The 54,600-nt window shown below is 66.9% G+C and carries 55 protein-coding genes and 2 rRNA genes (1 of these 57 only partly in view); 24 read left to right on the plus strand and 33 right to left on the minus strand.

What is annotated here, in order from left to right; translation table 11 throughout:
- Window positions 1-88, plus strand: a 23S ribosomal RNA gene (locus IOC61_RS12610); the annotation flags it as partial.
- Window positions 89-171: 83 nt separating this feature from the next.
- A 5S ribosomal RNA gene (gene rrf / locus IOC61_RS12615) occupies window positions 172-287 on the plus strand.
- 384 nt (window positions 288-671) lie between these two features.
- Here the strand turns inward: rrf and IOC61_RS12620 are convergent.
- From IOC61_RS12620 to IOC61_RS12635, 4 genes are all read right to left on the minus strand, one after another.
- Entirely contained in the window at window positions 672-3,515 is a 2,844-nt protein-coding gene (locus tag IOC61_RS12620; protein WP_195689150.1) for a valine--tRNA ligase, read from the minus strand.
- A gap of 100 nt (window positions 3,516-3,615) precedes the next feature.
- A complete protein-coding gene (locus IOC61_RS12625; protein ID WP_195689151.1) occupies window positions 3,616-4,062 on the minus strand; it encodes a DNA polymerase III subunit chi in 447 nt (148 codons plus the stop codon).
- 192 nt (window positions 4,063-4,254) lie between these two features.
- On the minus strand, window positions 4,255-5,355 hold the full coding sequence (locus IOC61_RS12630; RefSeq protein ID WP_195689152.1) for a branched-chain amino acid aminotransferase: 1,101 nt from the start codon (window positions 5,353-5,355) through the stop codon (window positions 4,255-4,257).
- Window positions 5,356-5,661: 306 nt separating this feature from the next.
- Window positions 5,662-7,194 carry a leucyl aminopeptidase gene (locus tag IOC61_RS12635; RefSeq protein WP_195689153.1) on the minus strand — a complete coding sequence of 511 codons (1,533 nt, stop codon included), beginning with the start codon at window positions 7,192-7,194 and terminating at the stop codon, window positions 5,662-5,664.
- 136 nt (window positions 7,195-7,330) lie between these two features.
- Between IOC61_RS12635 and lptF the strand changes: the two genes are divergently transcribed.
- From lptF to bfr, 5 genes are all read left to right on the plus strand, one after another.
- Entirely contained in the window at window positions 7,331-8,413 is a 1,083-nt protein-coding gene (gene lptF, locus IOC61_RS12640) for an LPS export ABC transporter permease LptF (protein WP_195689154.1), read from the plus strand.
- Window positions 8,410-9,474 (plus strand): LPS export ABC transporter permease LptG, encoded by a 1,065-nt coding sequence (gene lptG, locus IOC61_RS12645; protein ID WP_195689155.1) that lies wholly within the window; start codon window positions 8,410-8,412, stop codon window positions 9,472-9,474. Before lptF ends, lptG begins: the two co-directional genes overlap by 4 nt.
- Before the next feature lie 15 nt (window positions 9,475-9,489).
- Window positions 9,490-9,966, plus strand: a complete 477-nt coding sequence (locus IOC61_RS12650) for an RDD family protein (RefSeq protein ID WP_195689156.1) — start codon at window positions 9,490-9,492, stop codon at window positions 9,964-9,966.
- A 113-nt stretch (window positions 9,967-10,079) separates the two neighbouring features.
- Window positions 10,080-10,286 carry a (2Fe-2S)-binding protein gene (locus IOC61_RS12655; RefSeq protein ID WP_132043567.1) on the plus strand — a complete coding sequence of 69 codons (207 nt, stop codon included), beginning with the start codon at window positions 10,080-10,082 and terminating at the stop codon, window positions 10,284-10,286.
- Window positions 10,287-10,387: 101 nt separating this feature from the next.
- Entirely contained in the window at window positions 10,388-10,870 is a 483-nt protein-coding gene (gene bfr, locus IOC61_RS12660; protein WP_195689157.1) for a bacterioferritin, read from the plus strand.
- A 122-nt stretch (window positions 10,871-10,992) separates the two neighbouring features.
- Here the strand turns inward: bfr and IOC61_RS12665 are convergent, their stop codons facing one another.
- The 4 genes from IOC61_RS12665 to IOC61_RS12680 form a co-directional block, all read right to left on the minus strand.
- Complete coding sequence (locus IOC61_RS12665) at window positions 10,993-11,217, minus strand: DUF1653 domain-containing protein (protein WP_195689158.1); 225 nt, start codon at window positions 11,215-11,217, stop codon at window positions 10,993-10,995.
- 90 nt (window positions 11,218-11,307) lie between these two features.
- Window positions 11,308-12,147: a tRNA cyclic N6-threonylcarbamoyladenosine(37) synthase TcdA gene (gene tcdA, locus IOC61_RS12670; protein WP_195689159.1), complete on the minus strand. Its 840-nt coding sequence runs from the start codon at window positions 12,145-12,147 to the stop codon at window positions 11,308-11,310.
- 4 nt (window positions 12,148-12,151) lie between these two features.
- Complete coding sequence (locus IOC61_RS12675; protein WP_195689160.1) at window positions 12,152-12,958, minus strand: pseudouridine synthase; 807 nt, start codon at window positions 12,956-12,958, stop codon at window positions 12,152-12,154.
- A gap of 128 nt (window positions 12,959-13,086) precedes the next feature.
- Complete coding sequence (locus IOC61_RS12680; protein WP_195689161.1) at window positions 13,087-14,256, minus strand: cation diffusion facilitator family transporter; 1,170 nt, start codon at window positions 14,254-14,256, stop codon at window positions 13,087-13,089.
- A gap of 166 nt (window positions 14,257-14,422) precedes the next feature.
- Here IOC61_RS12680 and aceK point away from each other — a divergent pair, with 166 nt between their 5' ends.
- From aceK to IOC61_RS12700, 4 genes are all read left to right on the plus strand, one after another.
- Window positions 14,423-16,168: a bifunctional isocitrate dehydrogenase kinase/phosphatase gene (gene aceK, locus IOC61_RS12685; RefSeq protein ID WP_195689162.1), complete on the plus strand. Its 1,746-nt coding sequence runs from the start codon at window positions 14,423-14,425 to the stop codon at window positions 16,166-16,168.
- 81 nt (window positions 16,169-16,249) lie between these two features.
- Window positions 16,250-16,669, plus strand: a complete 420-nt coding sequence (locus tag IOC61_RS12690) for an STAS/SEC14 domain-containing protein (RefSeq protein WP_195689163.1) — start codon at window positions 16,250-16,252, stop codon at window positions 16,667-16,669.
- A gap of 74 nt (window positions 16,670-16,743) precedes the next feature.
- Window positions 16,744-17,481, plus strand: a complete 738-nt coding sequence (locus IOC61_RS12695) for an SIR2 family NAD-dependent protein deacylase (protein ID WP_195689164.1) — start codon at window positions 16,744-16,746, stop codon at window positions 17,479-17,481.
- Between the two features lie 53 nt (window positions 17,482-17,534).
- Window positions 17,535-18,380: a tRNA-uridine aminocarboxypropyltransferase gene (locus tag IOC61_RS12700; RefSeq protein WP_195689165.1), complete on the plus strand. Its 846-nt coding sequence runs from the start codon at window positions 17,535-17,537 to the stop codon at window positions 18,378-18,380.
- A gap of 10 nt (window positions 18,381-18,390) precedes the next feature.
- Here the strand turns inward: IOC61_RS12700 and IOC61_RS12705 are convergent, their stop codons facing one another.
- From IOC61_RS12705 to def, 8 genes are all read right to left on the minus strand, one after another.
- Entirely contained in the window at window positions 18,391-18,765 is a 375-nt protein-coding gene (locus IOC61_RS12705) for a DOPA 4,5-dioxygenase family protein (protein ID WP_195689166.1), read from the minus strand.
- Window positions 18,766-18,841: 76 nt separating this feature from the next.
- A complete protein-coding gene (locus tag IOC61_RS12710; RefSeq protein ID WP_195689167.1) occupies window positions 18,842-20,080 on the minus strand; it encodes a TraB/GumN family protein in 1,239 nt (412 codons plus the stop codon).
- 129 nt (window positions 20,081-20,209) lie between these two features.
- Entirely contained in the window at window positions 20,210-21,658 is a 1,449-nt protein-coding gene (locus IOC61_RS12715) for a TrkH family potassium uptake protein (RefSeq protein WP_195689168.1), read from the minus strand.
- Between the two features lie 28 nt (window positions 21,659-21,686).
- Window positions 21,687-23,060 carry a Trk system potassium transporter TrkA gene (gene trkA, locus IOC61_RS12720; RefSeq protein ID WP_195689169.1) on the minus strand — a complete coding sequence of 458 codons (1,374 nt, stop codon included), beginning with the start codon at window positions 23,058-23,060 and terminating at the stop codon, window positions 21,687-21,689.
- Between the two features lie 102 nt (window positions 23,061-23,162).
- On the minus strand, window positions 23,163-23,372 hold the full coding sequence (locus IOC61_RS12725; RefSeq protein WP_195689170.1) for a dodecin: 210 nt from the start codon (window positions 23,370-23,372) through the stop codon (window positions 23,163-23,165).
- A 64-nt stretch (window positions 23,373-23,436) separates the two neighbouring features.
- Window positions 23,437-24,798, minus strand: coding sequence for a 16S rRNA (cytosine(967)-C(5))-methyltransferase RsmB (gene rsmB, locus IOC61_RS12730; RefSeq protein WP_195689171.1), 1,362 nt, complete (start codon window positions 24,796-24,798; stop codon window positions 23,437-23,439).
- Complete coding sequence (gene fmt / locus IOC61_RS12735) at window positions 24,795-25,784, minus strand: methionyl-tRNA formyltransferase (protein WP_195689172.1); 990 nt, start codon at window positions 25,782-25,784, stop codon at window positions 24,795-24,797. Before fmt ends, rsmB begins: the two co-directional genes overlap by 4 nt.
- A 107-nt stretch (window positions 25,785-25,891) precedes the next feature.
- On the minus strand, window positions 25,892-26,404 hold the full coding sequence (gene def / locus IOC61_RS12740; protein ID WP_195689173.1) for a peptide deformylase: 513 nt from the start codon (window positions 26,402-26,404) through the stop codon (window positions 25,892-25,894).
- 175 nt (window positions 26,405-26,579) lie between these two features.
- Here def and IOC61_RS12745 point away from each other — a divergent pair, with 175 nt between their 5' ends.
- Genes IOC61_RS12745 through aroE form a run of 5 tightly spaced genes read left to right on the plus strand, consistent with a single transcriptional unit; the run spans window position 26,580 to window position 31,173 of the window.
- Window positions 26,580-27,662, plus strand: coding sequence for a LysM peptidoglycan-binding domain-containing protein (locus IOC61_RS12745; RefSeq protein ID WP_420706351.1), 1,083 nt, complete (start codon window positions 26,580-26,582; stop codon window positions 27,660-27,662).
- A 9-nt stretch (window positions 27,663-27,671) separates the two neighbouring features.
- On the plus strand, window positions 27,672-28,772 hold the full coding sequence (dprA, locus tag IOC61_RS12750; protein ID WP_409228440.1) for a DNA-processing protein DprA: 1,101 nt from the start codon (window positions 27,672-27,674) through the stop codon (window positions 28,770-28,772).
- 43 nt (window positions 28,773-28,815) lie between these two features.
- Window positions 28,816-29,373, plus strand: coding sequence for an L-threonylcarbamoyladenylate synthase (locus IOC61_RS12755; protein WP_195689175.1), 558 nt, complete (start codon window positions 28,816-28,818; stop codon window positions 29,371-29,373).
- A 37-nt stretch (window positions 29,374-29,410) separates the two neighbouring features.
- A complete protein-coding gene (gene hemF / locus IOC61_RS12760) occupies window positions 29,411-30,364 on the plus strand; it encodes an oxygen-dependent coproporphyrinogen oxidase (protein WP_195689176.1) in 954 nt (317 codons plus the stop codon).
- On the plus strand, window positions 30,361-31,173 hold the full coding sequence (gene aroE, locus IOC61_RS12765) for a shikimate dehydrogenase (protein WP_195689177.1): 813 nt from the start codon (window positions 30,361-30,363) through the stop codon (window positions 31,171-31,173). The genes hemF and aroE overlap by 4 nt, the downstream gene beginning before the upstream one ends.
- Window positions 31,174-31,275: 102 nt before the next feature.
- Here aroE and IOC61_RS12770 read toward each other — a convergent pair whose 3' ends face one another.
- Together IOC61_RS12770 and IOC61_RS12775 are read right to left on the minus strand one after the other, a co-directional pair.
- Window positions 31,276-31,533 (minus strand): hypothetical protein, encoded by a 258-nt coding sequence (locus IOC61_RS12770; RefSeq protein ID WP_195689178.1) that lies wholly within the window; start codon window positions 31,531-31,533, stop codon window positions 31,276-31,278.
- 1 nt (window position 31,534) lies between these two features.
- Window positions 31,535-32,338, minus strand: coding sequence for a M48 family metallopeptidase (locus IOC61_RS12775; protein ID WP_195689179.1), 804 nt, complete (start codon window positions 32,336-32,338; stop codon window positions 31,535-31,537).
- A 190-nt stretch (window positions 32,339-32,528) separates the two neighbouring features.
- On the opposite strand from IOC61_RS12775, the gene IOC61_RS12780 reads away from it, so the two are divergent.
- Complete coding sequence (locus tag IOC61_RS12780) at window positions 32,529-33,398, plus strand: ATP-binding protein (RefSeq protein WP_195689180.1); 870 nt, start codon at window positions 32,529-32,531, stop codon at window positions 33,396-33,398.
- A gap of 86 nt (window positions 33,399-33,484) precedes the next feature.
- Here IOC61_RS12780 and der read toward each other — a convergent pair whose 3' ends face one another.
- From der to trmJ, 14 genes are all read right to left on the minus strand, one after another.
- Window positions 33,485-34,888, minus strand: coding sequence for a ribosome biogenesis GTPase Der (gene der, locus IOC61_RS12785; protein WP_132043619.1), 1,404 nt, complete (start codon window positions 34,886-34,888; stop codon window positions 33,485-33,487).
- Complete coding sequence (gene bamB, locus IOC61_RS12790) at window positions 34,885-36,033, minus strand: outer membrane protein assembly factor BamB (RefSeq protein WP_195689181.1); 1,149 nt, start codon at window positions 36,031-36,033, stop codon at window positions 34,885-34,887. The genes der and bamB overlap by 4 nt, the downstream gene beginning before the upstream one ends.
- Window positions 36,030-36,755 carry a YfgM family protein gene (locus IOC61_RS12795; protein WP_195689182.1) on the minus strand — a complete coding sequence of 242 codons (726 nt, stop codon included), beginning with the start codon at window positions 36,753-36,755 and terminating at the stop codon, window positions 36,030-36,032. Before IOC61_RS12795 ends, bamB begins: the two co-directional genes overlap by 4 nt.
- Window positions 36,756-36,787: 32 nt before the next feature.
- Complete coding sequence (gene hisS / locus IOC61_RS12800; protein ID WP_267491313.1) at window positions 36,788-38,098, minus strand: histidine--tRNA ligase; 1,311 nt, start codon at window positions 38,096-38,098, stop codon at window positions 36,788-36,790.
- A 28-nt stretch (window positions 38,099-38,126) separates the two neighbouring features.
- Window positions 38,127-39,242, minus strand: coding sequence for a flavodoxin-dependent (E)-4-hydroxy-3-methylbut-2-enyl-diphosphate synthase (ispG, locus tag IOC61_RS12805; protein WP_161424011.1), 1,116 nt, complete (start codon window positions 39,240-39,242; stop codon window positions 38,127-38,129).
- A 10-nt stretch (window positions 39,243-39,252) separates the two neighbouring features.
- On the minus strand, window positions 39,253-40,260 hold the full coding sequence (locus IOC61_RS12810; protein WP_195689183.1) for a RodZ domain-containing protein: 1,008 nt from the start codon (window positions 40,258-40,260) through the stop codon (window positions 39,253-39,255).
- Between the two features lie 29 nt (window positions 40,261-40,289).
- Window positions 40,290-41,039: a type IV pilus biogenesis/stability protein PilW gene (pilW, locus tag IOC61_RS12815; RefSeq protein ID WP_195689184.1), complete on the minus strand. Its 750-nt coding sequence runs from the start codon at window positions 41,037-41,039 to the stop codon at window positions 40,290-40,292.
- A gap of 117 nt (window positions 41,040-41,156) precedes the next feature.
- Window positions 41,157-42,284, minus strand: a complete 1,128-nt coding sequence (rlmN, locus tag IOC61_RS12820; RefSeq protein ID WP_195689185.1) for a 23S rRNA (adenine(2503)-C(2))-methyltransferase RlmN — start codon at window positions 42,282-42,284, stop codon at window positions 41,157-41,159.
- Window positions 42,285-42,352: 68 nt separating this feature from the next.
- Window positions 42,353-42,778 (minus strand): nucleoside-diphosphate kinase, encoded by a 426-nt coding sequence (ndk, locus tag IOC61_RS12825; protein ID WP_132043633.1) that lies wholly within the window; start codon window positions 42,776-42,778, stop codon window positions 42,353-42,355.
- A gap of 232 nt (window positions 42,779-43,010) precedes the next feature.
- Window positions 43,011-43,337: a HesB/IscA family protein gene (locus IOC61_RS12830; RefSeq protein WP_195689186.1), complete on the minus strand. Its 327-nt coding sequence runs from the start codon at window positions 43,335-43,337 to the stop codon at window positions 43,011-43,013.
- A 55-nt stretch (window positions 43,338-43,392) separates the two neighbouring features.
- Window positions 43,393-44,550, minus strand: coding sequence for an IscS subfamily cysteine desulfurase (locus IOC61_RS12835; protein ID WP_195689187.1), 1,158 nt, complete (start codon window positions 44,548-44,550; stop codon window positions 43,393-43,395).
- A 32-nt stretch (window positions 44,551-44,582) separates the two neighbouring features.
- Entirely contained in the window at window positions 44,583-45,053 is a 471-nt protein-coding gene (gene iscR, locus IOC61_RS12840) for a Fe-S cluster assembly transcriptional regulator IscR (RefSeq protein WP_195689321.1), read from the minus strand.
- Window positions 45,054-45,151: 98 nt separating this feature from the next.
- On the minus strand, window positions 45,152-46,009 hold the full coding sequence (gene cysE, locus IOC61_RS12845) for a serine O-acetyltransferase (RefSeq protein ID WP_195689188.1): 858 nt from the start codon (window positions 46,007-46,009) through the stop codon (window positions 45,152-45,154).
- Window positions 46,010-46,395: 386 nt separating this feature from the next.
- A complete protein-coding gene (gene trmJ / locus IOC61_RS12850; RefSeq protein WP_195689189.1) occupies window positions 46,396-47,145 on the minus strand; it encodes a tRNA (cytosine(32)/uridine(32)-2'-O)-methyltransferase TrmJ in 750 nt (249 codons plus the stop codon).
- Window positions 47,146-47,301: 156 nt separating this feature from the next.
- Between trmJ and IOC61_RS12855 the strand changes: the two genes are divergently transcribed.
- Window positions 47,302-48,096: an inositol monophosphatase family protein gene (locus IOC61_RS12855; protein ID WP_195689190.1), complete on the plus strand. Its 795-nt coding sequence runs from the start codon at window positions 47,302-47,304 to the stop codon at window positions 48,094-48,096.
- A gap of 77 nt (window positions 48,097-48,173) precedes the next feature.
- On the opposite strand, the gene hisC is transcribed toward IOC61_RS12855, so the two are convergent.
- Window positions 48,174-49,238 carry a histidinol-phosphate transaminase gene (gene hisC / locus IOC61_RS12860; RefSeq protein WP_195689191.1) on the minus strand — a complete coding sequence of 355 codons (1,065 nt, stop codon included), beginning with the start codon at window positions 49,236-49,238 and terminating at the stop codon, window positions 48,174-48,176.
- Window positions 49,239-49,347: 109 nt separating this feature from the next.
- On the opposite strand from hisC, the gene IOC61_RS12865 reads away from it, so the two are divergent.
- The 6 genes from IOC61_RS12865 to IOC61_RS12890 form a co-directional block, all read left to right on the plus strand.
- The gene (locus IOC61_RS12865; RefSeq protein ID WP_195689192.1) at window positions 49,348-50,247 is read left to right on the plus strand and encodes an AEC family transporter; all 900 of its coding nucleotides are present in this window, start codon (window positions 49,348-49,350) and stop codon (window positions 50,245-50,247) included.
- Window positions 50,248-50,344: 97 nt separating this feature from the next.
- Window positions 50,345-50,794, plus strand: coding sequence for a copper resistance protein NlpE N-terminal domain-containing protein (locus tag IOC61_RS12870; RefSeq protein WP_195689193.1), 450 nt, complete (start codon window positions 50,345-50,347; stop codon window positions 50,792-50,794).
- Between the two features lie 123 nt (window positions 50,795-50,917).
- A complete protein-coding gene (gene radA / locus IOC61_RS12875) occupies window positions 50,918-52,303 on the plus strand; it encodes a DNA repair protein RadA (RefSeq protein WP_195689194.1) in 1,386 nt (461 codons plus the stop codon).
- Between the two features lie 50 nt (window positions 52,304-52,353).
- Window positions 52,354-53,391 carry a selenide, water dikinase SelD gene (gene selD, locus IOC61_RS12880; protein WP_195689195.1) on the plus strand — a complete coding sequence of 346 codons (1,038 nt, stop codon included), beginning with the start codon at window positions 52,354-52,356 and terminating at the stop codon, window positions 53,389-53,391.
- Window positions 53,388-54,476: a tRNA 2-selenouridine(34) synthase MnmH gene (gene mnmH, locus IOC61_RS12885; protein WP_195689196.1), complete on the plus strand. Its 1,089-nt coding sequence runs from the start codon at window positions 53,388-53,390 to the stop codon at window positions 54,474-54,476. Before selD ends, mnmH begins: the two co-directional genes overlap by 4 nt.
- Before the next feature lie 96 nt (window positions 54,477-54,572).
- On the plus strand, window positions 54,573-54,600 hold the start of the coding sequence (locus tag IOC61_RS12890; RefSeq protein ID WP_195689197.1) for an MGMT family protein. The gene runs 266 nt beyond the window's last position; the window shows 28 of its 294 coding nt (coding positions 1-28); the start codon lies at window positions 54,573-54,575; the stop codon falls past the right edge of the window.

The following is a 54,600-nucleotide window of genomic DNA, read 5'->3' on the forward strand; positions in this document are numbered from 1 at the left end:
AGCGAGACCAGCTGGTTGATAGGCCGGATGTGGAAGCGCTGCAAGGCGTTGAGCTAACCGGTACTAATGGCCCGTGAGGCTTGACCATATAACACCCAAGGGGTCTGTGATGACCCACGACGCCGGGTACCTCTTGAAACCTCTCGGCTCAGCATGAATCACCCCTTTTCGCCTGACGACCATAGCGAGCGTGAACCACCTGATCCCATGCCGAACTCAGCAGTGAAACCGCTCCGCGCCGATGGTAGTGTGGGGCCTCCCCATGCGAGAGTAGGTCATCGTCAGGCACTTATTCAGAAACCCCGGCCCATGGTCGGGGTTTCGTCGTTTTAGGGCCTCCCCATGGAGAGTCCCGGAGTGCCGGCCAAGTCATCGTCAGGCACTTATACCGAGAAAACCCCGGGCATTCAGTTGCTCGGGGTTTTTTCATGGCAGGGACCTGCCCCTGCAGCCTCCCGGAATGCCGGCCATCGAGGCGCCGCTCATCGGAGCTCGGCGCCCCGGGACAACGGCCGGAATAACTCCAGGCACTTACCGGAAAAAGCCTCGAGCTCATCATGAGCTCGGGGCTTTTTTCGTTTGGGCCGCCGAACGAAAGAGATGTCTCGGCGGGCAGTTGGGCATGAAAAAGCCCGGCCATATGGCCGGGCTTGGATGTCGCCAGGATGTGCCTAGAGGGCGGCAATCTTGTCGCGCTGCTCCGCCAGCAGACGACGGGAGGTTTGAAGGTCGGTCAGCTTGCCACGCTCCTTCTCCACTACAGCAGCAGGAGCCTTGGCCACGAAGCCCTCGTTGGAGAGTTTCTTCTCGATGCCGCCGATCAGCTTGTCCTGCTTGTCGATCTCCTTGTCGAGGCGGGCGAGCTCCGTCTCCTTGTCGATCAGGTCGGCCATGGGCACCAGGACTTCCATCTCGCCGACCAGCTGGGTGGCCGCGAGTGGTGCCTGCTGAGGGTCATCCAGCCAGCTGAGGCTCTCCAGCTTGGCGAGCTTGGCCAGGAACAGGCGGTTGGCCTCCAGGCGGTCGCGATCGGCGGTGCCGCCCTTGGTCAGCAGGACGTCGAGGGGCTTGCCCGGCGCGATATTCATCTCGGCACGGATATTACGCACCGCCACGATGACACCCTTGAGCCACTCGATATCGCGGGTGGCGCCTTCATCGAGCAGGGCCTCATCGGCAGTCGGCCAGGGCTGAGCCATGATGGAGTCGTCGCCCTGGAAGGTGCCGGCCAGGGGCGCTACACGCTGCCAGATCTCCTCGGAGATATACGGCATCATCGGGTGGGCCAGGCGCAGGAGGGTTTCCAGCACGCGGACCAAGGTTCGGCGGGTGCCGCGCTTGGCATCGAGACTGGCGTTGTCATCCCAGAGCACCGGCTTGGAGAGCTCCAGGTACCAGTCGCAGTACTCGTTCCAGACGAAGTCATAGAACGCCTGGGAGGCATGGTCGAAGCGGAACTCCTCCATGGCCTTGGTAACCTGGGTCACGGTCTGCTGCAGGCGTGAGAGGATCCAGCGGTCGGCCAGGGAGAGGGTCACCGGCTCATCGCCAAGGCCGGTATCCTCGCCTTCGGCATTCATCAGCACATAGCGTGAGGCGTTCCACAGCTTGTTGCAGAAGTTGCGGTAGCCATCCAGGCGACCCATGTCGAACTTGATATCGCGTCCGGTGGTGGCCTGGGAGAGGAAGGTGAAGCGCAGCGCATCGGTGCCGTGAGGCTCGACGCCTTCCGGGAACTCGCTTCGCGTGGCCTTGGCGATCGCCTTGGCTCTCTGCGGCTGCATCATGTTGCCGGTGCGCTTCTCCACCAGCGTATCCAGCTCGATGCCGTCGATCAGATCAATGGGGTCGAGCACGTTGCCCTTGGATTTCGACATCTTCTGGCCCTGGCCGTCACGCACTAGGCCGTGCACGTAGACCTGCTTGAAGGGCACCTCGCCGGTGAACTTCAGGGTCAGCATGATCATCCGCGCGACCCAGAAGAAGATGATGTCGAAGCCGGTGACCAGCACGCTGGAGGGGTGGAAGGTCTTGAGCTCTTCGGTCTGCTCCGGCCAGCCCAGGGTGCCGAAGGTCCACAGCCCCGAGCTGAACCAGGTGTCCAGCACGTCCTCGTCCTGAGTCAGCTCGAGCTCCGCAGAGAGGCCGTGCCGCTCGCGGGCCTCGGCCTCGCTGCGGGCGACATAGACGCTGCCCTCGGCGTCGTACCAAGCAGGGATACGGTGGCCCCACCACAGCTGGCGAGAGATGCACCAGTCCTGGAGGTCGCGCATCCAGGCGAAGTACATGTTCTCGTAGTTCTTCGGCACGAACTGGATATCGCCCTTCTCCACGGCCTCTATGGCGGGCTTGGCCAGACTCTCCACGGCCACGAACCACTGGTCGGTCAGCAGCGGTTCGATGATATCCCCGGAGCGATCTCCGAAGGGCAGGGTGTTGTTGACCGTCTCGATCTGCTCGAGCAGGCCGGCGGACTCCATGTCGGCGACGATCCGTTGGCGTGCCTCGAAGCGATCCAGACCGGCATAGGCCTCGGGCAGGCTCGGGTCGATATCTGCCAGTGGACGGCCCTGAATGTCGAAGGCCTCGGCCTGCCCCAGGATGGCGGCGTCCTGGGTGAAGACGTTGATCAGCGGAAGGTTCTGGCGGCGGCCTACCTCGTAATCATTGAAGTCGTGGGCAGGGGTGATCTTCACGCAACCCGAACCCTTCTCCATGTCGGCGTGTTCATCGGCGACGATGGGGATGCGGCGACCCACCAGCGGCAGCGTGATGAACTTGCCCACCAGGGAGGCATAGCGGGGGTCCTCGGGATTGACCGCAACCCCGGTGTCGCCGAGCAGGGTCTCCGGACGGGTGGTGGCAACGACCAGGTAATCCTTGCCGTCGTCGGTGGTGACGCCATCGGCCAGGGGGTAGCGGAAGTGCCAGAAGCTACCCTGCTGGTCGCGGTTTTCCACCTCGAGGTCGGAGATCGCGGTATGCAGTGTCGGATCCCAGTTGACCAGCCGCTTGCCACGGTAAATCAGGTCCTCCTCGTAGAGACGGACGAAGACCTCCTGGACCGCCTTGTAGAAGCCGCTGTCCATGGTGAAGCGCTCACGGCTCCAGTCGACGCTGGCTCCCATGCGGCGCAGCTGGCGGGTGATATGACCGCCAGACTCATGCTTCCACTCCCACACCTTGTCGATGAAGGCTTCGCGGCCAAGATCGTGGCGACTCTTGCCTTCTTCCGCCGCCACCTTGCGCTCGACCAGCATCTGGGTGGCGATGCCGGCGTGGTCGGTCCCCACCTGCCACAGGGTGTTGCGACCCTGCATCCGCCGCCAGCGGGTCAGGGTGTCCATGATGGTGTCCTGGAAGGCGTGGCCCATGTGCAGGCTGCCGGTGATATTGGGCGGCGGAATCATGATGGAGAAGGGTGCGCCCTCGCCCGAGGGGGCGAAGCGGCCGTCGGCCTCCCAGCGCTGATACCAGTGGGATTCGATCTGCTCGGGTTGGTAGGTCTTGTCCATGGGCGTTTCGGGTCCAGAATAGGCACCGCCGGCCTGATGGCCGGGCGGCAGGAATGGCGACGAAAATGGGGTCAATTATAGCCCGGCGGGGTAGTCGGCGTCAGCCTGACTGACTGCGCAGCTGATGCGCCTTGACCGGGTAGCCGCGTTGCTTGTAGGTCTGCCAGCACTTTCGCTTGGCGGTCAGCACCGCCTGGTGCTGGTTGATGATCTCGGCGACACGCTCGAAGCGCGAGAACCACTCGGGAATGCCGGGCGATAGATTGAGCAGCGCCTGGGCGGGGCGCTCGGGGGGTGGCGGTTCGGCCCAGCCGATGGTGACCGCCACCTGCTCGGCGAGGGCGTCATCGGCCAAGGCATGGGGCACATAGGCGTCGGCTCGGAAGGTCCAGAGCGCCTTGTCGAGCTCCCGGGCCATGGCTTCATCCTCGGCGTGCAGGTGCAGCCGGTAGCCCTTGCGCTGAATGGTCTCGGCCAGCCGGCAGGCGAAGTCGAGACGCGCCTCCAGGGTGGTGTCGGGGAGGACGTAGAAATCGATCTGGGTCATCTGAGTCTGCCCGGGGCTTCTCCTCGTGGCAGGCCTTTGCGGAGGCGCTGTGAATACTTCCCTGTACGCTACCGACGCCATCCCTGACGCAGGACCTCCGCGTCGGCCTGCCCTTCGGCGCCCCTCGCCTCGGTGGTGAGAGCCGCGATAGCAGCGGAGCCGCTGAGCGGGTCCGTCGCGGCGACTTCGCTGTTACACCAGCCTGGTCAGCCAGCCGTGTGTATCCTCGGCACGACCATACTGCAGGTCGAGCAGCTTGGCACGCAGGCGCTTGGCGATGGGGTTGCCGTTGTCGCCCGCCAGGCGGATGCGTTCCTGTTCGCTGACCAGCTCTCCTACCGGGGTGATCACCGCCGCGGTACCGCAGGCGAAGACCTCGGTGATCTCGCCGTTGGCCGCGCCTTCACGCCACTCGTCGATGCTGATCGGGCGCTCCTCGGGTGTCAGCCCCTCGTCGCGTGCCAGGGTCAGTACCGAGTCGCGAGTCACGCCCTCGAGAATGGTGTCGGTCAGGCGAGGCGTCGCGATACGTCCGTCCTTGTAGACGAAGAACAGGTTCATGCCCCCTAGCTCCTCGATCCACTTGTTCTCGACGGCATCGAGGAAGGCGACCTGGCCGCAGCCGTTGGCGCTGGCCTCCTTCTGGGCCGCCAGGGAGGAGGCGTAGTTGCCGCCGCACTTGGCGAACCCGGTTCCCCCCGGAGCGGCACGCTTGTAGTGCTCGGTGAGCCAGATCGAGACCGGCTCGATGCCACCCTTGAAGTAGGCTGCAGCCGGCGAGGCGATCACGTAGTAGTCGACCTCATGGGACGGGCGCACGCCGAGGAAGCTTTCGCTGGCGATCATGAAGGGGCGCAGGTAGAGGCTGCACTCGTCCGCCTCGTTCTTCGGCGTGGGCACCCAGGGATGATCCTGGGCCAGCAGCGCCTTGATCGAACCGATGAAGTCCGCGTCGGAAAGCTCCGGCAGGGCCAGACGGCGGGCGCTGCGGCGGAAGCGCTCGGCATTCTTCTCGGGGCGGAAGGTCCAGATGGAGCCATCGGCATGCCGGTAGGCCTTGATGCCCTCGAAGATTTCCTGAGCGTAGTGCAGCACGGCAGCGGCAGGGTCCAGGGTCAGGGGGCCATAGGGAAGCACCCTGTGGCCGTGCCAGCCATCGTTCAAGGTCCAGCGCACATGGGCCATGTGATCGGTGAAGTACTGGCCGAAACCGGGGTTGGCGAGGATATCCTCGCGAATGGCATCGGTGGTGGGGGCAGCGTGGGGAAGCAGGTCGAAGGTGTCAGTCGGCACGGCAAGGGGTCTCCGCTACATCCGGGGCCGTGGGCTCCGGGTCGGTAAAGAGGGCTCGGGCCGGCAGTGGCCCGGGTCGTGAGGTCATCGTCTACCCCATGAAAAAGGGGGCGCGAACAAAACGCAAGTCCTGAAAAGGGTCGCCGCGGCCTGAGCGCGGGGCAACGGTGCCAGGGCGACGAGAAGAAACTATGCCAGGGGCACCGGCAGCGCACAGGCGAGGGGCTCAGCGCCCCTCGGCGGGCCGGCCCTGCCGATGGTCAGCCCCGAGCGCTGAGTGGACGGATAACGTCGGGGCCACTCTGCTCAATCCGCCCTGGTGTCTATGCTGGTCTCCACCTCGGCATCGGCCTCGCGGTCCAGCAGGTACTGGGTCAGCAGGCCCACGGGGCGGCCGCTGGCTCCCTTCTGCTTGCCGGATGCCCAGGCGGTGCCGGCGATGTCCAGATGGGCCCAGGGAAAGCGGTCGGCGAAGCGCGACAGGAAACAGGCGGCGGTGATGGTGCCCGCCGGGCGGCCGCCGATATTGGCCAGGTCGGCGAAGTTGGAGTCGAGCTGCTCCTGGTACTCGTCCCACAGCGGCAGATGCCAGGCGCGGTCCCAGGCGGCCTCGCCGGCATCCAGCAGGTCCAGGACCAGATCGTCGTCGTTGGACAGCAGGCCCGTGGCGTGATGGCCAAGGGCGATGATGCAGGCGCCGGTCAGGGTCGCGATATCCACCACACTGGCGGGTTCGAAGCGCTCCGCATAGGTGAGGGCGTCGCACAGTACCAGGCGGCCTTCGGCGTCGGTATTGAGTACCTCCACCGAGAGGCCCTTGAGGGTCTTGATGATATCACCAGGCTTGGTGGCCCGGCCGTCGGGCATGTTCTCGGCAGCGGCCACGATCGCCACCAGGTTGACCCTGGGACGGATGCCGAGGGTCGCCTTCAGCGTGCCGAACACGCTGGCCGCGCCGCACATGTCGAACTTCATCTCGTCCATGGCCTCGCCGGGCTTCAGCGAGATGCCACCGGTGTCGAAGGTGATGCCCTTGCCGACCAGGACATGGGGGGCCTCGTCGGGGTCATCCGCTCCCTGGTAGCGCATGACGATCAGGCGTGAGGGCTGTTCGCTGCCGCGGCCCACGGAAAGCAGGCTATGGGCGCCCAGCGTCTCGAGGGCCGCCTCGTCGAGGATCTCTACCTGCAGGTCGCCATCGGCGTCCTGGCCCAGCGCCTCGGCCTGCTCGGCCAGGTAGCTCGGGGTGCAGACATTGCCGGGCAGGTTGCCCAGGGTACGGGCGTAGTTGATGCCCTGGCCCAGGGCATCGCCGATGCGGGCGCCTTCGGCGGCGGCCCTGGCATCACTCTCCTCGTTGGCCAGCAGTTCGACCCGCGCCAGGCGTGGCGTGGGCGCCTTCTCGGACTTGAACTCCTCGAAGCGATAGAGCGCGCGATGGGCGGCCTCGGCAACCATGCGTGCCTTCCAGTCGACGCCGCGTTCCGTCAACGGGACCTCGGTGAAGGCCATGGTCACTTCGTCCAGCGACAGGCTCGCCAGGAAGGTGAAGGTGGCATCCAGAGCCTTGCGGAAGGCCGCTTCCCGACACGTCTCGCGCTTGCCCAGGCCCACCAGCAGCAGGCGGTCGGTGGAGAGACCCGGCGCGAAGGGAACCAGCTGCACGTTGCCCAGCCTGGCGTCGAAATCACCACGCTCGAGCAGCTGTGTGATCAAGCGCTCGCTGGCGTCGTTGAGGCGGGCGGCGGTGGGCAGCAGAGCCTCGTCCTTGAATACCGGGATGACGATACAGGCGCTTTCGACCTTGGCGGGGCTACCCGTCCTGACAGGGAATTCCATGGCGTCTCCACAAGACAAGCGTTGGGGGTTACAGGCAATTGGGGTTACAAGCGTAGGGGGATTCTGGATAATGCCGACACGTTGCCGTGTCGCCCAGTGTACCCAAGGCATGGCCCCATTGCATGGCAGACGCCGCATGATCATCTTTCGTTATCTGACCCGCGAGATCCTGCTGACCATGGCCGCCGTTGCCGGCGTGCTGCTGCTGGTCATCATGGGTAGCCGCTTCATTCGCTACTTCAGCAACGCCGCCGAGGGCGAGATCCCCGCCAGCATTCTTGGCACCCTGATGTTGCTGCATCTGCCGGGGTTTCTGGAGCTAATTCTGCCCCTGGCATTCTTCCTGGGGATCCTGCTCGCCTATGGCCAGCTCTACCTGAACAGCGAGATCACCGTGCTGGTGGCCTGCGGCACCAGCCCCAACCGGCTGCTGCAGGTGAGCCTGGTGCCGGCGACCCTGGTGGCTGTGCTGGTGGGGCTGTGCAGCCTGTGGCTGACGCCGGCGGGTGCGCTGGAGACCGAGACGCTGCTCGAGGATCAGCGCAGCCGCGTTGACTTCTCCACCCTCGGACCCGGGCGCTTCCAGGAGTTCGGTAGTGGGCGTACCGCCTACATCGAAGGGATCAGCGAAGATGGCAGCGAGATGCGCGGCGTCTTTATCAGCGAGCGCCAGCGGCGCAGCGATGGCACTCCCGAGAGCGTGGTGACTCGCGCCGAGGGGGGGCACCAGGTGCTGGATGACGAGACTGGGAGTCGCTTCCTGGTGCTGAGCGATGGTGAGCGCTACAGCGTCGAGCCTGGCCGGCATCAGGCCGAGCGGCTCGAGTTCGACACCTATGCGGTGCGCCTGTCACGAACCGAGACGCTGCGCGAGCTTGACTCCCCGGAGCTTGCCACCACCCGGGAGCTGCTTGGTGATGCCTCGCCCGAAGCCCGCGCCCAGCTGCAGTGGCGGGTAAGCATGCCGCTGATGGTGTTTATCCTGACCCTGCTGGCGATGCCGCTCTCGCGGGTCAATCCGCGCCAGGGGCGCTTCGCCAAGCTGCTGCCGGCGATCTTCCTGCATGTGGCCTACCTGAGCCTGCTGCTGGCGGCACTGGATGCCATCGGGCGTGGCAATCTGCCGGCCGTGATAGGCATGTGGCCGATCCACGGTGCCTTCCTGGCGCTGGGCGGGTGGATGACGATACGCGCCCAGCGCAAGGGGATGAGTGGATGATTGCCGATCGCTTCGACCGCTACCTGGCACGCAACGTGCTGGGTGCCATCATCGTCGTCCAGGTGGTGCTGCTGGGGCTCGACCTGGTGATCACCTATATCAACGACCTGGGCGATGTGGAGGGAGACTATGGCGCCTTGCAGGTGCTGCTCTACCTGTTGATGCGCCTGCCCTGGCGGCTCTACCAGTATGCGCCGGTGGCGGTGCTGATCGGTGCGCTGATCGGCCTGGGGGGCATGGCCTCGAGCAATGAACTCACCGTGATGCGCGCCGCCGGCCGCTCCCTGGTGCGGATCCTCTGGGGCGCAATGAAGCCGATCATCCTGGTGGTGATCGTGGTGCTGTTTATCGCCGAATATGTCTCCCCGCGAACCGAGCAGTTTGCCAGCGCCTGGCGGGTCGAGAAGATCCAGGGGGCCGGTACCCTGGTGACCGAGCGCGGTGGCTGGCAGCGGGAGGGCGACAGCTTCTACCGCTTCGGCGCCATTCGTGCCGATGATACCGTGCTCGATCTCACCCGTTACCGCTTCGAGGGACAGCGCCTGATCGAGGCGATGAGCGCCGCGCGGGCGGTCTGGCAGGAGGAGCGCTGGGTGCTGGAAGACGTGGCGGTAACACGATTTACCGAACAGGCGACCGAGGCCCGGCGCCTCGAGACCCGGGAGTGGGATACCCAGCTGACCCCGGAGCAGCTTTCGCGGCTGTTGCGCGACGTCCAGAGCCAGTCGCCGAGTGAGCTATGGGCCTATGCCAGCTACCTGCGCGACCAGGGACAACAGGCCACCCAGCCGCTGCTCTACTTCTGGCAGAAGATGCTGCTGCCGCTGACCATGGGGTCGCTGGTGCTGGTGGCCGCCTCCTTCGTGTTCGGTCCGTTGCGCAGCGTGGCCGCCGGCACGCGGGTGTTCTATGGCGTGATCACCGGCCTGGCGTTCAAGTATCTGCAGGACCTGCTGGCACCGGCCTCCACGGTGTTCGGCTTCTCGCCGGCCTGGGCGGTACTGGCACCGACCCTTATCTGTGTCGTGGTAGGGGTTCTCCTGCTGCGCCGCAACGGTTAAGACAAGGAGAGCGTCATGCCACACCGCTTGCCCAATCTCGATGACGTCTGGCCCGCCGGCCTCGGCCGCCGGCTGGGTGCCATGCTCTACGACGCCTTCCTGGTAGCCGCCATCTGGTTGCTGGTGGCCGGGTTGCATCTGCTGGTGGTGCGCCACCTGATCGGCCTGCCCGCTGAACAGGTCGGGATGGGGGTCGCGCAGGTCGCTTCCCTGCGCTTTGGCATGCTGGCGTCGGCGTTCGCCTTCTTCGCCTTCTTCTGGTGTCGTGGTGGCATGACCCTGGGCATGCAGGCCTGGCGGCTGCGGGTGCAGACCCTGGATGGCTGCACCATCACCCTGCGCCAGGCCATGGTGCGCTATCTGGTGGCCTGGCTCTCCGTGGCCACCCTGGGGCTGGGCTACCTGTGGGTGTTGTTCGATGCCGAGCGGCGCAGCTGGCCCGATATCGCCTCGGGGACCCAGGTGGTGGTACTCCCCAAGACATCCCGCTAGCCCTGATCCCGCTCGCCGGGCATTGACCGGCGTCAGTCATTGACCCCGTTGCGGTTGCAATACCTTATGCGAATCATTTACATTTGTCTCGCTATCCAACGCGAGGAATTCGCATGTACGTCTGCATCTGCAAGGGAGTTTCCGATCGCCGCATCCGCCAGGTGGTGGAAGAGGGGGCACGTAGCTGGCGCGAGGTCCAGGCCGAGACCGGCTGTGGCACCCAGTGCGGCAAGTGTGCCTGCGTCGGCAAGAGCCTGACCCGCGAGGCGGTGAAGGAGGAGCTAATGCAGGCCTCTACGGATCTTGCCTACGCGGTGTAACGGCGCCGGCACCTCCGCTTCCCCGCTGTCGAGGTTTGGCAATCGCCATCGCGGCGTGCCAAGCTTGGGGATGACTCCCCCATGTCATGAGAGGCAGATCCATGAAAGGCGACAGCAAGGTTATCGAACACCTCAATCGCGCTCTGGGCAACGAGCTGGTCGCGATCAACCAGTACTTCCTGCATGCCAAGATGTACAAGGACTGGGGCCTGAAGAGGCTGGCCAAATGGGAATATGACGAGTCCATCGAAGAGATGGTCCACGCCGACAAGCTGATCGAGCGCATCCTCTTTCTCGAGGGCATTCCCAACCTTCAGGACCTTGGCAAGCTGCATATCGGCGAGAACGTGCGTGAAATGCTCGAGTGTGACCTCAAGATCGAGCATGAAGGCCGCAACGACTATATCGCTGCCATTGAGTATTGCGAACAGGTCAAGGACTATGTGTCTCGTGACCTGTTCCGCGACCTGCTGGCCGACGAGGAAGAGCATATTGATCATATCGAGACCGAACTGGGGCTGATCGACAAGGTTGGCATCGAGAACTATATGCTCAAGCAGATGCAGGAAGCCGGCGACGAGTAACCACTCCCTCTTCCCTCGTCGGTCCTGCTCCGAAGCGCTCCTTCAAGACTCATCGATCGTGACTCCCGGCGCCCTGGTGGCGCCGGTGTGCGTTTCTGCCTCCCGACGCGAGCAGGTCCGTCTCAGAAGGCCTTCTCCAGCTCGAAGCGTGGGACCGGCTCATCCTGCACCTTGACCAGTTCGTTGAACATCGCGAGGGGGCGCACCCAGAGGCCGTAGTCGCCATAGAGGGCGCGATAGACCACCAGAGGCTCCTCGGTCTCGCTGTGATGGGCCATGCCGAGCACCTCGTAACGGTTGCCCTTGTAGTGGCAGTAGATTCCGGGAACCGGCAGTGGGCGGGTCATGACACTCTCCTGAAGTAAGAAAAGAACTCTGAAGTGAACTCTGAGAAGGGCTGCTGTTGGTGGCGCGGTTACTCTATGAACCCAGGAGACTCAAGCGCCACTCTGGCGGCTGCTGGCCCGCTTGGCCAGCCTTGCCAGGGTGCGTGATGCGGCCACGAAGCCGAAGCTGCCGGTGACGAAGGTGGCGGCGCCGAAGCCGGAGGCGCAGTCCAGACGGGTGGCCTCGCCGCTGCCCGGCTTCTGGTAGCACACCTCGCCGTCGCTGCCCGGATAGACCAGCTGTTCGTCTGAGTAGACGCACTCCACCGAGAAGCGCCGCCGGGGGTTGCGCGAGAATCCGAAGTCGCGGCGCAGCCGCGAGCGCACCTTGGCCAGCAGGGGGTCATGTTCGGTGCGCGTCAGGTCGGCCACCTTGATACGGGTGGGGTCGGTCTGGCCGCCGGCGGCACCGGTTACCGTGATCGGCAGCTTGCGCCGCCGACACCAGGCGATCAGCGCCGCCTTGGCCACCACGCTGTCGATGGCATCGATCACATGGTCGGCATCCTCGGGGATGCGCTCGGCCAGGTTGGTGGGGGTGACGAAGGCGGTATCGGCCACGACCTCGATGCCCGGCTGAATCGCCCGACAGCGCTCGGCCAGCACCTCCACCTTGGGACGGCCCACGGTACCGTCCAGGGCGTGAAGCTGGCGGTTGGTATTGGAGACGCAGACATCGTCCAGGTCGATCAGGGTCAGCCTGCCGACGCCGGAGCGGGCCAGGGCCTCCACGGCCCAGCTGCCGACGCCCCCCACACCGACGACCACGATATGAGCGCTGCGGAAGTGTGCGAAGGCACGGGCGCCGTAGAGACGACGGATGCCCCCGAAGCGCAGGTCGTGGTCATTCTCGGTGAGGCCGGCGGGAGAGGCGGTAATGGGATCGCTCATGGTCTCATGGGGTCGTGGGTGGGACGGTGGATGGTGCCGCGGTGGCGGGCCAGGGGATCTCGGTGGGCGAGAGGGTCTCTACGTTATCCGGGGGCAGGTGGCCGCTCCAGCCAAACCGCTCGAACAGCGCGCGCATGGCGCCATCTGGAGCGCACTCGACGCGCAGCCGCTGGCCCGTGGCAGGATGATGGAAGGCCAGCCCCACGGCGGCCAGCAGCAGACGGGGAGTGTCCAGCTGCTCGGCGAAGAAGCGATTATGCTTGCCCTTGCCATGCTTGGCGTCACCGATGATCGGATAGCCGCGCCGGGAGAGGTGGCGGCGGATCTGGTGGCGGCGTCCGGTGAGGGGATATGCCTCCATCAACGAATAGCGGCTCTGGGGGTAGCGATCCACCTGTACCGGCAGCTCCACGCTGTCCAGGCGGCGCACCACGGTGATCGACTCCTGGGCCGGCATCTCCGCCTTGGGGCGGCGGCCGTCCTCCTCGCGCAGCGAATAGTCGAGGTGCTCGGCCTCGGGGCCGGTGCCACGCACCACCGCCAGGTAGCGCTTGACGACATCGCGCTCGGCGAAGGCGTCGCCCAGGCGAGTGGCGATCTCCGAGGAGAGGGCGAACACCATGGCTCCCGAGGTGGGGCGGTCGAGGCGGTGGACCGGATAGACCCGTTGGCCCAGCTGGTCGCGCAAGCGCTGCAGCAGAAATTCGCGCTCACCCCGAGCCAGGGCCGTGCGGTGCACCAGCAGCCCGGCGGGCTTGTGCACGATCGCCAGGTGCTCGTCGCGATAGAGGATGCGCAGCTCGTCCGCCATGGCCCGGGTCCGATTCAGAAAGGGCGGCCATTGTCGCCTTCAGCCGTGGGGATGTCATCCCCGGTGAAGAGTTGCCTCATCGGCGCCTGCTGCCAATCCATCGAGCCGCCTTCGGACTGCCCGAGGGATCAGTTGCTTGCAGGCAGATAGGGGACGTCGGCCAGGCGACGCACCTCGACGTGGGAGAGCCAGTCGATATCCGCGGCGCGTTCCTTCAGGTCGCGTATCACCGCCTGACTCTCCCGGGGATAGCCTTCGTCCAGGCAGATGACCACCGTCACCGCATCCTCCAGATAGTGCAGCTCCAGCTCGCGGATCTCCGGCCACACCTCGTGAGAGGACCAGCGCCGGGCCAGGGCAGCCTCGACCGCGGGGCGTAATGGCAACCCGGGGAAGCGACTGGGGTCCCCCTCGCCGGCGTCATCCTCGGGGTCGATATGGAAGGTCAGGTCGGTCAGGGCGGGGAAGCCGTTGCGCAGGCGACGACTCACCTCGTTGCCGATCTCGTGCCCCTCGGAGACGCTGATTCGCGGTGACACCACCACATGCAGGTCGAGCATGGTGCGGCCCGCCGACTGGCGGGTGCGCAGGTCGTGGATACCGCGAACGCCGGGCACGCTCATCGCCATCTGGCGCATCTCTTCCTGGGTGGCCACGGGCAGGGCGGTGTCCACGAGCTCGCGGCCCGAGTCCCACAGCAGGTCCCAGCCCACCTTGCCGACCAGCAGGCCAACGATGATAGCGGCCGCGGTATCGATCCAGGCGGCGCCGAACTGGCTACCGATCAGCGCCACCATGACCACGCCGGTAGAGAGCACATCGCTTCGGTGGTGCCAGGCATTGGCCTCGAGCATCTTCGATCCGATGCGTTTCGCCACCCGGCGGGTGACATGGAAGAGCCACTCCTTGGCGAGCAGCGCCAGGGCGGTGAGCAGGATCGCCCAGATGCCGGGTGGCGGGATCCGGGTGTCGGCGAGCAGCCGATCCAGGCTCGACCAAGCGATCGCGCCGGCCACGAAGATCAGCACGCTACCCAGGAACAGGGTCGCCAGGGTCTCGATACGCCCGTGGCCGTAGTGATGGTCATGGTCGGGGCCCTGGTGGCCATAGTGGGAGGCGGCGATCACGAAGCCATCGGTCACCAGGTCGGAGAAGGAGTGCACGCCATCCGCCACCATCGCGGCGGAGCCGACGATCCAGCCCACGATGATCTTGGCCACGCCCAGCACGCAGTTCGCTCCTATCGAGAGGTAGGTGACGCGTCGGGTGGCCTGGTGTTTCTCGAGATGGGTCTGCATGGGCGAATCCGGGAGGGCTCCAGGAGGCAATGGTCGAAAATAGTACCGAAAAGGTACTGATTGATGCAAGGCGGAAAACCGGTGTCGCTTGCCACCATGGTCGGCTCGCCACGGCGACGGGATCGGGCCATGCTCTACTCCTGCCTGATAGCGTCTGGAGACATGCATGCCGCTTTCCCCCTCCTATCGCCTCGCCGCCACCATCCTGCATGGCTTCGACGAATACCGTTCACGCTTCAAGGCGATTACCGCGGACGCCAGCCGACGCTTCGCCGCCGGAGCGTGGCATGAGGCGCAGCAGGCCTCGGCGGAGCGTATCAATCTCTACGAGGAGAAGGTCCAGGCTACCCTGAAACGGCTGCGCCGCGGCTTCAGCGAGGAGCTGTTGACCGACTGCGAGTGCTGGCGCGAGGCGCGCACTCACTATGCAGGACTGATCGATCAGCGGCTGGATTACGAGCTGGCCGAGACCTACTTCAACTCGATGTTCTGCTCGCTCTTCCATCACCGCCATATCCGCAACGAGTGGATGTTCGTCTATAGCTCGCGGGAGCGGGCGGCACGTCTCTCCGGGCTGACCCTGTGTCGTCGTGTTCGGGTCCAGGGGGACTGGACCGCCGGGTTGCGCTGGGCCCTGGGGGGGGGGCGTCTGGAGCCCCCCTTCATCGACCTGGAAAAGGATGCGGCCCAGGGAGGGGAGGTGCTCCGGGGGCTGCTGCCCGATACCATCCGCGATGACCCCGAGGCCGAGATCGAGCTGATCAAGAGTGTCTTCTATCGCAACAAGGGGGCGTACCTGGTCGGTCGGGTGCTGGGCGGCGGTGAACAGGTGCCGCTGGTACTGCCGGTGCTTCACGAAGTGGGAGCCGGACTCTCTCTGGATACCGTACTGATCGAGCCCGATGAGGTCTCGATCATCTTCTCGTTCACGCGAGCCTACTTCCAGGTCAAGGTCGTCGTGCCCAGCGAGTTCGTGCACTATCTTCAGGAGCTGATGCCCGACAAGCCGGAGGGTGAGCTCTACGCCGCCATCGGGTTCTTCAAGCATGGCAAGACCGAGTTCTTTCGCGGTCTCAATCGTCAGGTGGCACGCCGCGATGATCGCTTCATTATCGCCCCGGGAGTCCGCGGCATGGTCATGGCGGTCTTCGTGCTGCCCTCGTATCGCACCGTCTTCAAGATCATCAAGGACCGCTTCGACCCCTCCAAGTCGATGAGCCGCGAGAACGTGCGCGAGAAGTATCGCCTGGTCAAGCTGCACGACCGGGTGGGGCGCATGGCGGATACCCAGGAGTTCTCGAACTTCATCGCCCGCCAGGATCACTTCGATCCCGAGTGCCTAACACACCTGCTGGAGGTCGCCCCCTCCACCGTCTACCTGCGAGGTGACAAGGTGGTCATCAGGCACTGCTATACCGAGCGCATGATGACCCCGCTCAACCTCTATCTCGGGCAGTGCGACGAGGCGGAGACCCGGGCGGTGCTCAAGGACTATGGCAATGCCATCAAGCAGATGGCCGCCGCCAATATCTTCCCCGGCGATATGCTGCTCAAGAACTTCGGCGTGACCCGCCACGGCCGGGTGGTGTTCTACGACTATGATGAGGTGTGCTATCTCACCGAGTGCAACTTCCGGCATATCCCCGAACCGCTCTACCCCGAACAGGAGCTGGCCGATGAGCCCTGGTACTCGGTGGGACCCAACGATATCTTCCCCGAGGAGTTCGGCCCCTTCCTGTTTGCCGATATTCACCTGCGGCGGCTCTTCTACGGGCTCCACCCCGAGCTGTTCGATGCCGACTACTGGAAGGGCTTGCAGCGGGCGGTCCTCGACGGCCGCGTCATCGACGTCTACCCCTATCGCAACAAGCAGCGCTTCAGCGGCGTCGAAAACGCGGGCCTGGTCCACTAGCCGAGGCGTGGCGCGCTATGCTGAAGGAGCGTGAAGCCCCCTGGTGGCAATCCGTCGGGATCTCAACCCAAGGAGAACGTCATGCTGGATCTGATTACTCACTCGGCAGGGCATGTCGTGGCGATGAAGGCGGGAGGCGTCGTCACCGCAAGCGAGTTGCAGCGTGCCATCGATGCCATCGAGGCCGCCAAGCAGAACCATCCGCTGGTCAGCATGGTGGTCGAAATCGATAACCTGCGCTGGATGACCCTCGGTGCGCTGCTCAAGGATGTCGGTTATGGTCTGACCCAGCTCGGTGACCTGAAGCGTTACCACCGTGTGGCCGTGGTCACCGACCAGGCCTGGCTGAAACATGTCGCCCATCTGGAAGAGCGCCTCTTCCGCGCGTTGGAGATCCAGACCTTCGCCAAGCGCGACCATGCCGCCGCCATGGCCTGGGCGGCCGAGCTTCCCAGGGGAGCCCACGAGAGCCCGGAGGAGGATGGCTATCACGGCGCCTGAGCCGGATCACGCTCGCTGGTCGATACCTGGCCGAGATGGTAGTTTCGAGAGAGTCGGTGTCGAGAGGTGATGGAATGGGTGAGCGGCGCGCACCCCATCTGGTGGTGCTGACAGGAGCGGGAATCAGTGCCGAGAGCGGCATCCAGACCTTTCGTGCATCGGATGGTCTGTGGGCCAACCACCCCGTCGAGGAGGTGGCCACCCCCGGTGGCTGGCGGCGCGACCCCGCCCGGGTGCTGGCCTTCTACAATGCGCGGCGAGAGCAGGTGCGTCGAGCGCGTCCCAATGCCGCCCACAAGGCCCTGGCGGCATTGGAACAGCAGGGTTTTCGGGTCAGCATCATTACCCAGAACATCGATGACCTGCATGAACGGGCCGGTTCCCGGCATGTCCTGCATCTGCATGGTGAGATTCTCAAGGCGCGATCCACGGTGGATCGCCGCATGCACTATCCGCTGCCGCGTGGCGGCATCGCCCTGGGGGATGTGTGTGACAAGGGCAGCCAGCTGCGCCCCGATGTGGTGTGGTTCGGCGAGGATGTGCCCCACTTCCCCGAGGCCTGCGAAATCGTGGCCGAGGCCGACCTGGTGCTGGTGGTGGGTACCTCGCTCGAGGTGATGCCGGCCGCCTCACTGCTCCAGCATGCTCCCTTCGACGCCGGCTGTGTGCTGGTCGACCCCGAGGCCGAGGCGCTGGCACCTCCCGGTGTGGCCCATCTCAGCCAGCCTGCCGGCAGGGGGGTGCCGGCGCTTGTCCGGCACTGGCGGCGTGAGGGGCGGCTGTGGGTACCCGAGGCGCTGCTGGAGGAGTGAGGCGCCAGGGGCATGCTAGAATGCGCCCCCGATTTCTCCCCGGACAGGCCATCATGCAGGACGACTTCCCTCACGAGTCCGAGACGTTTCACGAGCCCGAGACCCCGCCGGCGAACGCTCCTCGGGCTGGGCTTTCCCGCGACCCGGGAACCGGGCTCACCCGCGACCCCGGAACCGGGTCTACTCGTGACCCCGGAACCGGTCACCCACGCCCACCACGCCGCGAGTTCAAGGCGCGAGGGAGCTTCGTCGAGCGTTGCCCGGGGTGCAACCTGCCGATGCTCAATTGCCTGTGTCCCTATCGAGTGCAGGCCAGAAGCTACGCCCGGGTGTGGCTGCTGACCCACTCCATGGAGCATTTCAAGCCTACCAATACCGGACGGCTGATCCAGGATGTGCTGCCCGATACCGAGGTCTTCACCTGGTATCGCACCGCGCCGGACGAGCGCCTGCTGGCGCTGCTGAACGACAAGCGCTTCGCTCCCTTCGTGGTCTTTCCCGATGATCAGCCCGACTATGCCGAGCGCGTGGTCGACATCGACGCCGTGACCGAATCCCGGGCGGCGGGTCGCACTCCCGTCTATCTGCTGCTCGATGGTACCTGGCGCCAGGCGCGACGGATCTTCCGCAAGAGCCCCTATCTGGATGCCCTGCCGGTGTTGCCGTTGCGCACGGAGCGCTTGACGCGCTACCGGCTGCGCAAGCCCGCCTCCAGCTCACATCTGTGCACCGCCGAGGTGGCCGCCGAACTGCTGCGACAGGGGGGCGACGAGGATGCCGCCCTGGCTCTGGACGACTATTTCGACGCCTTCAATGAGTGCTATGCCGCCAGCCGGCGCTTCGAGAAGATCGAGGCGCCGACGGCGGCGATGCGGCGTCTGCTGGCAGGCCAAGAGTAGTTCCACCGCCTCAGCCGTTGTCCGAGAAGATCTCCAGCGCCAGATCGTGGGAGCGGCCAAGCCATATGGCGCCCTGGGTATGATCGAAGAGGTCGTCATCGCTGCCGAGGTGTACGAAGACATCCAGGTCGCCGCGATTGAGGGCCAGCCAGGGCACCAGCTCACCGAACTGCTCCGGTGCGAAGGAGAGCTGGCAGCTCCCCACAGGGTGCGGCCCTACCGGCCGTTCATGAAAGCGGCCCACCTGAATATCGAAGTGCATGGCGCAGGCGCTGGCGAGGCGCCTGGCCTGGGCCAGGCCATCTGCATCCGAGTAGTAAAGATGCGCGTGGTAGTAGCGAATGACGCTTGTATCGATCAGGCCGTCGGCCGTCTGGTCAGACATATCACTCCCCTGTCGGGTGTCTCGTGGCGATCTCGGTCAGTCTGGGTGCCATTGTGATCAGGTTCGCTGGCTGGGGTCAGCCGCTGCCGAACAGGGTGCCTGCGATGCGGAAACCGGCGATCCAGGTACCGGCGGCGGAGCCCAGGGTGGCGGTCAGAAACACCAGCAGGGTGCGTGACACCCGGTTGTGCCACCACCCCTTGAGGTGGGTGACATCGTGGCGCAGCGTGGAGAAGTCGCGCACCTTGGGCTTGCGCAGGTAGAGCTCCACCCCGGCCGCGACGAAACCGGCCCCGATGGTGGGGTTGAGCGAGGTGAGCGGCGCGGCGAAGAAGGTGGCAATGACCGTGAACGGGTGGGCCAGGGCCACCAGGGTGGCCCCCGCCGAGAGCACTCCGTTGATCAGGAACCACTCCGCCACCAGCTGCCAACCCAGGTCGGTATTGCGCGAGAAGCCGATGGCGAAGCCGGTAAGCACCAGGGCGGTGATCACCCAGGGCAGTGCCTTCCAGATCTTCGACGGCGGCGGCGTGGCCTCGAGTCGCTGGCGCTCCTCGGCCGGCTGTGGCGGCAACTCGTCGGCGAAGTGATCGGCCATGCCCTGCATATGGCCGGCACCGATCACCACCAGCACATTGCGATAGCGCCCCGGCGGCGCCTCCTCGGCCAGGCGCAGCACCATGTAGCGGTCACGCTCACTGATCAGAGGGGTATAGAGGCTCTCTGACTCGGCCGCGAATTCGCTGAAGGTGGACTCCAGCACGTCGCCCTCCTTGAGGCGCTCGACCTCCTCGGGGGAGACCTCCTTGCGCGACAGCACGCTACCCAGCAACCCCGAGAACAGCGAGAAGCGCTGCCACCAGGGGACGTTGTGATAGATGCGCTTGAGGGTCACGCCGACATCGCGGTCGATCAGCAGCAGCGGCAATGCCGCCCGCTGCGACTCCTCCAGGGCGGCGCGCATCTCGGCCCCGGGCTCGATGCCGGACTGTTCGGCGAGCCGCTGCTGGAAGGCGCCCAGCGCCAGGCTGGCGGCCACCACGCCGGCCTTGCCCTGGCGGAAGACCTGGAACAGATCCTGTTCCGCCAGGGCATCGGGATTGGTGAGGCTATGGTGGCGGGAGTCGCACAGCTCGATGGCCACGGCGTCGAACTCACCCGAGCGAATCAGTCGGCGCACGTCCTCGGCGCTCTCGGCGGAGACGTGGGCGGTGCCGAGCAGGGTATAGCGGGTCCCGCCGATCTGCAGGACCCGCTGGGGACCGCTGGTGGTGTCGTCCGGGCGTGTCGGCATGGGGGCCTGGGTCTCGGTCATGGGGGCTCGGCTCGAAGAAGTGAGGGGTCAATTATCCACGAACGCTCCCGCCGGGCCAAACCTCCTGTGTCTCGGCTCAGGGCCATCGCAGATTGACGCTAACGGCGACAGCCCTGCGTCCCGGCTCGGCTAGCGGCGCCAGAAGGCGGGGGTGAACAGCACCAACACGGTGAAGATCTCCAGGCGGCCCAGCAGCATGGCCAGCACCAGAATCCACTTGGCCAGGTCGGGCAGATCGCCATAGTGGGCCGAGGCCTCGCCCAGGGCCGGCCCCAGGTTATTGAGCGCCGACCCCACCGTGGACCAGGCGGTCACCTGATCGACCCCGGTGGCCATCACCCCCACCAGCATCAGGAAGAACAGCATCACGTAGACGGAGAAGAACCCCCATACCGCCTGGGCGATGCCGTCCGGCACGCTTACCCTGCCGATCTTTACCGTGATCACCGCACTCGGGTGGATCAGGCGCATCACCTCGCGCATGCCCTGCTTGAGGATCAGGATGATGCGGATCACCTTCATGCCGCCGGCGGTGGAGCCCGAACAGCCTCCCACGAAGGCGGCCATGAACAGCAGGAAGGGCAGGGCGCCGGGCCACAGCGAGAAGTCGGTGACGGCGAAGCCCGTGGTGGTGGCCACCGAGACCACCTGAAACAGGGCATGACGAAGACCGAGCTCGGTCTCGTAGGTGCCGGTCAGCCAGAGGGAAACGGCGGCGATGGTGGTCAGGCCGGCAAGGAACAGCAGCAGGAAGCGTGCCTCGGGGTCCTCGAAGTAGTGCAGCAGACTGCGCTCCCGCCAGGCGATGAAGTGCAGGCTGAAGCTCACCGCCGATACCAGCAGGAAGAACACGCAGATCAGCTCGATGGCGGCGCTGTCGAAATAGCCGATGCTGGCATCGTGGGTCGAGAAGCCGCCAATGGCAACGGTGGAGAAGCTGTGCCCCAGGGCGTCGAACCAGTCCATGCCGGCGGCCATGTAGGCGAGCATGCAGGCGATGGTCAGCGAGGCGTAGATGTACCACAGGGCCTTGGCGGTCTCGGTGATGCGCGGGGTCAGCTTGGAGTCCTTGAGCGGGCCCGGAATCTCGGTGCGATAGAGGGCCATGCCACCGACCCCCAGGGTCGGCAGGATCGCCACCGCCAACACCACGATCCCCATGCCGCCGAGCCACTGCAGCTGCTGGCGATAGTAGAGGATCGATTCGGGCAGGTGGTCGATGCCGGTGATCACGGTGGCGCCGGTGGTAGTCAGTCCCGAGAAGGATTCGAACACCGCATCGGTCAGCGTGAGCGCCGACTCGCCGGCCAGCATCAGCGGCAGCGAGCCGAACAGCGCGAGCACGCTCCAGAACAGCGCCGCGATCAGGAAGCCATCGCGGGTGCGCAGCTCCTTGAGGGCGCGGCGGTTGGGCAGAAACATCAGGGCGCCGGTCGCCACGGTGATGCCGATGGCCACGGCGAAGGCATCCCACTGGCCGTCGGCGAACAGCAGCGAGATCAGGATCGGCGGCATCATGGTCAGGCTGAAGAGCATCAGCAGCAGCCCCAGGATACGCAGCGTCATGCGCAGGCTCATCGGACGGCTCTCCTTGCGTCGTGGGCTATCAGAAGAAGGTCAGCCCGACCTGAAACAGTCGCTCCACATCGCGGATGCGGCGCTTGTCGATCACGAACAGGATGACATGGTCGCCGGACTCCACCACCACATCATCATGGGCGATCATCACCTCCTTGCCACGCACGATGGCGCCGATGGTGGAGCCCCGCGGAAGATCAATCTCGCCGATGGAGCGCCCCACCACCCGGGATGACTGGATATCGCCATGGGCGATGGCCTCGATGGCCTCGGCGGCGCCGCGGCGCAGCGAGTGGACGTTGACGATATCACCACGGCGCACATGGGTCAGCAGGCTGCCGATGGTGGCCTGCTGGGGCGAGATGGCGATGTCGATCTCGCCGCCCTGGACCAGGTCGACATAGGCGGCATTGTTGATCAGCGTCAGCACCTTCTTCGCCCCCATGCGCTTGGCTAGCATCGACGACATGATATTGACCTCGTCGTCGTTGGTCAGGGCACAGAAGATGTCGCACTCCTCGATATTCTCCTCCTCGAGCAGGCGTTTGCTGGTGGCGCTGCCGTGCAGGACGACGGTGCGGTCGAGGCGTTCGGAGAGCACCGTGCAGCGCTTCAGGCTGTGTTCGATGATCTTCACCTGGTGACTGTGTTCCAGGTGCTCGGCGAGGCGTTCGCCGATATTGCCGCCGCCGGCGATCATGATGCGCCGGAAGTCGCGGTCGAGGCGGCGCAGCTCGCTCATCACCGCGCGAATATCGCGCCGGGCGGCGATAAAGAAGACCTCGTCATCGGCCTCGATGACGGTATCGCCCCGCGGGATGATCGGACGGTTGCGCCGGTAGATGGCGGCCACCCGGGTGTCCACGCTGGGCATGTGGCGGCGCAGGAAGGCCAGGTCCTGGCCCACCAGGGGGCCGCCGTAGACCGCCTTGACCGCCACCAGCTGCACCAGGCCACCGGCGAACTCCAGCACCTGCAGGGCGCCGGGGTATTCGATCAGGCGGCGGATATGGTCGGTGACCACCTGCTCGGGGCTGATCAGCACATCGATGGGCACCGCCTCGTGGGCAAACAGCCCGCGGCGAGTAAGATAGGCCGTGGCCCGCACCCGGGCGATCTTGGTCGGGGTGCGAAAGAGGGTGTGTGCCACCTGGCAGGCGATCATGTTGACCTCATCCTGGCTGGTCACCGCGATCAGCATGTCGGCGTCTTCGCAGCCGGCCTGACGCAGCACCATGGGGTAGGAGCCGGGGCCCACCACGGTGCGGATGTCGAGCCTGGTATGCAGTTCGCGCAGCTTGTCGCCGTCGGTGTCGACGACGGTGATGTCGTTCTCCTCGCGGGCCAGGTGTTCGGCCAGGGTACCGCCGACCTGGCCGGCGCCGAGAATGATGATCTTCATCGCGTGAGGGTTCCGCTGGGTCGAGGGGCGGCGACAGCTGGTGCGCCGCAGCACGTGGCAGCTAGCCTAAACCAGCCGCCACGGGAAGGACAGGGGCCGGGATCAGTCCAGGGTGAAGCCGACCTTGATGGTGACCTGCCAGTGCTGCACCCGGCCATGCTCGATATGGCCGCGAGTATCGATGACCTCGAACCAGCGCATGCCGTGCAGGCTCTCGCTGGCCTTGCCGATGGCGCTCTCGATGGCCTGCTGAATGCCCTCCTCCGAGGAGCCGGTCAGCTCGACATGCTTGTAGATATGGTTGCTGCTCATGATTCCTCCTGCACGTGTCGATTGGTGATGCATGCGTGAGGCGGGCCCTTCTGTGAGCCTGACCCTAGCGTTTCCTTAGTCTGGCATAGAAGAAGCCATCGTGACTGTCGGCTTCCGGCAGCAGTTGTTGCCCGGCACCGGCGGGGCGGCCCCAGGCGATGTCGCGCGGTGTGGTCGCCTCGGCATCCGGGGTGCGCGCAAGGAAGGCGGCGACCTGCTCGCTGTTCTCCGCTGGCAGTACCGAACAGGTGGCATAAAGCAGGGTGCCACCGGGGCGCAGCAGTGGCCAGAGGTTGTCGAGCAGGCGGGCCTGGAGCTCGGCCAGGGCCTTGATATCCGAGGCGCGGCGCAGGCGCTTGATATCCGGATGGCGCCGGATCACCCCGCTGCCGGAGCAGGGGGCGTCGAGCAGGATCGCCTCGAAGGGGGTGCCGTCCCACCAGTCGCGAGCGGTGGCATCACCGTGGGCCAGGCGGGCCTTCAGGCCGAGGCGCTGCAGGGCATCCTCGACCCGGGCCAGACGCTCGGCGTCGCTGTCCACGGCGTGCATGTCGATATCGAAGACCTCCAGCAGATGGCTGGTCTTGCCTCCCGGGGCGCAGCAGGCATCCAGCACCCGGGCGCCGGGGCGGGGAGCCAGGGTCGGGCCGAGCAGCACCGTGGCAAGTTGGGCGGCCTCATCCTGGACGCTGACGTGGCCAGCGTCGAAGCCGGGCAGCTCGAAGACGTCGCAGGGGGTATCCAGGGTGATGCCATCCGGCGCATGGGCGCACAGCCGTCCCTCGAGGCCCGCCGCGTCAAGGCGCTCGAGATAGGCCTCGCGGTCGCCATGGCGGCGATTGACGCGCAGTGTCATGGGGCCGGGGACATTGTTGGCCTCGGCCACGGCGCGCCACTCATCCGGCCAGGCCTGGCGCAGCGACTTGAGCAGCCACTTGGGGTGCAGCAGCGCCACCGCCGGGTCGCGGTCCACGTCGGCTAGCAGGGCGGCGGATTCACGCTGCAGACGCCGCAGGCAGCCGTTGAGCACCCGGGTGGCCCACTCCTTGCCGATCAGGCGAGCGGCGCCGGCGGTCTCGCCGACGGCGGCGTGAGCGGGTATGCGCAGGTAGAGCAGCTGATAGATGCCCACCAGCAGCAGCGCCTGGACATCGGCATCACGCACCTTGAAGGGCTTGTTCAGCAGCTTCCCGGAGAGTGCCTCGAGGCGCGGCAGGGTGCGACAGACGCCGAAGCACAACGCCTTGAACAGGGCGCGGTCGCGGGCTACCACCTGATGGTCATCGAGGCCGGCAAGCGACCCCTTGCCGGTGATCACCGGTACCAGGGCGCGAGCGGCGGCGGCGCGGACCGCCAGGCCGCCGTCATTCTCCAGCCCACGCGAGGCGGCGCGGCGCGACTTGCCGTTGGAGGGGGGCTGACTCATGAGGAGGTCTCCTCGTGATGGTGGCCGAGGCGCAGGCCAGCAGGGAAGCGGTCGGCCCGGGCGTGCAGCAGGTCCTTGACCGGCAGTGCCTTGCCGCCGGGCAGCTGGGCGCGGGTGACTCGCAGCACCTCACGGCCCTCGGGGCCACAGGCGATGCGCAGCGCGTCGTTGTCATGCTCGAGCAGGGTGCCGGGCGCGGCGGGAGGCTCGTTAGCGGCGAGATCGCTCGCCTCGGCCATCAACAGGCGCAGGCGGTCGGCGTCGAAGGCGCACCAGGCCACCGGCCAGGGATTGAAGGCGCGCACGCGAGCGGCCAGTGCCGCGGCAGGCTCGCGAAAGTCCAGCTCGGCCTCGGCCTTGGAGAGCTTGGCCGCATAGGTAACGCCGGCCTCGGGCTGCGGGGTGGCCGTGAGGCCCTCCTCGGCGAGGGCATCCAGCGCCTCGACGATCGCTTCACCACCGAGTGTCGCCAGGCTGTCGTGAAGCTCGCCACCGGTGGTCGTGGTGGTGATGGGGGTGCGTCGCACCAGCAGCATGTCGCCGGTGTCGAGCCCGACATCCATCTGCATGATGGTGACACCGCTCTCGGCGTCGCCGGCCTCGATGGCGCGCTGGATGGGCGCCGCACCACGCCAGCGCGGCAGCAGCGAAGCGTGGATATTGAGGCAGCCGAGCCGCGGCGTATCGAGCACCGCCTTCGGCAGGATCAGGCCATAGGCCACCACTACCATGATATCGGCATCGATGGCGGCCAGTTCGGCCTGAGCCTCGGCGGGCTTGAGGCTCTCGGGCTGGTAGACCGGCAGTTCGTGCTCCAGGGCGAGCCGCTTGACGGGGCTCGGGGTCAGCCTGCGGCCGCGCCCGGCGGGGCGGTCGGGCTGGGTATAGACGGCGACGATGCGGTGGCGGCTGGCCAGCAGCGCCGCGAGGCTCTCGGCGGCGAAATCGGGGGTGCCGGCGAAGATGATGTTGAGGGGTCGGGACATGGGGACAGCCTGGCCGTAAGTGGATACCTGCATGATAACGGAGCTTGCCGTAAACGACGAAGGCCGACGCGTTCGGCGTCGGCCTTCGTGAAGCTGGCGGCGGGGGCTCAGGCGTCCTGCATCAACTTCTGGCGCTTCTGCATCTTCTTGATCACCCGGTCGCGCTTGAGCGGCGAGAGGTAGTCGACGAACAGCACACCCTCGAGGTGATCCTGCTCGTGCTGGATACAGTGCGCGAGCAGGCCGTCGGCTTCCAGCTCATAGGGCTGGCCGTCGCGATCCAGTGCCTTGAGGTGAACACGCAGGGCACGGGGCACATCGGCGTAATACTCGGGGATCGACAGACACCCCTCCTGCATCGGCTCGCGCTCTTCGCCGATGGGCGTGACCTCGGGGTTGATCAGCACCAGGGGACTCGAGCGATCGTCGCTGACGTCCATGACGATGACGCGGCGGTGCACGTCCACCTGGGTGGCGGCCAGGCCGATGCCCTGGGCGTCGTACATGGTCTCCAGCATATCGTCGACCAGCCGGCGCACCTCGTCGTCGACCGCTTCCACCGGCGCCGCCTTGGTGCGCAGGCGCTCGTCGGGATATTCGAGGATAGGTAATTTGGCCATGGCGTTGGTTTCACCGTTATGCTGTCATTTACACAATGACACTAATTCCAGGTGTGATGCGTACGTCGGCGACAGGGCCGAGAGTCGCAGCACGTCGATAACATCAGACTATATCACGCCGGTAGCGTTCCATGGCATCGGTCGGTGACACGCGGGGAGAGCAGGGATGAGGCAGATGGTGGACGGCAAGTTGCGACGCGCGTGGTTGGGCCTGGCGGCAGGGCTTGGCCTGGCCGCGGCCGCCGGCGTTCAGGCCCAGGGGCTGAGCTGGGAGGATGGCCTGCGCGGTGATGCCCCGGACCGCTATACCGTGGTGCGGGGTGACACCCTGTGGGGTATCTCGGGACGCTTCCTGCGCCACCCCTGGCAGTGGCCCGAGGTGTGGCAGGTCAACCCCCAGATCCGTAATCCGCACCTGATCTACCCGGGGGACGTGGTCTACCTCTATGACTGCGATGGTCGCCCCTGCATCGGGCTCGAACGCGGCCAGGGTCAGGTGCGGCTCTCTCCGGAGATGCGCACCATTCCGCATCGCGAAGCGATTGCCCCGATCCCCCTGGAGGATATTCGCCACTTCCTGCGTGAACACCGCATCGTCGATGACCCCGAGGCCCTCGAGGAGCTGGCCTATGTGGTAGGGGGTGATGACCGCCGATTGATGAGTGGCGTGGGGGATCGGCTCTACGCGCGGGGCGAGGTGCCTGCCATTGGTCGCGTAGGATTCTATCGCGTGGGGGAGCGCTTCCTGGATCCGGCCAGCGGTGAGCTGCTGGGCCTCGAGCTGGAGGGGGTCGGCCAGGCACGCCGCGAGCGTCAGGAGGCCGAGATGGCGGTGCTGGAGGTGACCTCTTCGCAGCAGGAGGTGCGCAACGGCGATATCGTGCTGCCCCTGGAGGATCGTGTTCTGGTGACCGAGTTTGTTCCCCGCGCGCCCGAGCGCGAGGTGGAAGGCACCATCCTGGCGGTGCCGGGTGGCGTGCAGTTCATCGGTCGCCTGCAGGTCGTGGCGCTGGATCGCGGCCGTCGTGACGGGCTCGAGCCCGGCCATGTGCTGAGAGTCGAGCAGCGTGGCGAACTGGTCAGCGACCCGCGTACCGGCGAGCAGCTGCGCCTGCCGGGGGAGGATGCCGGGCTGGTGATGGTCTTCAAGGCCTACCAGAAGATGAGCTACGGCCTGGTCATGGAGGCCAGTCGAACGCTGGCCGTGGGGGATCGCGTCCACAACCCGCGGCGGGCGGTCAGCGCCGCCCTGCGCTGAGGCCTGGCAATGGCGATGCCTGCCCTCGGCACCCGGGAGTGGCTGGCCCTGACGGGCCTGCCGGGGCTCGGTGCTGGGGCACTGGCCGAGCTGCTCGCCCGGCAGCCGCAGTGGCCCGATGGCTGGCTGGCGGTGTTGCCGCGGCGGGCCGCCACGGAGTTGCGGCTATGGCTCGACCACCCCGCGCGCAGCCCGCTTGAGGCCCGGGTGGACGCTGCCCTGGCCTGGGCGGCGGCCAGTGACGACCACCATCTGCTGCACGCCGGGCACCCCGCCTGGCCAGGCCTGCTCTCCGAGATTGCCGACCCGCCTCCGCTGCTGTGGGCCTGGGGTGACCTCGCCAGCCTGGCGCCCCCCAAGCTGGCCATGGTGGGGTCGCGTCGCGCCACCCGCGAGGGGTTGACCAATGCCGCCGGCTTCGCCCGTGAGCTCGCCACACGGGGCTGGTGCGTGGTCAGCGGCATGGCGCTGGGTATCGATGCCGCCGCCCAGCAGGCCGCCCTGGATGCCGGTGGCACCAGCGTGGCGGTGCTCGGCTGTGGCGTCGATGTGATCTATCCCCCGCGCCACCATCGGCTGCATGTCCGTCTGCGTGAGGCCGGGGGACTGCTGCTTTCCGAGCATCCCCCCGGTACCCCGGCCCGGGCCGGCTTCTTTCCGCGTCGCAACCGTATCGTGACCGGTCTCAGCTGCGGTGTGCTGGTGGTGGAGGCGGCCGAGCAGAGTGGTTCGCTGGTCAGCGCACGACTGGCCGGGGAGCAGGGCCGTGAAGTGTTCGCCCTGCCGGGTTCGCTGCATAACCCTCAGGCGCGAGGCTGCCTGAGGCTGATCCGCGAAGGGGCGGTGCTGGTGCGTGAGGTCGATGATATTCTAGCCGAGCTTACCCAGTGGCAGGCTCCGGTAACGCCCGCCACGATGCGTGCCGAGGCCCCCGGTCGGGATGATGATCCACTGCTGCGCTGGCTGAGCGGGACCCCGACGCCGGCCGACGTGCTGGTGGGACTGACCGGGCTCGATATCGCCGAGTGCCAGCGGCGCCTGCTGACACTGGAGCTCGAAGGGCGTGCGGCACGGGTCGCCGGTGGCTGGGTGCGCCTCTCGGCGGCGTGATAGAATCCTCGGCCATTCGCGCCCAGCCGAGTGAGGAGAGCCCATGAGCCAGGCCCAGCAGATCGAGCAAGCCGCCGTTGCCCTGCGCCAGGGTGGGGTGATCGCCTACCCCACCGAGGCGGTCTGGGGGCTGGGTTGCGACCCCGACAACGAGGAGGCCCTGGCCAGGCTGCTGCGTCTCAAGCGGCGTGACCCCGCCAAGGGGGTGATCCTGGTCGCGGCGTGCATCGAGCAGTTCGGCGCGTGGCTGGAAGGGCTGCCCGCCGAGCAGCAGGCACCGCTGGCGGCCAGCTGGCCTGGGCCCAACACCTGGCTGGTGCCCCACAACGGGCGCAGCCATCCCCTGGTGCATGGCGACCATGATCGAGTGGCCCTGCGCGTCAGCGCCCACCCCCTGGTGGCGGCGCTCTGCGAGGCCTTCGGTGGCCCCGTCGTTTCCACCTCGGCCAACGTGGCCAGCGAGCCGCCGGCGATGAGCGCCGACGAGGTGCGCACCCTCTTCGGCACCGGGCTCGATGCCGTCGTCGAGGGGGAGCTCGGTGGTCTCGCGCGTCCCAGCACCATTCGCGATCTGGTCAGTGGCCGAGTGCTGCGCTCCTGACCCATCCACTCTTCTTTCATCCTGCCTGGAGGCACCGTTGGCCCACCCGCAACTCGAAGACGTCAAGACCTATCTGCTCGATCTGCAGGAGCGCCTGTGCAGCGCCCTGGCTGCCGTGGATGGCGGCGCGGTGTTCCATGAGGATGCCTGGCAGCGCCCGGGGGGCGGTGGAGGCCGCTCCCGTGTGATCGAGAAGGGGCGAGTGTTCGAGAAGGGGGGCGTCAACTTCTCGCACGTCTACGGCGAACAGCTGCCACCCTCGGCCACGGCGGCCCGCCCCGAACTGGCGGGGCGCAGCTTCCATGCGGTGGGGGTCTCCTGGGTGCTGCATCCCGAGAACCCCCATGTGCCGACGAGCCATGGCAACGTCCGCTTCCTGATCGCCGAGAAGCCCGGCGAGGCGCCGGTATGGTGGTTCGGCGGCGGCTTCGATCTGACCCCGTTCTACCCGGTGCACGAGGATGTGGTCCATTGGCATCGGGTCGCCCGGGATGCCTGTGCCCCCTTCGGTGAGGAGGTCTACCCGCGCTACAAGGCGTGGTGCGACGACTACTTCTATCTGAAGCATCGCGACGAGACCCGCGGCGTGGGTGGGCTCTTCTTCGACGACCTCAATGAATGGGGCTTCGAGCGCAGCTTTGCCTTCCAGCGTGCCGTGGGCGATGCCTTCCTCGAGGCCTACCTGCCGATCGTGAAACGCCGGGTCGATACGCCCTGGAGCGAGCGCGAGCGCGACTTCCAGCTCTATCGCCGTGGACGCTATGTGGAGTTCAATCTGGTGTGGGATCGCGGCACCCTGTTCGGGCTGCAGAGCGGTGGGCGCACCGAGTCGATCCTGATGTCGATGCCGCCGCTGGCGAGCTGGGAGTATGACTGGCACCCGGAGCCCGACAGTGCCGAGGAGTGTCTCTACCGCGACTATCTGCGCCCCCGTGACTGGCTTGGCGAGCAGGCGGGGCGAAGTCAGGGCCAGGAGGAGGAGGGAGCATGACCGATCGCTACTGTGTCTTCGGCCACCCGGTGGCCCACTCGAGATCGCCGTTTATTCATGCCGCCTTCGCCGAGCAAATCGCCGATACCATCGAGTACACCGCCATCGAGGCGCCGCGTGACGACTTCCCCGGTGCCTGGCGGCGCTTCACCGCCAGCGGTGGACGCGGCGCCAACGTTACCGTGCCCTTCAAGGAGGAGGCGTTCCGCCTCTGCGACACGCTCAGCGAGCGTGCCCGGCGTGCCGGAGCGGTCAACACCCTGGTCCTGGGAGGGGACGGCCAGACCCATGGCGACACCACCGATGGCATCGGCCTGGTGCGCGATCTGGAGCGCCATGGCGTGAGGCTGGCCGGGGCGCGCATCCTGGTGCTCGGTGCCGGTGGTGCGGTGCGTGGCATTCTGGAGCCGCTGCTGGCCGGACACCCGACGAGCCTCCTGGTGGCCAATCGCACCGCCGCCAGGGCCGAGGCCCTGGCCACTGACTTCCGGGACCTGGGCGAGATCGCCGGGGGTGGCTTCGACAGGGTGGAGGGGCCGTTCGATCTGGTGATCAACGGCACCAGCGCGAGCCTGGCGGGCGACCTGCCGCCACTGCCCGAGGGACTGTTCGCCGCCGGCGCTACCGCCCACGACATGATGTATGGCGCCGAGCCCACGGTGTTCCTGCGCTGGGCAGGTGAGCGCGGCGCCCGCACCGTGGATGGCCTCGGCATGCTGGTGGAGCAGGCGGCGGAGTCCTTCTTCCAGTGGCGCGGCGTGCGACCCGATACCGCCCCGGTGCTGGAGGCGCTCAGGGCCGCGCTTTAATCACTCGGGGCTATCGCAGTTAAGGTTATCGCCTAGGGCTGATCCGTCGACAGGTCCCCGGCGCCCCTTGCTAGAGCCAACAGCGCTAGACCTGCTGAATAATCAGCGGCGTTTGACATAGAGCCCCACCATGCACAGCACCAGACCGATCAGCGACAGCAGCATCCCGCCATTGACCAGCCAGGGGTAGCGCTGCAGCCAGGAGACGAAGGGCTGGGGGGTGTCGCGGCACACCCCTTCCAGATAGTCCCAGTGGCCCCCCGAGAGCGTGCACTCCCGCACGCTCGAATACTCCCAGAAGTAGACGCCCATCAGTGCCAGCATGGGGACGATCAACAACAGAAGTCCGAGCCTCAGCATCTCAGGACCTCGCGCAGCTGGGCGTGCGGCCGGCCTGACGGGCGCGCTCGTAGCGGTTAAGGGCATCGTCCATGCGCGCCTGCAGGTCCTGGGTACGCTGGCCGTGGCTGGGGTGGCTGGAGAGCCAGGCGGGGGGCTGGGCGCCGCCCTGGGCGCTCATGTTCTCCCATAGCGACAGGCTGGCGCGAGGGTCGAAGCCGGCCTCGGCCATCAGATAGAGACCGAGCTCGTCGGCCTCGCTCTCGTGACGCCGCGAGAAGGGCATCAGGATGCCGTACTGGGCGCCCATGCCCAGGGCCCCCATGACCTGCTCGCCACCCGCTCCCTCGAGGCCGGCGGCCGAGGAGAGCACCGATAGCCCGAGCTGGGTGGCGGTCTGGGTGGAGACACGCTCGTTGGCGTGACGGGCCAGCACGTGGGTGATCTCGTGGCCGACCACCGCGGCCAGCTGGTCCTGATTGCGGGCGACCTCCAGCAGGCCGGTATGGACCCCCATATAGCCGCCGGGCAGGGCGAAGGCGTTGGCCGATTCATCCCGGAAGACGCGGATCTGCCAGTCCTGGGACTGACGCTGCTCGGGTGGCAGCGCACGGACCAGGGCATCGGCCACGCACTGCACGTAGCGCTGGGTGGCGCCGCCCACCATGGGGCGCTCCTGCTGATATTGCTCGAAGGCCTGGGCGCCCATCTGATCGAGCTGGTCGTCCGACACCAGGGTCAGACGCTGGCGCCCGGTGGGGGAGGTGGTGCAGGCGGCGACGGTCAGGCACAGCGCGCCGATGGCGAGGGGTTTGAGCCAGCGCATGGCGGGTCTCCTTGGTGGGCAATGACATCCAGCCTGTAAGACGCTGGACGAAGGTCCGAGTTCGCCACAAGATACTCTGAACGCTTGCGAGGTCAACCGTCGCTTACGGATTCAAACTGCCTCAGGGAGGCATGTCCCCAGCTAGCCCCGAAGGGGTAGCACTCCCTGGGACTTCACGAAGGAGAAGCCAATGGACGCTGAGCTGACGCGTCGCCTGCTGCACCTGCTGGATCGCGTAGAGCACTGGCTGCCGCCGGCTCCGGTGGAGGTGGACTGGTCGCGGGATGTGGCCGCCCTGTGGCAGCGTCATGCCCTGGGAGGGCGCCTGCTGCCGGTGCCGCCCCGGGATGCGCTGGGCCTGGACGACCTGATGGGCATCGAGCGCCAGAAGCTGGCCCTGATCGACAACACCCGGGCCTTCCTGCAGGGGCTGCCCGCCAACCATGCCCTGCTGTGGGGCTCCCGGGGCAGCGGCAAGTCGTCGCTTGTCCGAGCCCTGCTCAATAGCCTGGCCGATGAGGGCCTGCGCCTGGTGCAGGTGGATCGCCACGACCTCTCCGGTCTGCCAACGCTGGTGGAGCAGCTGCGTCACCATGACCAGCGCTTCGTGGTCTACTGCGACGACCTCTCCTTCGAGGGGCACGACGATGCCTACAAGGCACTGAAGAGCGTGCTGGACGGTGCCCTGACCGGTCCTCCGCCCAATGTGCTGCTCTACGCCACCTCCAATCGCCGCCATCTTCTGCCCGAGTCGATGAGCGACAACGCCGGGTCGAGGCTGGTGGGTGACGAGCTGCACCACGGCGATGCGGTGGAGGAGAAGATCTCGCTCTCCGACCGCTTCGGGCTCTGGCTGGGCTTCCACCCCTTCAACCAGGATGTCTATCTGGAGGCGTGCTGTCACTGGGTCTCCCAGCTGGGCCGCCCCGAGGACTGGGGCACCGAGGCGCGGGCCGAGGCGATCCGCTACGCCACCCTGCGGGGTGGGCGCAGCGGACGCACCGCCTGGCAGTTTGCCAACCACTGGGTGGGTCGCCGGCGGCTGCACGACAGGCAGTAAACTGAACCCGTCAACACGAAGGCGCCAGGCTCGTGCCAGGGGGTTCCTGAAAGCGGGCCGGGCGCCTGTGATCGAGAGGGGCGGGGTCAGCGGCGGCTGTTGCGCGCCTCCTTGGTGCGCGAGAGCTCGCGCTTCTTGGCCTTCTCGCGGTCGCTGGCGCCTGCCATCTTGTCGTAGGGGTTCTTGCCGGAGCGGAACTCGAAGCGCATCGGTGTGCCGCGCACCTTGAGCACCTTGCGGAAGGTGTTGGTCAGGTAGCGGCGATAGGCCTCGGGCAGGGACTCGGTCTGGTTGCCATGAACCACGATGATCGGCGGGTTGCTGCCGCCCTGGTGGGCCATGCGCAGCTTGATCCGGCGCCCGCGAATCATGGGCGGCTGGTGCGACTCCACCGCGTCCTGCAGGATGCTGGTCAGGCGGTTGGTGGACCAGTGGGCGTTGGCCGAGGCGAAGGCTCGCTCCAGAGACGGATAGAGGTCGCCGACTCCGGTGCCGTGCAGTGCCGAGATGAAGTGCAGATCGGCATAGTCGGCGAACCCCAGTCGACGCTTGATCTCGGCGCGCATCTTCTCCTTGGCCTCGCTCTCCAGGCCATCCCACTTGTTGACCGCCAGCACCAGGGCGCGGCCGGTGGTCAGCACGTAGTCCAGCAGGTGCAGATCCTGCTCCACCAGCCCCGAGCGGGCATCGAGCACCATGATGGCGACATGACACTCCTTGATCGCCTCCAGGGTCTTGATGATGGAGAACTTCTCGGCCACTTCACGGACATTCTTGCGGCGCCGTACGCCGGCGGTATCCACCAGCACATAGGGCTTGCCACGGCGCTCGAAGGGGATCTCGATGGCGTCTCGGGTGGTGCCGGCCTCGTCATAGACCACCACCCGCTCCTCGCCGAGCAGACGGTTGACGAGGGTCGACTTGCCGACATTGGGGCGCCCGATGACACCGATGCGGATGCCCTTGGTGCCGGTGTCCGCCGGAATGCTCTCGTCGCGCTCCGGGAAGGGGGCGAGCACCTCGTCGATCAGCGTGGTGACATTGCGACCATGGGCGGCGGCGATGGGACGCGGCTCACCGAGGCCCAGCTCCCAGAACTCGGCGGTGGCACTGTCCTCGTCGAGGCCGTCGGTCTTGTTGACCACCAGCCAGGTCTTCTTCTGGTTGACCCGCAGGTGGTTGGCGATGGCCTCGTCGGCGACATTGAGGCCGGCTCGGGCATCGACCAAGAACAGCACGATGTCCGCCTCGTCGATGGCGGCCAGTGACTGCTCGGCCATGGCGGCATCGATGCCCGCCTCGTCGCCGCTGATGCCTCCGGTGTCGATCACCGTGTAGGCCTTGCCGCCGAGCATGCCGTTACCGTACTTGCGGTCCCGGGTCAGGCCCGGGAAGTCGGCCACCAGGGCGTCGCGAGTACGGGTCAGGCGGTTGAACAGGGTCGACTTGCCCACATTGGGCCGGCCGACCAGGGCGATCACGGGTGTCATCGGATATCCAGGGTCTCGAGGGTGCCGTCATTGGCCAGCACATGAATGCGATTGCCGTCGGTGACCGGGCGCACGCCGATGCCGGAGCCGTCGATACGCTCACGGCCGACCATCTCGCCGCTGCGTGCGTCGATCAGGTGCAGGTAACCGTCGAAATCACCGAACACCAGCTTGCCATCGGCAAAGGCCGGTGAGGTAGGCCGACGGCCTTCCAGCACGGTGCTGCGCCAGACCTCCTCTCCGCTGTCGGCGGCCAGGGCCAGGATGCGTCCCGACTCCTCGACCACGAACAGGAAGTCACCCACCACCAGGGGGGTGTGGTAGCTGGAGAGCTCCCGGGCCCACAGGGGTTCGCCACGGGTCGCTTCCAGGGCCACCAGGCGGCCGTTGTAGCTGGTCACGAAGAGGCGACCGTCGGGGGTCAGCACCGGCTGGCCGGCGAGGTCCACCAGGCGCTCGATATCGCTGCGCCCCTGAGCCACGGCGATGCGCCGCTCCCACAGCGGCTGGCCGCTGCGGTTGTCCAGTGCCACCAGGCGGCCGTTGGCGAAGCCGGCGAAGGTCACCGGGTCGATGGTCGTGGGGGTGCCGGTGCCGCGCAGGGTCAGCGAGGGCAGGCTGGCCTGATAGCGCCAGCGCTCATCGCCGCTGTCGCGATCCAGGGCGGTGATGGAGCCGTCGACGCTCTGCACGATCAGCAGCTGCTGATTGGGCTGGGGGGCGGCCAGCACCTCGCTGGGCACGCGGGCACGCCAGCGCACGCTGCCATCACGCTGGCTCACCGCCAGCACCTGGCCGTCGCGGGTGCCCAGGTAGATATCCCCGGCCACCGCGGTGAGGGCGCTGGAGACCGGCACCTCGAGCGCCGTCTCCCAGCGAGTGTCGCCGGTATCGGCATCGAAGGCGAACAGCTCCCCCTGGTAGTCGGCGGCGAACAGGGCTTCGCCCTCGCGAGCCGGTGCGATGGGATAGGCGGCACGCCCCAGGCCGTCACCGGCGCCCTCGCGCCAGGCAGTGTCGAGCTCCGCGCTCGCCGCGAAATCTCTTAGCTCGGTAGGCGGATACTGTGGTTCCACCTGGCTGCCGGCACAGCCGGCGAGCAGCGTCAGGCCCGCAAGGGTGGCGATCAGGAAGGTTGGTTTCATGCGTCCAGCCCCCGGTTGTCATGGCTTGTGGTATCGAGGTTCGATGTTTCCAGAGCCGAGCCTTCGGGATCCGGCGACTCAAGCCCCAGGTTGTCGAGCTTGAGCTGCACGCCGTAGAGCGGCTGCTCGTTGGTCTCGGCGAGACGCAGTGCCTCACGCCAGGCGGTGGCGGCCTCTTCGCGACGCTCGAGGGCGTGATAGGCATCGCCGCGCACCTCGGCCCGCTGGGCGGCCAGCGCCTCGGGGACACCACTCTGCAGGACGTTCAGTGCCTGATCGGCGTCGCCCTCGGCGACCAGCAGTCGTGCCAGGCGCAGCCGCGCCAGGCCGGCCACATAGTCGTCCGAGCCGGCATCCGCCAGGGGCTGCAGGCGCTCCCGCGCGCCGGCCAGATCACCCTGGGCGACCGCCAGGCGGGCATCCATCAGGCGCGCCAGGTCGGCATACAGCGTCTTGCCATGCTCATCGACGATCTCCTCCACCAGGGCGCGAGCCTCGGGGAGCTGCGCCTCATCGAGGTCGTTGCCGGCGGTCAGGTTGACCAGTTGCTGGTAGCGCATCGAGGCGGCGGTGGCCTGGTTCTCCTGATAGCCCTGCCAGGTATTCCAGCCCAGCACGCCCGCGGCGGCCAGGGCCACGCCGGCCACCAGCGAGAGGCCATTCTCCTTCCACCAGCGCTTGAGCGCCTCGACCTGTTCTTCCTCGGTTCTCAGCTCCGCCACGGGCGGTCTCCTTGTGTGTCTGGTATGGGCCTTCAGGCCAGCAGATCGCGCAGCTCGTCGACCAGGGCATCCCGGGCCAGGCTGCGCTGGTCACGCTCCTCGCGCAGGAACTTCAGGGTCGCGGTGCCGCGGGCAAGCTCGTCCTCGCCGAGCAGCAGGGCCAGGCGAGCGCCGCTGCGGTCGGCCTTCTTGATCCGGCTCTTGAAGCTGCCGCCACCACAGTGCAGCTGGGCACGCAGGGTCGGCATCTCGCCACGCAGCCGCTCGACCAGCTGCAGGGCGGCGCCGGCCGCGGCATCGTCCATGGGCAGCACATAGAGGTCGAGTTCGCCGCGGGCGGCATCGGGAATCAGTTCAAGGGTCTCGAGCAGCAGCACCAGGCGTTCGATGCCCATGGCGAAACCTACCGCCGGGGTCGGCTTGCCCCCCAGCTGTTCCACCAGGCCGTCGTAGCGGCCGCCGGCACATACCGTGCCCTGGCTGCCGAGCGCGCGGGTGGTCCACTCGAAGACGGTGCGACTGTAGTAGTCGAGACCGCGCACCAGGCGCGGGTTGATCACGTAGTCGATGCCGGCGGCATCGAGCAGGGCGCGGAGCGACGCGAAGTGCTCGCGGGACTCGGCGTCCAGATGATCGAGCAGCTGGGGAGCGCCGGCCAGCATCTCGGCCATCTCAGGGTTCTTGGAGTCGAGGATGCGTAGCGGATTGCTGGTGAGGCGGCGCCGGGAGTCTTCATCCAGCAGCTCGTGATGCTGCTCGAAGTAGGCCACCAGGGTGTCGCGGTAGGCGGCGCGAGCCTCGGAGGAGCCCAGGGAGTTGAGCTCCAGGGTGACATGCTCCATCAGCCCCAGCTCGCGCCACAGGCGTGCCGAGAGCAGGATCAGCTCGGCGTCGATATCCGGCCCCTCGAGACCGAAGCTCTCCACGCCGACCTGATGGAACTGGCGGTAGCGCCCCTTCTGGGGGCGCTCGTGGCGGAACATCGGTCCCTGGTACCACAGGCGCTGGGTCTGGTTGTGCAGCAGGCCATGCTCCATGGCGGCGCGCACGCAGCTCGCCGTGCCCTCGGGGCGCAGGGTCAGGCTGTCTCCGTTGCGATCCGCGAAGGTATACATCTCCTTCTCGACGATATCGGTCACTTCGCCGATGGAGCGGGAGAACAGTGCGGTCTGCTCGACGATAGGGGTGCGGATCTCGGCATAGCCGTAACGGGCCATAAGATCGCGGACCTTGCCTTCGAAGTACTGCCACAGGGCGGACTGCTCCGGCAGCAGGTCGTTCATGCCACGAATGGCCTGGATCTTCTTGGCTGGCGCCTTGGAACTTGCTTGGGACTTGCTCAACGGTGGCTCCTTGATGGATGCCGGCGACTCAGGCGTCGCGGGCGATCACGTCCTGTTCGGTCTGCTCTTTCTCGCGCACCTTGTCGCGGATCAATCGCTCGAGGTCGTCGACCAGGTGGTCGTTGCGCAGCTTGGAAGCCGGCTTGCCGTCGATATAGACGAGGTTGGCCGGGGAGCCGCCGGTGAGGCCGATATCGGTCTCCTTGGCCTCGCCCGGGCCGTTGACCACGCAGCCGATCACCGACACATCGAGGGGCGTCATGATGTCCTCGAGGCGCTCCTCCAGGGCATTCATGGTGCCGATAACATCGAAGTTCTGGCGCGAGCAGCTGGGGCAGGCGATGAAGTTGATGCCCTTGGAGCGCAGGCGCAGGCTCTTGAGCATGTCGAAGCCGACCTTGATCTCCTCTACCGGGTCGGCGGCGAGCGACACGCGGATGGTGTCGCCGATGCCGTCCATCAGCAGCATGCCAAGGCCAATCGACGACTTGACGGTGCCCGAGCGCAGTCCACCGGCCTCGGTGATGCCGAGGTGCAGCGGCTGCTCGATGCGCGTGGCCAGATCACGGTAGGCGGCCACCGCCATGAAGACGTCGGAGGCCTTGACGCTGACCTTGAAGTCCGGGAAGTCGAGGCGCTCGAGGTGGTCGATATGACGCATGGCCGACTCGACCAGGGCCGCCGGCGTGGGCTCGCCATACTTCTTCTGCAGGTCCTTCTCCAGCGAGCCGGCGTTGACGCCGATGCGGATCGGGATGCCGTTATCGCGGGCCGCCGAGACAACCGCGCGTACGCGATCCTCGCGGCCGATATTGCCGGGGTTGATACGCAGGCAATCGACGCCCAGCTCGGCGACGCGCAGGGCGATCTTGTAGTCGAAGTGGATGTCGGCGACCAGCGGTACCTCGACCTCGCGCTTGATGCGACCGAAGGCCTCGGCGGCCTCCATGTCGGGTACCGAGACGCGCACGATATCGGCACCGGCGGTCTCGAGCTGGCGGATCTGCGCCACGGTGGCGGCCACATCCAGGGTGTCGGTATTGGTCATGCTCTGCACCGAGATGGGGGCATCGCCCCCGACGGCTACCCTGCCGACGTGGATCTGGCGTGACTTGCGACGGACGATAGGGGATTGTGCGTGCATGGTGACGGAATCATTCTCCCAGGGTGAAGCGGGCGACATTGCTGGCACCGGCGCGCTCGGCGAGGTCTATGCTTTCGCCCTGCCAGACCAGCTCGACACCGGAAGCGTTGCCCACGGTAAGGCGGAAGGGCGGCTCGCCTTCGACGGTGGCCGTGGTGCCGGGTTCCTGCAGGCCAACGAAGACGCGCTGGTTGGTGGCGTCGAAGACCTCGGTCCATGACTGCTCGTTGAAGGTAAACACCAGGCGGCCGGCATCGGCCGGCGCAGCACTCGGCTCGCTGCCGGCGGTGGAGTCGGCGTCTGCCTCCGGCTCGCCAGTGGCTTCGGCGCTGGTCGGCTCCTGTGTCTCGGCGTCGGCGAGTTCCTCGATATCCCGATCCGGCGTGACCGAGGAGGCGCTGCTCTCCTGCAAGGTACCTTCGGCGGCCTCGGTGGGGCTCTCGGCAGGGGCCTGCCCCGCCGCCGCAGTCTCGTCGGGCAGCGGCGGCAGGCTGTCCGGTTCGGCAGTGGCCAACGTCTCGGATTCGGTCACGCTGGCGGTACCATCGAGCCGGTCGACGGCAACCGGGTCGCTCTCGCCGATGCTCGGCGGCTCGCCCCCGCCGCGGCTCTGCCACCACATCAGGGTCAGGCCGATCAGGCCGGCCAGAACCAGCAGGGAGACCAGCCGAAACAGCCAGGCGCCCAGACGAGAGGGGGGCTTGCTGATCTGAACCGGTGTGACCTGGCGCTGGGCGGCGTCATGTCTGCCGAAGCGGGCGCGATAGGCCTCCAGGACCGGGGTATCGTCGATTCCGAGCAGGTGCGCATAGGCGCGCAGGTAGCCGCGCCGATAGGTGGCGATCGGCACCTCCTCGTAGCTGTCCTCCTCGAGGCCACGGATCACCGCCGGCCTCAGGTTGAGCGCACCGGCCACCTCGGAGAGGGAAAGGCCCTGACTCTCGCGTTCACGCCGCAGCTGCTCGCCGGGCGAGGCCGTGGCATCAGCATGCAGGTCCTGTTCATGGGGGTCGCTCATGGCGGCGCATCCTTGGTGGCGTTCTCGGGTCAGGGCGTGGTGCCACGCCCCTCCAGCTGTTGGGTATAGAAGGCGGCAGTGGTGCCGTCGCCCTGGGCCCTGGCGATGTCGCCGGCCAGCCTCAGCGCTTCAGGGCGCGGGCCGGCCAGGCGCATGAAGGCCTCGATCTGTGCTCGTGCCTGGGGCAGTTGGTTCTCGGCGTACTCCAGTTCGGCCAGGGTGAAGTAGCTGCGCGGAGCGCGTGGGTCGATCTCCTGGGCACGGAGCAGGTTCTGCCGCGCCTCCTGCACCTCGCCGAGCTCACGATGACACTGCCCGAGGTTGGCGAACAGCTGGGCTCGGTTGGGGTACTGGGCATCCTTCGAGGCTCGCTCGAGCTGTTCACAGGCCTCACGCACGCGACCGCGCGCGTAGAGGAACGCCGCATAGTTGTTGCGAGCCCGGGTGAAGTCGGCGTCGGCCATCAGCGCCCGGCGGAAGGTCTCGTCGGCCAGCGTCTCTTCGCCCTGGCGCTGATAGACCATGGCCATGGCCTGCAGCGCCTCGGGATCATCGGGAGCGATCTCCAGCGCCCGGTCCAGTGCCCCCATGGCGCGCCGCAGGTTGTTGCGCTCCAGATAGGCGACGCCGAGCTGGGTGTAGGCGTCGGCCGGGCTGGTCTCGCTCTCCGCGGAGGCGATCCCCTGTGACTGGGTGGCGCAGCCGGCCAGCCACAGGCTGCCCAGCAGGGCGGCCAGAGGCAGCAGCGAGCTTCCGGTGAGGCGTGGGCGGCGTATCATGAACTCCTCCCCAGGATCGACAGGCTCCCACCGGCGGTGTGCCGCGGACTGACGGAAGCCGGAGGGAGGCAGGGACCCATCAAAGCGTTGTGCCCGGTTGAAGTCAAGGTGGCCCCTTCAGTCGGCGTCGAGCTGGATCGACTTGATATAGCGCTCGTGCCGACGGGTACGGTCCTTCACCCGGCCCACCAGCTGACCACAGGCCGCATCGATGTCGTCGCCCCGCGGAGAGCGGATCGGCGCGGTGTAGCCCAGCTCATAGAGCCACTGCTGGAAACGCACCACTTGGTTGCGTGACGGTGTCTCGTAGCCCGAATGGGGGAAGGGGTTGAAAGGGATCAGGTTGATCTTGCATGGCAGCTCACGCAGCAGCTCGGCGAGCTGGCGGGCGTGCCCCTGCTGGTCGTTGACCCCCTTGATCACCGTGTATTCGATGGTGACCACGCGGGTGTCGTCGCACTTGGCCAGATAGCGCTGGCAGGCATCCAGCAGGGTGCGAATGTTGTACTTGCGGTTGAGCGGCACCAGTTCGTTGCGCAGCTCGTCGTTGGCAGCGTGCAGCGAGATGGCCAGGCTCACGTCGAGCTCGTCGCCGAGCTTGTCGAGCATCGGCACCACGCCGGAGGTGGAGAGCGTGACACGGCGCTTGGAGAGGCCGTAACCGTCATCGTCGAGCATCAGCTTCATGGCCGGCACGACGTTGTCGTAGTTCAGCAGGGGTTCGCCCATGCCCATCATCACCACGTTGGTGACCGGACGGTTGGCGGTATCCCTGCGCGGGCCCACACTGCGCTGGGCCACCCAGACCTGGCCGATGATCTCGGCGGCGCTGAGATTGCGCTGGAAGCCCTGCTTGCCGGTGGAGCAGAAGCTGCAGTCCAGCGAGCAGCCCACCTGGGAAGAGACACACAGGGTGCGGCGCTTGCCGTTATCGGCAGGGATCAGCACCGTTTCCACGTAGCTGCCGTCCTCGACCTCCAGCACCCACTTGCGGGTTCCATCGTTGGAGGTGCCCTCGTAGACCACGCCGGGGCCGCGAATCTCGGCCACCTCGGCGAGCCTTTCACGCAGCGCCTTGGAAAGGTTGGTCATGGCCGCGAAGTCATCACAGCCCTCGTGGTGGATCCACTTCATTACCTGGGCGGCGCGAAACTTCTTCTCGCCGATGGAGAGGAAGAAGGCCTCCATCTCCTGGCGGGACATGCCGAGCAGGTTGGTCTTCTGGGGTGCGGTTTCAGCGGTCATGGCGTTCAGCGGGTCGGGGAAGGGGGAGCGCAGGGGAGGCGGGGACAGGGCCCCGCCCGGAGTCTCGATCAGCGCGGGCAGATCTCGTCGGCGCCGAAGAAGTAGGCGATCTCGCGCTCGGCGGACTCGGGGGAGTCGGAGCCGTGCACGGCATTGGCGTCGATGGTCTCGGCGAAGTCGGCGCGGATGGTGCCCGGCGCGGCTTCCTTGGGGTTGGTGGCACCCATCAGCTCACGGTTCTTGGCGATGGCGTCGTCGCCCTCGAGCACCTGCACGACCACCGGGCCGGAGGTCATGAAGCCGACCAGATCCTTGAAGAAGGGGCGCTCCTTGTGCTCGGCGTAGAAGCCGCCGGCCTTGTCGTCGTCCAGCTTGAGCATCTTGGCGGCCACGACCTGAAGGCCGGCCTTCTCGAAGCGGGAGATGATCTCGCCGATGGCGTTCTTGGCGACGGCGTCGGGCTTGATGATGGACAGGGTGCGCTGGGTAGCCATGGGCTTGTCTCCAGTAGGGGTGATGGATATCGATGGATAGCGCCGCGCCGCCCTCTGGCTTGCGGCAAGCAGGGCGGCGCGGTGAATCGGGTGATGCGGCTCGGCGTCCGGTGGTTCGGCGGTGCGCCGACTGGGCGGGATTATAGCGTCCCGGGGCGGCGTTGAACAATCGTCGCCGCCTCTGGGTGGTCAGCCGCTGGTCGAACCGGTCGAGGTCGTTTCGGTGACAGGCCTAGACGGTGAAGCTCTCACCGCAGCCGCATTCATCCTTGACGTTGGGGTTATTGAAGCGGAAATAGCGGTTGAGCCCCTCGTTGACGTAGTCGACCTCGCTGCCATCGAGCATCTCCAGGGCGTCGGGCGCGACGAAGACCTTGACCCCATGCTCCTCGAAGCAGGTGTCGTCATTGGCCGCCTCGTCGGCGAAGTCGAGCACGTAGCTGTAGCCGGAACAGCCACTGGGCTTGACCGACACACGCAGTCCAAGGCCCTGGCCGCGCTCGTCGAGTACCCGACGAATCTGCTCGGCGGCGGCGTCGGTGATGGTGAGATGCGACATGGGTCTCTCTCCTGTTGTGAATGCTGTTGCAGGGGGTGCGCCAGTCATGAGCGCGTCATCTGGCCTGGCGGCGCAGGCCGATCAGGGCGTGGCGCAAGGCCTCCAGGGCCCGGTCGATGTCGGCCTCGGTAGTGAAGCGTCCGAAGCTGAAGCGCAGCGAGGCGAGCGCCAGCGCCCGCGGTAGCCCGATGCCCTTCAGTACATAGGATGGCTCCACGCTCGCCGAGTTGCATGCCGAGCCGGTGGAGAGGGCGATATCGCGCAGTGCCATCAATAGCGACTCGCCCTCCACGCCCGTGAAGGCCAGATTGAGAATATTGGGCACGGAGGCTTCCAGTGCAGTGTTGCAGTGGATGCCGTCGAGGTCGGCGAGCCCGTCGAGCAAGCGGTCGCGCAGCGACTCGATGCGCGCCTGGTCGGCGGCACCCTCGGTGCCGGCGAGGGCGAAGGCCTCGCCCATGCCGACGATCTGGTGGGTCGGCAGGGTGCCGGAGCGCATGCCACGCTCGTGGCCGCCGCCGTGAATCAACGCCTCCAGTCGAATATCGGGGTGGCGCCTCACATAGAGGGCGCCGACGCCCTTGGGTCCGTAGGCCTTGTGCCCGGAGAGCGACATCAGGTCGATGCCGAGGCGCTGTACATCGAGCTCCAGGCGGCCTACCGCCTGGGCGGCATCGACGTGGAAGGCGGCGCCGCCGGCGTGGGCCACCTCGCTCAGGGCCGCCAGGTCGTGGATCACTCCCAGCTCGTTGTTCACCGCCATCAGCGATACCAGCACGGTGTCCTCGCGCATCGCCTCACGCAGCTGTGCCGGGCTGATTCGGCCGTCGTGGGCCGGCGTCAACCAGGTGACGTCGAAGCCCTCGGCCTCCAGGGCGTGGGCGGTATCCACCACCGCCTTGTGCTCGATCACCGAGGTGATCAGGTGGCGGCCGCGGTGGCGGTTGGCACGCAGGAAGCCGGTCAGGGCCAGGTTGTCGGCCTCGGTGGCGCCGCTGGTCCAGACGATCTCGCGAGGGTCGGCGCCGATCAAGTCGGCCACCTGACGACGGGCATTCTCTACCGCCTGCTCGGCCTGCCAGCCCAGCATATGGCTGCGCGAGGCGGGGTTGGCGAAGATGCCATCGAGGGTCAGGTGGCGCGCCATCAGCTCGGCGACTCGGGGGTCGACGGGGGTGGTGGCGGCGTAGTCGAGATAGACGGGTGTGGTCATGGCCTCGGATAGTCTCGAGTTCGGCCTGGCGATCACGTCGCCGAGGCGAGGATGCCGTCACCATCGAGGCGACGACGTTGACGGCCGGCGATCCGCTGGATCTCCTGGCGGTCGGCCAGCTGGCCGAGGGTGACGCCGTCCAGGAAGCCGTGGATATGTTCCGACAGCTCGCACCACAGATGGTGAGTAAGGCAGGTATCCCCCTGCTGGCAGTCGGAAAGGCCACCGCATCTGGTGGCATCCACCGACTCATCCACGGCGTCGATCACCCGGGCCACGGAGATCGCTTCCGGCTCCTGGGCCAGCAGATAGCCGCCGCCAGGGCCGCGCACGCTCTTCACCAGTCCGCCGCGGCGCAGGCGAGCGAACAGTTGCTCGAGGTAGGAGAGCGAGATCTCCTGGCGCCGTGAGATATCGGCCAGGCAGATGGGCCCGCTATGGGCATTCATGGCCAGGTCGAGCATGGCGGTGACGGCGTAGCGTCCCTTGGTGGTCAGGCGCATGGCGTCCTCGGCACCGCCGGAGCGGCGTTGGGTCATCATCGGCTCGCTGGGGAGCGCGCGGGTCGAAACGGCATTATGGGAAAGACCGAGTGACAAGGTCAACCATTCGTGCCGGCCCCTTCGTCGGCCCGATCGCGCCTGTCTTCGGAGGCAGGGGCCTTCTCGGGGGTCTTGCAGGGGTCGTCGAGTACCTCGGCGAAGTCCTCGTCGCGCAGCTCGGGCATCTCCCCGGCACGGTAGCTGGCGTCGACCTTGCGCAGGGTCTGGCACATGCGCTCGAGACGCTCATCCACGGCGTGCATATGATCGAGCATCGCCTGGATGGAGCGCGCCACCGGGTCGGGCATATCCTCGCTGACCCCGTAGGCGTCGAAGCCAAACTTGCGACGAATCGCCTCGCGGCGACCCGGATCGACGTCCAGGGTGTCGGCGGTATCCGGCTCCTCGCGCTTGACGATCTTGCCGGGTATGCCCACCACGGTGGCGCCGGCCGGTACCTCCTTGGTAACCACGGCGTTGGAGCCGATCTTGGCGCCGGTGCCGACGCTGAAGGGGCCGAGGATCTTGGCGCCGGCACCGACGATCACGCCATCCTCCAGGGTGGGGTGGCGCTTGCCCTTGTTCCAGCTGGTGCCGCCCAGGGTCACTCCCTGGTAGAGGGTGACGTCGTCGCCCACCCTGGCGGTCTCGCCGATCACCACGCCCATGCCGTGGTCGATGAAGAAGCGCCGACCGATGGTGGCCCCCGGGTGGATCTCGATGCCGGTGAGCCAGCGCGAGAAGGTGGAGAGGCTGCGGGCCAGCCAGCGCAGGTTGGCGCGCCACAGGCGATGGCTCAGGCGATGGAGCAGCAGGGCGTGCAGGCCCGGGTAGTTGGTCAGCACTTCGAGGAAGTTGCGCGCCGCCGGGTCACGGTCGAAAACGCTGTTGATGTCCTCACGCAGGCGTTGAAACATGCAGCGGTCCTTGGGCTTGGATGGGCAGGGCGGCAGCCGCCGCGGATGGTCATTTTAGTGTGGGGGCGCCGGTGAAGGCCTTCAAGGCGGATCGGGGTTTTTCGCAGGGCTATCGTAGATGGCAGCTGCGCTTAAGGCTGTTCCGGCGACAGGCCGTCGAGGGGCGCTACGAGTACTTCCCTGTAGGCTACCTCGGCCCTGCGGCGCTCTCGCGTCCCGCTCCGCTTGCAGGTCCGGTGCTGGCCATCCATGGCCAGCCCGTTCGGAGCCGTGCTCCTCACCCCCTGGTCCTCGGACCCCCTCTGCGACCTGTCCCCGGCGCCTTTCACGATCACCGTGTTGGTAACTGCGATCGCGCTGGGGCTTTTCACCGGTGCTTTGCCTTTTCAGTCATCGCGTGGCGGGGCGAGCTTCTCGGTCTCCGTGAGGATGCCGCGCAGGATATTGAGCTCCATGCGCTCGGGGCGGGCCCGAAGGGTAAAGCGGCGCAGCCGGGCCATCAGCTGGCGAGGCCTGGCCGGGTCATGGAAACCGATGGCGACGAGAGTGCGCTCCAGGTGGGCAAAGTAGTGCTCGAGCTCGGCATGGCTGGCCAGGACCTGGTCGGGGCTCGTGGGCTCATCGGTATCGGCGGGCTCACTCGTCAGCCAGGCCTGGCGGCATTCATAGGCGAGCACCTGCACCGCCGCGGCCAGGTTCAGCGAGCTGAAGTCGGGGTTGGTGGGGATGTGCACATGAGCATGACAGCGCTGCAGCTCGGCATTGGTCAGGCCGCTGTCCTCGCGACCGAATACCAGCGCTACCCGGGCATCTGGCTCGACCAGCTCCCCGGGCAGGCGGTCACCCACCTCTCGTGGCGAGAGCATCGGCCAGGGGAGGGTGCGCGAACGGGCGCTGGCGCCTACCGTCAGGGTGCAGTCGGCGACGGCCTCCTCCAGGGTGTCGACCACTCGGGCGGCGTGTACCAGATGATCGGCACCCGAGGCGCGCGATACGCTCTCGGCGGTGATCGGCTCACAACGTGGTGCCACCAGGCTCAGGTCGGCCAGGCCCATGTTGTGCATGGCGCGGGCGGTGGCGCCGATATTGCCGGGGTGGCTGGTGCCGATCAGGACGATTCGGATGCGCTCGAGCATGGGTCAGGGTCCGGTGCTGCAGGAAGTTTAGGGGCGCAGTCTAGCATGCGAGCGCCGCCGTGGATGGCGCGTCCCGAGCGCTTCTGCTAGGATTCGCGACATCGTTTCGAGTGAACGTCCCGTTCTTTAACACCACCGACTCCCCAAGGCCCGATCATGCATCCGATGGTCCAATACGCGCTGCGCGCCGCTCGCAGTGCCGGAGAACAGTTCCTGCGCATCCGTGAGCGCATCGAGAACTCCCACCAAGAGCACAACCTCGAGCGCCTGCTGCAAGATGCCGCGCGCAACGCCGAGACGTTGATCGTGCGTCAGCTCTCCCGCGGTTATCCCCAGCACGGCGTCGTCGGTCGATTCACGCCTCACCGCGAGGGTGAAGGCGAGGGGCGCGATGTGCTGTGGCGCATCGAACCCTTCCATGGCTACTCCAACCTCGAGGTGGCTGCCCCCGGCTTCGCGCTGTCGCTGGTCTGCCTGATCAAGGGGCGTGCGGAGCATGCGGTGGTGATCTGCCCCTTCAGCGATGATGAATATCTGGCCAGCCGGGGTCGTGGTGCCCAGCACAACGGCAAGCGCATCCGTGTGCCTGGCCGTCATGCCGTGACCGGCACGCGCATCGCCATGGGTCTGCCCGACGCCACCCTGCGCAGCCGCCATCTGCCCGCTTACCTGACCCTGGTGCAGCAGCTGGGCCCGCTTGTCGAGATGCAGCGCGCCACCGGCAGCGGCCTGCTCGACCTCGCCGAGCTCGCTTCCGGTCGTGCCGATGCCGCCTTCGTGCTGGGTCTGGAGGAGCAGGAGCTGCATGTCGGCAGCCTGCTGCTCAAGGAGGCCGGCGCACTGATGGGCACCCCGGATGGTCAGCCCCTGGTGGAGGCGGATGGCCGCCTGATGGCCGCCGGTCCGCGCCTCTACAAGGCGCTGGTACAGCAGCTCAAGCCGCACTTCTAGGCGGGTGAGCCCATGAAAAGCCCCACGGTGCCTGAGCACCGTGGGGCTTTCGTGTTTCTGGCATCCGGTTTTCGGGCTCAGGCGGGTGCCTGGCAGAGGGCCTCCAGGGTCTCGGTGAGGCTGGTCATCTCATCCTCGGTACCGATGCTGATGCGCAGATGATCACGCAGCGCCTCGGTATTGAAGTGGCGAACCAGGATGCCGCGCTTGCGCAGTCCCACGAACAGCTGGGCGGCATCATGCTCGGGGTGATGTACCAGCAGGAAGTTGGCCTGGGAGGGCAGCACCTCGAAGCCGAGCCGTTCGAGGCGGTCGCGGGTGCGCTCACGGGTGGTGATCACTCGCCCTCGGCATGCCGCGAAGTGCTCGCGATCGGCCAGGGAGGCGATGGCCACGGCGCTGGCCAGGCTATCGATTGGATAGGAGTTGAAGGAGTCCTTGACCCGCTCCAGCCCCTCGATCAGCTCCCGGGAGCCTACCGCATAGCCCAGACGCAGGCCGGCCAGGCTGCGGGACTTGGAGAAGGTGCCGGTGACCAGCAGGTTGGGGAAGCGCTCCACCAGCGGTACCGCACTCTCGCCCCCGAAGTCCACGTAGGCCTCGTCGACCAGCACCACCGACTCGGTGATGCGCTCGAGCAGGGTGGCGAGGGCCTCGCGGGTATGACCGTGGCCGGTGGGGGCGTTGGGGTTGGCGAAGATGGTGCCGCCGGCCGTGGCCGAGAAGGCCTCGAGGTCCACCGACCAGTCGGTGGCCAGCGGCAGGGCCTGGCGCTCGATGCCGTAGAGGCGGCAGTAGACCGGATAGAAGCTGTAGCTGATCTCCGGCATCTCGAGCGGCCGTCCCTGGCGGAAGAAGGCCTGGAAGGCCAGCGCCAGCACCTCGTCGGAGCCGTTGCCCACAAACACCTGTTGTGGCTCGACGCCGAGCTCCTCGGCCAGCGCCTCGCGCAGGGCGCGGGATTCGGGGTCCGGGTAGCGACGCAGATGGTCGCTGGGGAAGTCGCGCAGCACGGCGCCGACCCCGGGGGCCGGCGGATAGGGATTCTCGTTGGTGTTCAGCTTGATCAGCTGCTCGCGGGGCTGCTCACCCGGGATATAGGGGGTCAGCTCGCGCACCTCGGGGCTCCAGAACTTGCTCATCGCTCTCGCTCGGGTCATGGAGGGGATACCAGCATGGTGACCCGCCCGGCCGGGCCGCGCAAGCCGTGCTAGGCTGGGGCTCCTGTTCCCTGATGACAATGACGTCGTGATGACCGCCCAGATTCTTGCCACCCTGCTGCCGGTATTTCTGATCGCCGGGTGTGGCACCCTCTATGGCCGCCTGCGCAACCCCGATATCGCTACCCTCAATACGCTCAACATGGAGCTGTTCGTGCCCATGCTGGTGTTCGCCGTGCTGGCCGATGGCCAGGCGCCACTGGAGGAGTACCTGGGGCTGGCGCTGGGCGGAACCGTGGTGGTGCTGGGCTCCGGGCTGCTGCTGTGGCCGCTGGCCAGGCACCTGGGCCTGGAGGTGAAGACCTTCCTGCCGCCGATGATGTTCAACAACTCCGGCAACATGGGAATTCCCCTGCTGCTGCTGGCCTTCGGAGAAGCGGCGCTGCCCGCGGCGGTGGTGCTGTTTATCGTCGAGATGCTGCTGCACTTCACGGTGGGGCTCTGGATGTTGCGCCCCGGCTCATCACTGCTGCGGCTCCTGCGCCTGCCCATCGTGCTGGCCACCCTTGCCGGCCTTGCGGTCAACCTGTTCGGCGTGGCGCTGCCGGGCTGGCTGCTGGAGGCGCTGCACATGCTCGGCGGGGTGTGCATTCCGCTGCTGCTCTTCGCACTCGGCGTGCGCATGCTCGATATCGATTTCTCGGACTGGAAGACCGGCCTGCTGGGTGCCGTGCTATGCCCCCTTTCGGGGCTGGTGCTCGCCGCGCCGCTGATCTGGCTGCTGGGGCTCTCCGGTCTGCAGGCCGCGGCACTCTGGGTGTTTGGCGCCCTGCCGCCGGCGGTGCTCAACTATCTGGTGGCCGAGCAGTATCGCCAGGAGCCCCACAAGGTCGCCTCGCTGGTGCTGATCGGTAACCTCGGTTCGCTGGTGGTGATGCCGGTGGTGCTGGCGCTGGTCTTTGCCCACGTGCATGCTGGTGTCGGCGGCTGAGATGCTGCGAAGCTGTGCGCCGGCCCTATCAGCGGTTATGCTGTGTGTCAGGCCGCCGTGCCAAACGAAGCAACGACCACTGCCCAGGAGGACGTATATGCAAATCAGGACCTTGCTCGCCGGATCGGCCCTGCTCGCGCTGCTGGCCGGGTGTGCCGCCGGTCCCGGCGGTGGCCCGGGTGGCGCCGCCGTGGAGCCCGACGAAGAGCGTTATCAGGGAACTCTGCCGTGTCGCAACTGTGATGGTATCGACCTCGATGTGCTGATGCGCGGCGATGAGCAGGCCGCTGCCGCGGAGCGCACCTTCGAGCTCAATGCCTCTTACCGTGGCCACCCCCAGAGCCCCCCGGACGAGACCTACGCCGGCAACTGGGAGGTGCTCGCCGGCACCGCCAGTGAGCCCGATGCCACCGTCTACGAGCTGACTCCTGACGGCGAGGGGCAGATCTACTACTTCCTGCGCCTCGATCCCCAGACCCTGGAGCTGATCGACCCCGAGCGTCGCCGCTTCCAGAACAGCGAGATGCTGCAGCTCAAGCGACAGTAATCGCCGGCGAGTGATGCTGGGTGATCCGGTGGGGGCGGCCTTTTGGCCGCCCCCTGCCGTTGAGGCCGATGCCGCGCCTCGCCCAAGCGGCTTTCTACGATCCAACCACCGATGAGACATGCCATGGCCAAGGCAAAGAGCGCCTTCGTCTGTACCGAATGCGGCGCCGAGTACCGCAAGTGGCAGGGGCAGTGTGGAAGCTGTCGCGAATGGAACACCCTCAGCGAGGTGCGTCTCGCTCCGGCACGGCCCGGCGGCGCGAGCGCCGCGGCAGCGACGGGCGGCGGTCGTGGCGGCTATGCCGGCGCCCTGACTCGCGAAGTGGTCGACCTGGGCAATGTCGATCTCAGCGAGGTGCCGCGCCTCTCTTCCACCTTCGCCGAGTTCGACCGGGTACTGGGCGGGGGCCTGGTGCCCGGCTCGGCGGTGCTGCTGGGCGGCCACCCCGGGGCGGGCAAGTCGACCCTGCTGCTGCAGACCGCCTGCAAGCTGGCCCAGGAGCGCTCCTCGATTTATGTCACCGGCGAGGAGTCGCTCTCCCAGGTGGCCATGCGCGCCCACCGACTGCAGCTGCCTACCCGGGGGCTGAAGATGCTGGCCGAGACCAGTGTCGAGACCGTGCTGGCGGTGGCCGAGCGCGAGCGTCCCGAGATCCTGATCATCGACTCCATCCAGACCATGCACCTGGAGGATATCGCCTCGGCCCCGGGCGGCGTGGCCCAGGTGCGCGAATCCGCGGCGGCGCTGACGCGCTTCGCCAAGCAGAGCAACACCGTGCTGCTGCTGGTGGGGCATGTGACCAAGGATGGCAGCCTGGCCGGCCCCAAGGTGCTGGAGCACATGATCGACGCCTCGCTGTTGCTGGAGGGGGGCGCCGACTCGCGTTTTCGTACCCTGCGCGGTCAGAAGAACCGCTTCGGCGCGGTCAACGAACTGGGGGTCTTCGCCATGCTCGAGCACGGCCTCAAGGAGGTGAAGAACCCCAGTGCCATCTTCCTCTCGCGCACCGAGGAGCAGGCGCCGGGCAGCCTGGTGATGGTGGTATGGGAGGGCACCCGGCCGATCCTGGTGGAGGTACAGGCACTGCTCGATGATTCGCCACTGGGCAATCCGCGGCGGGTCGCCGTGGGTCTCGACGCCAACCGCCTGGCAATGCTGCTTGCCGTGCTGCACCGCCACGGTGGCCTGTTCACCGGTGACCAGGATGTCTTCCTCAACGTGGTGGGCGGGGTCAAGGTGCTGGAGACCAGCGCCGACCTGGCGGTGCTGCTGGCGGTGGTCTCCAGCCTGCAGAGCCGCCCGCTGCCGCGTGAGCTGGTGGTGTTCGGCGAGGTGGGGCTTTCCGGCGAGATCCGCCCGGTGCCGAGCGGCCAGGAGCGTATCGTCGAGGCCGCCAAGCATGGCTTCACCCGTGCCATCGTGCCGCGTGCCAATGCCCCCAGGCATGCCCCGGAGGGCATGGAGGTCGTCGCGGTGGACAAGCTTGCCGATGCCCTCGAGGCCCTGTGAGCCGGGTCTCTGGTGTTAGAATGCCCGTCACCGATAGCGAGGAGAAACCGATGAGCGCCATCCGCCTGACACAGTACAGCCACGGCGCCGGCTGCGGCTGCAAGATCGCCCCCGACGTACTCGACGACATCCTGGCCAAGGCCGGCCCCGGCGCAAGCCACTCGCGCCTGATCGTCGGCAACCAGGGCCGCGAGGACGCCGCCGTCTACGATCTGGGCGATGGCCGCGGCATGATCGCGACCACCGACTTCTTCATGCCCATCGTCGACGACCCCTTCGACTTCGGACGCATCGCCGCCACCAATGCCATCAGCGATATCTACGCCATGGGCGGCACCCCGGTCATGGCGCTCGGCATCCTCGGCTGGCCGCTGGACAAGCTGCCCGCCGAGGTGGCCGGCGACGTGATGGCCGGTGCCCAGGCGGTGTGCCGCGAGCTGGGGCTGGCCCTGGCCGGAGGCCACTCCATCGACGCCCCGGAGCCGATCTTCGGCCTGGCGGTGAACGGGCTCGTCGAGCTCGATCATCTCAAGCTCAACAAGGGCGCCAGGCCCGGTGATCTGCTGTTCCTGACCAAGCCGCTGGGGGTCGGCCTGCTGACCACGGCGGAGAAGAAGGGGCTGATCGAACCCGGCCACCAGGGCCTGGCCCGGGAGACCATGCTGCGCTCCAATCGCATCGGCGTGGACCTGGCCCGGGTGGCGGGAGTGCATGCCATGACCGATGTCACCGGCTTCGGGCTCGGTGGGCATCTGGCCGAGGTGTGTGCCGCCAGCGAGGTGGCGGCGCGTATCGACTTCCGTCGCCTGCCGCGGCTGGCCGAGGCCGAGGCCTACCGGCGCAAGGGGGCGGTGCCCGGGGGGACCCTGCGCAACCGCCAGGCGCTGGGCGAGAGCCTGCCCGAGATGGATGAGGCCCACTGGCAGTGGCTGTGCGACCCCCAGACCTCCGGCGGCCTGCTGCTGGCCGTGGACCCGGCCTGGGAGGATGATGTCGAGCGCATCGGCCGTGAGCATGGCCTGACTCTCGCGCCCTTCGGCGAGATCGTCGAGGCCAGCGGCCCGGCGCGCATCGAGGTGCGTGGATGAGAGAGCTGCCGCTGGTCGACCCCGACCCGGGGCTGCTGAGCGAGGGGCGGCGGCTTATCGATGTGCGTGCCCCCGTGGAGTTCATTCAGGGGGCCCTGCCCGGGGCGGTCAACCTGCCGTTGATGGATAACGAGGAGCGGCGCCTCGTCGGTATCGAATACAAGCAGCGTGGCCAGGCGGCGGCCATCGCCCTGGGTGAGCGACTGGTCTGCGGCGAGGTCAGGGCGGCCCGGGTCGCGGCCTGGAAGGCGGAGCTCGAGCGGCACCCCGATGCCATCGTCTACTGCTTTCGTGGCGGCCTGCGCTCGCAGATCGCCCAGCAGTGGATCCGTGAGGCGGGTATCACCCGGCCACGTATCCGCGGCGGCTGGAAGGCGATGCGCCAGGCGCTCTGTGCCCGCATCGATGCCGCCGCCGAGCAGCCGCTGTTGGTGGTGGGCGGGCTCACCGGCTGCGCCAAGACCGATCTGGTGCTGGCGCTGGACAACGGCCTGGACCTGGAGGGGTGCGCGCGTCACAAGGGCTCGGCCTTTGGCCGCCACCCTCTGCAGGCTCCCAGCCAGATCGACTTCGAGCACGCCATGGGTCTGCGCCTGCTGGCGCTGCCGGGCCCGCTGGTGGTGGAGGATGAGTCTCGCCATATCGGTGGCTCCAACCTGCCCCAGGCCTTCTGGGAGGGGATGCAGCGTGCCCCGCGGATACGCGTGGAGATGCCCCTGGACTGGCGTCTGGCGCAGATCCACCGTGACTATATCGAGGCGCTGTGGTCGGTCTATCACCGACAGTTCGGCGAGTGGCTGGGCTGGGCCCTGATGCGCAAGCAGCTGGTGGAGTCCCTGGCCAAGCTGCGCAAGCGCCTCGGCAGCGCGCGCCTGGCTCGGCTGCAACGGCTCCAGGAGCTGGCCTTTCGCGAGCATGAGCGGGGCAACTCCCAGGCCCACGAGGCGTGGCTGGCGCCACTGCTGACCGAATACTATGACCCCATGTATCGTCACCAGCTGGAGAAGCGCGACCCGGGCGACTTTCTGCATGTGGGCGACTGGGAGAGCTGCCTTGCGTTCGCGCGGGAGTGGTCGGCGCAGTAGCGGAGAGGGCAAGGCAGGACGGGAAAGGCAGAGCGGGAACAGGGCATGGGGAGCCCTGTCCAGGCAGAGGGTGTTGGGGCGTCGGACGGAGGCAACATGCAGGCTAGCTGGAGAGAGCAGGTCC

Origin of the sequence: Halomonas sp. KAO, from assembly GCF_015595025.1 — a bacterium.
Classification (GTDB): domain Bacteria; phylum Pseudomonadota; class Gammaproteobacteria; order Pseudomonadales; family Halomonadaceae; genus Halomonas.

Excerpts from the sequence above, each read along its gene's own strand:
- IOC61_RS12830 (WP_195689186.1), bottom strand. The coding sequence starts at position 43,337 with ATGTCGCATCTCACCATCACCGACGCCGCCGCCGAGCAGATTCGTCGG.
- aroE (WP_195689177.1), top strand. The coding sequence starts at position 30,361 with ATGACCGATCGCTACTGTGTCTTCGGCCACCCGGTGGCCCACTCGAGA.
- IOC61_RS12655 (WP_132043567.1), top strand. The coding sequence starts at position 10,080 with ATGTACGTCTGCATCTGCAAGGGAGTTTCCGATCGCCGCATCCGCCAG.
- IOC61_RS12855 (WP_195689190.1), top strand. The coding sequence starts at position 47,302 with ATGCATCCGATGGTCCAATACGCGCTGCGCGCCGCTCGCAGTGCCGGA.
- tcdA (WP_195689159.1), bottom strand. The coding sequence starts at position 12,147 with ATGAGCGATCCCATTACCGCCTCTCCCGCCGGCCTCACCGAGAATGAC.
- IOC61_RS12715 (WP_195689168.1), bottom strand. The coding sequence starts at position 21,658 with ATGAGCCTGCGCATGACGCTGCGTATCCTGGGGCTGCTGCTGATGCTC.
- rlmN (WP_195689185.1), bottom strand. The coding sequence starts at position 42,284 with ATGACCGCTGAAACCGCACCCCAGAAGACCAACCTGCTCGGCATGTCC.
- IOC61_RS12675 (WP_195689160.1), bottom strand. The coding sequence starts at position 12,958 with ATGGCGGACGAGCTGCGCATCCTCTATCGCGACGAGCACCTGGCGATC.
- IOC61_RS12620 (WP_195689150.1), bottom strand. The coding sequence starts at position 3,515 with ATGGACAAGACCTACCAACCCGAGCAGATCGAATCCCACTGGTATCAG.
- hisC (WP_195689191.1), bottom strand. The coding sequence starts at position 49,238 with ATGAGCAAGTTCTGGAGCCCCGAGGTGCGCGAGCTGACCCCCTATATC.
- der (WP_132043619.1), bottom strand. The coding sequence starts at position 34,888 with ATGACACCCGTGATCGCCCTGGTCGGCCGGCCCAATGTGGGCAAGTCG.
- selD (WP_195689195.1), top strand. The coding sequence starts at position 52,354 with ATGAGCGCCATCCGCCTGACACAGTACAGCCACGGCGCCGGCTGCGGC.
- IOC61_RS12725 (WP_195689170.1), bottom strand. The coding sequence starts at position 23,372 with ATGAGCAGCAACCATATCTACAAGCATGTCGAGCTGACCGGCTCCTCG.
- IOC61_RS12835 (WP_195689187.1), bottom strand. The coding sequence starts at position 44,550 with ATGACCACACCCGTCTATCTCGACTACGCCGCCACCACCCCCGTCGAC.
- aceK (WP_195689162.1), top strand. The coding sequence starts at position 14,423 with ATGCCGCTTTCCCCCTCCTATCGCCTCGCCGCCACCATCCTGCATGGC.
- IOC61_RS12650 (WP_195689156.1), top strand. The coding sequence starts at position 9,490 with ATGCCACACCGCTTGCCCAATCTCGATGACGTCTGGCCCGCCGGCCTC.
- trmJ (WP_195689189.1), bottom strand. The coding sequence starts at position 47,145 with ATGCTCGAGCGCATCCGAATCGTCCTGATCGGCACCAGCCACCCCGGC.
- lptF (WP_195689154.1), top strand. The coding sequence starts at position 7,331 with ATGATCATCTTTCGTTATCTGACCCGCGAGATCCTGCTGACCATGGCC.
- IOC61_RS12770 (WP_195689178.1), bottom strand. The coding sequence starts at position 31,533 with ATGCTGAGGCTCGGACTTCTGTTGTTGATCGTCCCCATGCTGGCACTG.
- IOC61_RS12700 (WP_195689165.1), top strand. The coding sequence starts at position 17,535 with ATGCAGGACGACTTCCCTCACGAGTCCGAGACGTTTCACGAGCCCGAG.
- trkA (WP_195689169.1), bottom strand. The coding sequence starts at position 23,060 with ATGAAGATCATCATTCTCGGCGCCGGCCAGGTCGGCGGTACCCTGGCC.
- iscR (WP_195689321.1), bottom strand. The coding sequence starts at position 45,053 with ATGCGCCTGACCACCAAGGGACGCTACGCCGTCACCGCCATGCTCGAC.
- ispG (WP_161424011.1), bottom strand. The coding sequence starts at position 39,242 with ATGCACGCACAATCCCCTATCGTCCGTCGCAAGTCACGCCAGATCCAC.
- IOC61_RS12690 (WP_195689163.1), top strand. The coding sequence starts at position 16,250 with ATGCTGGATCTGATTACTCACTCGGCAGGGCATGTCGTGGCGATGAAG.
- IOC61_RS12755 (WP_195689175.1), top strand. The coding sequence starts at position 28,816 with ATGAGCCAGGCCCAGCAGATCGAGCAAGCCGCCGTTGCCCTGCGCCAG.
- IOC61_RS12665 (WP_195689158.1), bottom strand. The coding sequence starts at position 11,217 with ATGACCCGCCCACTGCCGGTTCCCGGAATCTACTGCCACTACAAGGGC.
- IOC61_RS12695 (WP_195689164.1), top strand. The coding sequence starts at position 16,744 with ATGGGTGAGCGGCGCGCACCCCATCTGGTGGTGCTGACAGGAGCGGGA.
- IOC61_RS12810 (WP_195689183.1), bottom strand. The coding sequence starts at position 40,260 with ATGAGCGACCCCCATGAACAGGACCTGCATGCTGATGCCACGGCCTCG.
- IOC61_RS12710 (WP_195689167.1), bottom strand. The coding sequence starts at position 20,080 with ATGACCGAGACCCAGGCCCCCATGCCGACACGCCCGGACGACACCACC.
- IOC61_RS12705 (WP_195689166.1), bottom strand. The coding sequence starts at position 18,765 with ATGTCTGACCAGACGGCCGACGGCCTGATCGATACAAGCGTCATTCGC.
- ndk (WP_132043633.1), bottom strand. The coding sequence starts at position 42,778 with ATGGCTACCCAGCGCACCCTGTCCATCATCAAGCCCGACGCCGTCGCC.
- radA (WP_195689194.1), top strand. The coding sequence starts at position 50,918 with ATGGCCAAGGCAAAGAGCGCCTTCGTCTGTACCGAATGCGGCGCCGAG.
- rsmB (WP_195689171.1), bottom strand. The coding sequence starts at position 24,798 with ATGAGTCAGCCCCCCTCCAACGGCAAGTCGCGCCGCGCCGCCTCGCGT.
- IOC61_RS12635 (WP_195689153.1), bottom strand. The coding sequence starts at position 7,194 with ATGGAATTCCCTGTCAGGACGGGTAGCCCCGCCAAGGTCGAAAGCGCC.
- bfr (WP_195689157.1), top strand. The coding sequence starts at position 10,388 with ATGAAAGGCGACAGCAAGGTTATCGAACACCTCAATCGCGCTCTGGGC.
- def (WP_195689173.1), bottom strand. The coding sequence starts at position 26,404 with ATGGCCAAATTACCTATCCTCGAATATCCCGACGAGCGCCTGCGCACC.
- pilW (WP_195689184.1), bottom strand. The coding sequence starts at position 41,039 with ATGATACGCCGCCCACGCCTCACCGGAAGCTCGCTGCTGCCTCTGGCC.
- fmt (WP_195689172.1), bottom strand. The coding sequence starts at position 25,784 with ATGTCCCGACCCCTCAACATCATCTTCGCCGGCACCCCCGATTTCGCC.
- IOC61_RS12745 (WP_420706351.1), top strand. The coding sequence starts at position 26,580 with ATGGTGGACGGCAAGTTGCGACGCGCGTGGTTGGGCCTGGCGGCAGGG.
- IOC61_RS12865 (WP_195689192.1), top strand. The coding sequence starts at position 49,348 with ATGACCGCCCAGATTCTTGCCACCCTGCTGCCGGTATTTCTGATCGCC.
- lptG (WP_195689155.1), top strand. The coding sequence starts at position 8,410 with ATGATTGCCGATCGCTTCGACCGCTACCTGGCACGCAACGTGCTGGGT.
- IOC61_RS12780 (WP_195689180.1), top strand. The coding sequence starts at position 32,529 with ATGGACGCTGAGCTGACGCGTCGCCTGCTGCACCTGCTGGATCGCGTA.
- bamB (WP_195689181.1), bottom strand. The coding sequence starts at position 36,033 with ATGAAACCAACCTTCCTGATCGCCACCCTTGCGGGCCTGACGCTGCTC.
- dprA (WP_409228440.1), top strand. The coding sequence starts at position 27,672 with ATGGCGATGCCTGCCCTCGGCACCCGGGAGTGGCTGGCCCTGACGGGC.
- IOC61_RS12625 (WP_195689151.1), bottom strand. The coding sequence starts at position 4,062 with ATGACCCAGATCGATTTCTACGTCCTCCCCGACACCACCCTGGAGGCG.
- IOC61_RS12680 (WP_195689161.1), bottom strand. The coding sequence starts at position 14,256 with ATGCAGACCCATCTCGAGAAACACCAGGCCACCCGACGCGTCACCTAC.
- mnmH (WP_195689196.1), top strand. The coding sequence starts at position 53,388 with ATGAGAGAGCTGCCGCTGGTCGACCCCGACCCGGGGCTGCTGAGCGAG.
- cysE (WP_195689188.1), bottom strand. The coding sequence starts at position 46,009 with ATGTTTCAACGCCTGCGTGAGGACATCAACAGCGTTTTCGACCGTGAC.
- IOC61_RS12870 (WP_195689193.1), top strand. The coding sequence starts at position 50,345 with ATGCAAATCAGGACCTTGCTCGCCGGATCGGCCCTGCTCGCGCTGCTG.
- IOC61_RS12775 (WP_195689179.1), bottom strand. The coding sequence starts at position 32,338 with ATGCGCTGGCTCAAACCCCTCGCCATCGGCGCGCTGTGCCTGACCGTC.